Annotated in this window: 37 protein-coding genes and 2 pseudogenes (1 of these 39 only partly in view); 22 read left to right on the top strand and 17 right to left on the bottom strand. The window is 60.8% G+C overall.

Translation table 11 applies throughout. From position 1 onward, the window contains the following. Positions 1-820 precede the first annotated feature (820 nt). Positions 821-1,042, top strand: a complete 222-nt coding sequence (locus FJ936_RS15140) for a DUF768 domain-containing protein (RefSeq protein WP_141906731.1) — start codon at positions 821-823, stop codon at positions 1,040-1,042. A 3-nt stretch (positions 1,043-1,045) separates the two neighbouring features. Here the strand turns inward: FJ936_RS15140 and FJ936_RS15135 are convergent, their stop codons facing one another. After that, positions 1,046-1,804, bottom strand: a complete 759-nt coding sequence (locus FJ936_RS15135; protein ID WP_141906730.1) for a Crp/Fnr family transcriptional regulator — start codon at positions 1,802-1,804, stop codon at positions 1,046-1,048. A 122-nt stretch (positions 1,805-1,926) separates the two neighbouring features. Beyond that, on the bottom strand, positions 1,927-2,340 hold the full coding sequence (locus FJ936_RS30910; RefSeq protein WP_246680475.1) for a hypothetical protein: 414 nt from the start codon (positions 2,338-2,340) through the stop codon (positions 1,927-1,929). A gap of 115 nt (positions 2,341-2,455) precedes the next feature. Between FJ936_RS30910 and FJ936_RS15125 the strand changes: the two genes are divergently transcribed. The 3 genes from FJ936_RS15125 (at position 2,456) to FJ936_RS15115 (ending at position 4,814) form a co-directional block, all read left to right on the top strand. Continuing rightward, a complete protein-coding gene (locus FJ936_RS15125; RefSeq protein WP_141906729.1) occupies positions 2,456-3,316 on the top strand; it encodes an ATP-dependent DNA ligase in 861 nt (286 codons plus the stop codon). A gap of 83 nt (positions 3,317-3,399) precedes the next feature. Further along, positions 3,400-3,645, top strand: a complete 246-nt coding sequence (locus FJ936_RS15120) for a hypothetical protein (protein WP_140793468.1) — start codon at positions 3,400-3,402, stop codon at positions 3,643-3,645. Between the two features lie 941 nt (positions 3,646-4,586). Beyond that, the gene (locus FJ936_RS15115) at positions 4,587-4,814 is read left to right on the top strand and encodes a hypothetical protein (protein ID WP_141906728.1); all 228 of its coding nucleotides are present in this window, start codon (positions 4,587-4,589) and stop codon (positions 4,812-4,814) included. Between the two features lie 314 nt (positions 4,815-5,128). On the opposite strand, the gene FJ936_RS15110 is transcribed toward FJ936_RS15115, so the two are convergent. Further along, a complete protein-coding gene (locus tag FJ936_RS15110; protein WP_141906727.1) occupies positions 5,129-5,635 on the bottom strand; it encodes a hypothetical protein in 507 nt (168 codons plus the stop codon). A 1,362-nt stretch (positions 5,636-6,997) separates the two neighbouring features. Continuing rightward, positions 6,998-7,876: pseudogene (locus FJ936_RS15100) on the bottom strand (molybdopterin cofactor-binding domain-containing protein). Between the two features lie 275 nt (positions 7,877-8,151). Here FJ936_RS15100 and FJ936_RS15090 point away from each other — a divergent pair. Continuing rightward, complete coding sequence (locus tag FJ936_RS15090) at positions 8,152-8,403, top strand: hypothetical protein (RefSeq protein WP_140793474.1); 252 nt, start codon at positions 8,152-8,154, stop codon at positions 8,401-8,403. An 812-nt stretch (positions 8,404-9,215) separates the two neighbouring features. On the opposite strand, the pseudogene FJ936_RS15080 reads toward FJ936_RS15090, so the two are convergent. Continuing rightward, positions 9,216-9,525, bottom strand: a pseudogene (locus FJ936_RS15080) (EAL domain-containing protein); the annotation flags it as partial. 98 nt (positions 9,526-9,623) lie between these two features. Then, positions 9,624-9,800, bottom strand: coding sequence for a hypothetical protein (locus FJ936_RS15075; protein WP_246680473.1), 177 nt, complete (start codon positions 9,798-9,800; stop codon positions 9,624-9,626). A gap of 412 nt (positions 9,801-10,212) precedes the next feature. Here FJ936_RS15075 and FJ936_RS30900 point away from each other — a divergent pair, with 412 nt between their 5' ends. After that, a complete protein-coding gene (locus tag FJ936_RS30900; RefSeq protein ID WP_246680472.1) occupies positions 10,213-10,368 on the top strand; it encodes a hypothetical protein in 156 nt (51 codons plus the stop codon). Between the two features lie 910 nt (positions 10,369-11,278). Here FJ936_RS30900 and FJ936_RS15065 read toward each other — a convergent pair. Both FJ936_RS15065 and FJ936_RS15060 read right to left on the bottom strand, forming a co-directional pair. After that, positions 11,279-12,148 (bottom strand): SDR family oxidoreductase, encoded by an 870-nt coding sequence (locus tag FJ936_RS15065; RefSeq protein ID WP_140717143.1) that lies wholly within the window; start codon positions 12,146-12,148, stop codon positions 11,279-11,281. Between the two features lie 454 nt (positions 12,149-12,602). Next, the gene (locus tag FJ936_RS15060; protein WP_140793480.1) at positions 12,603-13,706 is read right to left on the bottom strand and encodes a mandelate racemase/muconate lactonizing enzyme family protein; all 1,104 of its coding nucleotides are present in this window, start codon (positions 13,704-13,706) and stop codon (positions 12,603-12,605) included. A gap of 125 nt (positions 13,707-13,831) precedes the next feature. On the opposite strand from FJ936_RS15060, the gene FJ936_RS15055 reads away from it, so the two are divergent. From FJ936_RS15055 to FJ936_RS15010, 8 genes are all read left to right on the top strand, one after another. Beyond that, complete coding sequence (locus tag FJ936_RS15055) at positions 13,832-14,644, top strand: FCD domain-containing protein (protein WP_246680471.1); 813 nt, start codon at positions 13,832-13,834, stop codon at positions 14,642-14,644. Further along, positions 14,641-16,260 carry a GMC family oxidoreductase gene (locus FJ936_RS15050; protein ID WP_140793484.1) on the top strand — a complete coding sequence of 540 codons (1,620 nt, stop codon included), beginning with the start codon at positions 14,641-14,643 and terminating at the stop codon, positions 16,258-16,260. Before FJ936_RS15055 ends, FJ936_RS15050 begins: the two co-directional genes overlap by 4 nt. Before the next feature lie 100 nt (positions 16,261-16,360). Further along, positions 16,361-17,341, top strand: coding sequence for an ABC transporter substrate-binding protein (locus FJ936_RS15045; protein WP_140793486.1), 981 nt, complete (start codon positions 16,361-16,363; stop codon positions 17,339-17,341). Between the two features lie 60 nt (positions 17,342-17,401). Next, entirely contained in the window at positions 17,402-18,949 is a 1,548-nt protein-coding gene (locus FJ936_RS15040) for a sugar ABC transporter ATP-binding protein (protein ID WP_141906724.1), read from the top strand. 53 nt (positions 18,950-19,002) lie between these two features. Next, on the top strand, positions 19,003-19,950 hold the full coding sequence (locus tag FJ936_RS15035; protein WP_246680477.1) for an ABC transporter permease: 948 nt from the start codon (positions 19,003-19,005) through the stop codon (positions 19,948-19,950). Positions 19,951-19,953: 3 nt separating this feature from the next. Further along, positions 19,954-20,940, top strand: coding sequence for an ABC transporter permease (locus tag FJ936_RS15030; protein WP_141906723.1), 987 nt, complete (start codon positions 19,954-19,956; stop codon positions 20,938-20,940). Positions 20,941-21,852: 912 nt separating this feature from the next. Further along, positions 21,853-23,325: a protein adenylyltransferase SelO gene (locus FJ936_RS15020; protein WP_141906737.1), complete on the top strand. Its 1,473-nt coding sequence runs from the start codon at positions 21,853-21,855 to the stop codon at positions 23,323-23,325. 702 nt (positions 23,326-24,027) lie between these two features. Beyond that, positions 24,028-24,405, top strand: a complete 378-nt coding sequence (locus FJ936_RS15010; RefSeq protein WP_141906722.1) for a hypothetical protein — start codon at positions 24,028-24,030, stop codon at positions 24,403-24,405. A 356-nt stretch (positions 24,406-24,761) separates the two neighbouring features. On the opposite strand, the gene FJ936_RS30895 is transcribed toward FJ936_RS15010, so the two are convergent. Further along, entirely contained in the window at positions 24,762-25,106 is a 345-nt protein-coding gene (locus tag FJ936_RS30895; protein ID WP_246680470.1) for a hypothetical protein, read from the bottom strand. A gap of 347 nt (positions 25,107-25,453) precedes the next feature. On the opposite strand from FJ936_RS30895, the gene FJ936_RS30890 reads away from it, so the two are divergent. Further along, positions 25,454-25,684: a transcriptional regulator gene (locus tag FJ936_RS30890; RefSeq protein ID WP_246680469.1), complete on the top strand. Its 231-nt coding sequence runs from the start codon at positions 25,454-25,456 to the stop codon at positions 25,682-25,684. Here the strand turns inward: FJ936_RS30890 and FJ936_RS14995 are convergent. Next, on the bottom strand, positions 25,681-25,878 hold the full coding sequence (locus FJ936_RS14995; RefSeq protein ID WP_140794070.1) for an AlpA family phage regulatory protein: 198 nt from the start codon (positions 25,876-25,878) through the stop codon (positions 25,681-25,683). The two genes, FJ936_RS30890 and FJ936_RS14995, sit on opposite strands and share 4 nt — an antisense overlap. Before the next feature lie 127 nt (positions 25,879-26,005). Then, on the bottom strand, positions 26,006-29,059 hold the full coding sequence (gene traA, locus FJ936_RS14990) for a Ti-type conjugative transfer relaxase TraA (RefSeq protein WP_141906721.1): 3,054 nt from the start codon (positions 29,057-29,059) through the stop codon (positions 26,006-26,008). Between the two features lie 172 nt (positions 29,060-29,231). Here traA and FJ936_RS14985 point away from each other — a divergent pair, with 172 nt between their 5' ends. The 3 genes from FJ936_RS14985 (at position 29,232) to FJ936_RS14975 (ending at position 31,299) form a co-directional block, all read left to right on the top strand. Beyond that, positions 29,232-29,558 (top strand): conjugal transfer protein TraD, encoded by a 327-nt coding sequence (locus FJ936_RS14985; protein WP_181763139.1) that lies wholly within the window; start codon positions 29,232-29,234, stop codon positions 29,556-29,558. Position 29,559: 1 nt separating this feature from the next. Then, entirely contained in the window at positions 29,560-29,784 is a 225-nt protein-coding gene (locus tag FJ936_RS14980) for a conjugal transfer protein TraD (protein WP_141906719.1), read from the top strand. A 270-nt stretch (positions 29,785-30,054) separates the two neighbouring features. Continuing rightward, positions 30,055-31,299, top strand: coding sequence for a hypothetical protein (locus FJ936_RS14975; protein ID WP_141906718.1), 1,245 nt, complete (start codon positions 30,055-30,057; stop codon positions 31,297-31,299). Positions 31,300-31,519: 220 nt separating this feature from the next. On the opposite strand, the gene FJ936_RS14970 is transcribed toward FJ936_RS14975, so the two are convergent. Next, positions 31,520-32,101, bottom strand: a complete 582-nt coding sequence (locus FJ936_RS14970; RefSeq protein ID WP_141906717.1) for a hypothetical protein — start codon at positions 32,099-32,101, stop codon at positions 31,520-31,522. On the opposite strand from FJ936_RS14970, the gene FJ936_RS14965 reads away from it, so the two are divergent. The 4 genes from FJ936_RS14965 (at position 32,100) to FJ936_RS14950 (ending at position 41,260) form a co-directional block, all read left to right on the top strand. After that, a protein-coding gene (locus FJ936_RS14965; protein ID WP_181763138.1) for an IS5 family transposase occupies positions 32,100-32,866 on the top strand; the annotation gives its coding sequence in 2 pieces (ribosomal slippage) (positions 32,100-32,412 and positions 32,412-32,866; 768 coding nt in all). The genes FJ936_RS14970 and FJ936_RS14965 overlap by 2 nt on opposite strands. A gap of 1,066 nt (positions 32,867-33,932) precedes the next feature. Continuing rightward, the gene (locus FJ936_RS14960; RefSeq protein WP_141906715.1) at positions 33,933-37,901 is read left to right on the top strand and encodes a DUF5801 repeats-in-toxin domain-containing protein; all 3,969 of its coding nucleotides are present in this window, start codon (positions 33,933-33,935) and stop codon (positions 37,899-37,901) included. A gap of 113 nt (positions 37,902-38,014) precedes the next feature. Next, positions 38,015-39,730, top strand: a complete 1,716-nt coding sequence (locus FJ936_RS14955) for a type I secretion system permease/ATPase (RefSeq protein ID WP_140717975.1) — start codon at positions 38,015-38,017, stop codon at positions 39,728-39,730. A 3-nt stretch (positions 39,731-39,733) separates the two neighbouring features. Further along, a complete protein-coding gene (locus FJ936_RS14950; RefSeq protein WP_140793601.1) occupies positions 39,734-41,260 on the top strand; it encodes an HlyD family type I secretion periplasmic adaptor subunit in 1,527 nt (508 codons plus the stop codon). A 94-nt stretch (positions 41,261-41,354) separates the two neighbouring features. Here FJ936_RS14950 and FJ936_RS14945 read toward each other — a convergent pair whose 3' ends face one another. The 5 genes from FJ936_RS14945 to FJ936_RS14925 form a co-directional block, all read right to left on the bottom strand. Beyond that, a complete protein-coding gene (locus tag FJ936_RS14945; RefSeq protein WP_015317826.1) occupies positions 41,355-41,657 on the bottom strand; it encodes a DUF982 domain-containing protein in 303 nt (100 codons plus the stop codon). Between the two features lie 117 nt (positions 41,658-41,774). Next, positions 41,775-42,758, bottom strand: coding sequence for a dipeptide ABC transporter ATP-binding protein (locus FJ936_RS14940; protein ID WP_140717979.1), 984 nt, complete (start codon positions 42,756-42,758; stop codon positions 41,775-41,777). Positions 42,759-42,766: 8 nt separating this feature from the next. Continuing rightward, positions 42,767-43,717 carry an ABC transporter ATP-binding protein gene (locus FJ936_RS14935; protein ID WP_140793599.1) on the bottom strand — a complete coding sequence of 317 codons (951 nt, stop codon included), beginning with the start codon at positions 43,715-43,717 and terminating at the stop codon, positions 42,767-42,769. Further along, on the bottom strand, positions 43,714-44,685 hold the full coding sequence (locus FJ936_RS14930; RefSeq protein WP_141906714.1) for an ABC transporter permease: 972 nt from the start codon (positions 44,683-44,685) through the stop codon (positions 43,714-43,716). The genes FJ936_RS14935 and FJ936_RS14930 overlap by 4 nt, the downstream gene beginning before the upstream one ends. Further along, positions 44,685-44,809, bottom strand: partial view of an ABC transporter permease gene (locus tag FJ936_RS14925; RefSeq protein WP_174361997.1) — the final stretch only. 871 nt of this gene lie beyond the right edge of the window; the window shows 125 of its 996 coding nt (coding positions 872-996); the start codon falls outside the window, past its right edge; it ends in the stop codon at positions 44,685-44,687. Before FJ936_RS14925 ends, FJ936_RS14930 begins: the two co-directional genes overlap by 1 nt.

The following is a 44,809-nucleotide window of genomic DNA, read 5'->3' as shown; positions in this document are numbered from 1 at the left end:
TTCGCCGTCGTCTTCGGCGAGAGGTTCGTCAGCCAATGACGACAACCGGCCTCACGCACAAGATTCCTGACAGTCCCGCGGGACACAATCCGCCCTTTCACAGCATTTGACCGATATGGCCAAACTCGGAATTGTCAAATCTCGAACCCAAGCCCAACGGCGGTTATATTCCTGCACGTCCGAGCAGGCGAAGACGCTCGTCGGCTTCCTCAGCAACCTAGCCGACAATGACAAACTCCCGGTTGGACAAAGATCGGGAAAGAAGTCTTCTTCCTGGCGCCCCGGGTGATCCCCTCCCGAACCGATCCCGGACAGCATGCTCCTGGCCGCTGCAAAGTTGCAGGCGGTTCTTCGAAAGCAATGCCTCGACGATTGGAGTGAAGTTGGCCGACGCACTGCCTGAGAGCTACCGCGCCGGCCAGGCGACCTGCAGGTCCGCCGGGCGCTAACAGGCCAGAATGATCGTCATCCGTCAATGTGATGGCTCTGCATTCGCTATCTGCCCCCCAATATGGCGTACAGTGTCTCGTCGTCCGTGACATTTACCGGCATCGGACGTTTGGAAGTGACCCTCATGCTTTCGCCCTAACAGGAGCTGAAAGTATGGATACTGTCAAAGGACTACCTCCGCGACATAGTTCGTCACTACGAAAGCGCCTTATCCGTTCAAGTTCGGATTGTGGATCGAGAGCGGGAACAAGGGCGCGCGACTGAGCAAGACGAGCGGCTGCTCGAAAGCTTACTCGAAAATCTCAAAGCCGCGCAGTCCGCGGCTGGAAGGATGAGCGGAACCTAATATGGGCTGGCGCCTTGTGTCGTAGTGAGCACGCGTGGCGTCAACTTCCTTGAACAATGGATCGCGAACAACGTCCCTGGGACCATCAACGCGGACGGCATCTCCGTTGACGAACTCACGCACAAGCTAACCGCTGATGCGAAGGCCATCGGCATCAAGCGGGTGGAGATCGACGAGGAAGTCGACAGCCTCTACCGGACCATCCTTGATGCCGTAGTCCATTTTGATCCCGGTTTGTCAGAGTAGTCGCTAGAGGACCTCCTGCAACGAGCTTCTGAATTTATGAGCCTGTTGATGGAGATACAGCGGATCGAACGCGGCAAAGTTCATAAGAGCCCTAGGGTTCTCCACGGTCACCGTGTGGCCGTTTGTGGTAATGAGCTCTCTGCTCCGTAATCCCCGAAGCGTCCGGTTCATGTGGACCAGCGACATCCCCATCGTGTCGGCAAGTTCCTGCTGGGTTAGCGGCAGGTCGAAGCTATTGCCTCGCGCAAGGCCGACGGCTTCGGTGCGTATCAACATCTCGCAGATCAAATGGCCGACCCGCTGCTGGGCCGGTCGCGAACCCAACGTAACTAGCCATTCGCGCAGTACTGCTTCGTCGACCAGTGTGCCCCACCAAAGCGCTTGGGCCAGCGTCCTGTTTTCAACCATAACATTGCGGATCTTCGCCAGAGGGATCAAGGCGACGTTGCACGCCGATAATGCGCCAATCGAATGATCCATTTCCTCAAGCAAGGCGACATTCACGTCGCAGAGGTCGCCGGGAATCAAATAGGCCATGATGTTCCGGCCGCCTTCCGGTAAAAGCTTGTAACGCCCGGCCCAGCCCTGGACCAGCAGATGAACATAATCGGGCTGGTCTCCTTGCTTGATGATATCGCTGCCCGCAGCGAACTCCACCGACCTGGCAACGCTCTTTGCAAGAAGTTCCTTATCCTGATCCGAAAGTTCCTTGAAATGCTCGAGCTTCCGGATCAGAGCTGTACAGCAGCCGTCGGCGGTCATCGAAACCTCCACTTCGGAAATTGGCAGTTAAGCAGGAGCAACACACGCACGCCAATCACGATCTGTCCGCAGGATGTCTGCGGCTTTCCCGTTCCGGAGGGCCTTTCCGCGGTTTCCGCGTTTCAGGAGTCTTTGACGACTTCAAGCTTCAAGTGCTCGTGGCGCGGCTGCTCGTGCCACATAACCTGGCGCAGGTCGCGCATGTCCACCGGCTGGCCGCAGATCTGGCAGGTGTAGAAGTTGTCTTGCTCGTCGGGAGCAGCGCCTTGGTGGATGTGTCCCAACGTCGGCTGGCCGAGATCGGACAGTTTCATCCATTCTGCGGGGTCTGGACGCCCATCAGGCCCGACGAAACTGTATTCGTAGACGGCGGCATGCTCTTCATCGACCACCCGGAAGCAATGATGCTGTAGCGCCCTAGGTGAGACCCTTTGACCCGCCGTCACCTCGGCGGCCTTCATGGGATCGTTCTCCACGACGATGCCCGATGACACCACCGTGTCACCTTCGATCTCCTCCACCTGATACTTCGTCATCGTCGCCTCGTTTCGGGGGCAACGTGGCGCGCCTAAACTTTGTTGCACCTGCCGTTTGCAGTTTCGGAACAATTTTAGACAAGGCTAATTGAGTTGGGGTTTTGCGAGTGTGTTCATGCGTCTGAAGTTCATTAAGCCAATGGAGCCCGAACTGGTCGACACCCCGCCACAGGGCGCCGAATGGATCCACGAGATCAAGTTCGATGGGTACAGGACCCAGGTCATCAAGGATGACGACGGGGTCCGGTTGATCACCAAGAATGGCTACGACTGGACCGGGCGCTACATCCAACTCGCCGGCGAAGCAGCGGCGATCGAAGCGAAAGACTTCATCATTGACGGCGAGGCTATCACTATCAACGAAGCTGGCCTATCTGACTTCCATGCAATGCAGTCAGCCATCACCAGCCGCAAGCCATCGCGCGACCTCTATCTGGTGGCGTTCGATCTCCTGCACCTCAACGGCCACGATTTGCGCGACCTGCCGGTGGAAGACCGCCGCGACATCCTTCAGGCACTGATCCCGACCGCTGGCCGCATCCACTTCAGCGAAGCAATGCCGGGAACCGGCCATGCCGTCTATCACCTTGTCGACCAAGCCGGCCTGGAGGGCATGGTTTCAAAGCGCAAGGACAGCAAATATCGCAGCGGGCCGACGATGAACTGGCGCAAGATCAAGTGCTATGCCGAAAAGGAAATGGACATCATTGGCGTGCAGCGTCAGGCCGGGAAACCCGCGATGGTGCTCATGGCCGACCAAGGCCGATATGCCGGCGGCGCCTTCGTCACGTTCAAGGCTGACAAACGGCAAGCGCTATGGGACCGCGTGCAGGGGAAAGTCGGCGGACCTGCTCCGAAGGGTCTTAAGAGCGACAAGGCAGAATGGCTAAAGCCAGGTCTGGTCGGCCGAGTTCGATTCCTGAAGGGCGAGGAAAAGCTACGCCATGCCTCGCTGAAGGACTTTCGGGAAAAATAGCGACGATCTTCTTGCAAGCGGACGCTGGCGAGGAATATAATCCTCCTTGTTGCGGCGACCCTTCTACGAAACGGAGATCGCCAATGGCCAGGTCCAGACCGTCCAAACAGCTTTCTCAGGCTGAAATCGAGCGCTTTCTCGTGGCGGCGGAAGCGCTGCACAAAAGCATCGTGAAGCCGTTCATATCGCCACACTGCGAGCATTACCGCGCCACGCGGACCCTGCATGAGGCGCTGTTGAAGTCTGTGCGGGAAGTGACGGGGAAGGAAGTCGAGTTCATCCAGTGGAATACCACCGGGCCGGTGCGGCCGGCGCCTTCAAGCAATTGATGTGGGCGGCCCGGCTGCCGGGGGTGTGCTTAGGCTTGGGGGCCGGCAACCGGGCCATGCCGGTGATCCTCCCGGCAGAAGGGATCATGCGCTAATATTAGCATCAGTGCAAATATGAGCCGATCAACCCGCTCCACCACGCCGCGGGCGGGACGCTGGATCATCACGGGTCCGTGACGTCGATGCCGGCGTCGAAGACAAATGTCGCAACCAAGAAGGCGACGGTTAGAAAAAGCAGCAGCCAAACCGCCACTTTGGCAGACTTTTCCTCAGTGATTGGCCCAGCGCCTCAGAAAAAAACCCGCGCAGCAAGCGAACGTGGCTTGAGCCGTTCTATCGCGTGGCCTCAGTCTCAGACGCCCACAAAGCGAAGGTCACCGAAACGCGTCGCGAGGAACCCGTGCGGAGTTGGCCGAAAAGCGATGTCCAGTGCCCGCCGGCGGCGGCAGGACCACCGCCGACGGCAATCGCTGCGGTCTCCCTACGGATGTAAGGTTCGCCCGCTATTCCGACCTGAACGGCTGCGGCAAAGTCCGGCCGTGTTCGAGAAGTTTCTCAAGCGTTCCGTTTCTTGCCTCCGCTCATACATCAAAATGCCCGGAGAGTGACCGCAGTCTACTTGAGCGCCGCAATTCAGCGCGCGTGTGCGGTCTTCTTGGTATGAACGGGACATCATGGCACGTTGGTCTTCGCTCATCCGGCGGCTTGATGTGTCTTGGGCTCCAAAAGAGAACAAAATCATAGATGATCTTGAGTAGGCCGCAGATGGTCAAAGGCCGTGACTCGTGCGCTCGTGGCCCCGGTCGCTCCGTCGGCATAACGACTGCCCTGACACAGGAAAACGAGGTCGGCACATCCATTTGGGAGAGTGCGCGCGCGTATCAGCACCCGCGCAAACGTTAGTTCGAGGTTCGGCACGATTGGCCGCCAGGATTAGGCAAATGCTCGAAAGAGCATGCGTTAACATCATGGTGTTGGCGAGCCCGGAGCGCTCCGACAGTCGCGCTGTCGACGCCAGTGAGAACGCGGCGAGCAGGCCAGACCAGCAGAAGAAAAATCCCACGCCCGAAAGCGACAACCCGAGTTTGTTGAACAGCCAGAAGCGAAAGCGCCCGCACGGCAGTTCTCCTGCAAATGCGTCGATGCACAAGAAAGCAGCCATTTTGTAGAACGACAGGCGAAGCTGGGTCCGGCCGGCGAGAACGCCGACATGGCGCCGACCCTCGCCCCGAGCGAGTGCGCGGGCAGATCGGGAGATCAGGCCGGTATTGCACAGGTCCGCGCGGCTGCCACTTCTCACTTCTGCATGACAGCGGCGCCAAAAGTAATTTGCGCCTATAGACTTGTCGGCCCTTATCGAGTTGCACGCTCCCGATGGGAAAGCGTGGAGCGAGAGATTCAGCCGAGTGCGATGCTGCGAAGCCACCTCCGCCGCCCGGCCGAGGTCGCTTGATGTATGCTTGCTGCAGGCCGGTTCGTATTCTTATAGCGATTGCAGCCGCGCGACATCCTGAGCTGTTGCAGCCCGCTCGACGATCGTGCGCCCTGCCGCGTCTTTCACTTCGAGACGGCCATTTTCGATCTCTTCCCTGGTGCCATCGGGATGAGTGACTTCAGTCCTGTCATCCGAGACTTCAATCTTGTCACCGGCGGCGTTGACATGCTGCTGCCCATGATCACCCTTTTCGTGACCGCTGTCGTCGTTGCTTGCGCCACCGTCGTGGCCACCGGACCCAGAGCTGTCACCGGAGCCGGGGCTGCCGCCAGACCCTGAGTTGCCGCCGTGGTCGCCAGCGCCGCCAGATCCGGAGTTGCCGCCATGGCCGTCGCCACCTCCGCCGCTGCCGCCCTCGCCGTTGGCATAGGCGGCGGCTGGCCGCAGCTTGCCCGAGCCGACAAAGCTGAGCTGATAGGGCGCGACAACCAGCACAAATGCGGCTGAGGCCCGCAGAGCCAGCGGCGCTATGCGGGTGAAGGTCAATTTCTGCATGATAGATCTCCTCCTCTTGTACAGAGAGGAAACGCGCAGAGGGCGCAGTTATTCCCGCCCGAGCCCTTAAAAGGCGCGTGCCGGACTGTTGCGGCGATATTACCGGCCTGCTGGCTTGCACTTCCCAAGACTTAGGTCGGCAGGAGATTACCGCACGCCATTCCGCTGTCGTGGTTTGCTTGCCGTTCCCAATGCGTCTTCGAAATTTCTCGCCCGCAGTGGCAAACTCGACGTCCCAGGCGAGTTGCCAACGCCCCTCGTCGTGGGGTGCCGTTGAAGTCAGTTCGAAGGAACGGCTGGAATTGGCTCGGCCAGCGCGCGCGTCGATGCGAATTCCGACCTCGGCGCCAGACGACGCTCACGATGATCGCGCGTGACGGCCCGAGCGCAGCCTTTGGTTTGGCCTTCTGCCTCCCTCGTTTCGACAGGAATGCCGTGAGACGCGACGCGTTGAAGTCACTTAGAAAAATCGGGATTGGCCGAGCGAGCGCACCAACTGCCGCAGGCGCTCCGATGAAACCGTTGTGCGCAAACATCCCGCGCGGCTTTTGTCCGACGCCGCAAGAACCGCATGTTCGAGCCGCAAAAATATTGCCGCTGCCTGCGGACGAGTGATCGTTCCGACAAGGCTACGAGCATCACACCTGCCGCCGTGCTGGAGGCGCGAAGGGGGGCATCGCCACGGAAATAATTGGCGATGGCCAAGCGATCCAGGACGAGCGCGAAATAGCGGTGCGGTAGTCCACGGCGTTTGGGGTCGACCCGCTCCGTCAGGGAAATCCGCCCCCAAAACGAGATGTTGCCATGGCCATTGTTCCGGTTCCCGAACCAGCACCCACTCCGGTACCGACAGCTCCGGCCATTCCCACCCCCAAACCCGTGCGCGAGCCGGACCCGGAGAGACTTCCTGATGAGGAGCCTCTCCCCAATCGAGACGAAAACGTCGCACCGCCGAAGCACGCCTTCATCGGCTGCATTTCGGGATTCCGCAGCCAATCGCCGGTTTGAGAGCAAACTCTGTTGGATATGGCCGTTTTCTATCAAACAGCACGCAAACTGCGGCACCCGCTGTTGGCACCAGCCTTGACAGCCGCTAAACCCCAGCACAGCCTTCACGCGTCCGCGCTATAGGGAAGGTCGTGGATGCGTTTTCCCGTTGCGTGCCGGAACGCATTGGCGATCGCGCCGGCCGTCGGCCCCTGCGCGGCTTCCGCCACGCCGAGATAGGGCGAACCCGGATTGTCACGACATGTACCGCGACGCTGTCGGGGACGGCGCTGAAGCGCAGGATCGGATAGGCCGACCAATCGGCGCTGAGGATGCGGGTATCGTTGAAATGGACGGCCTCATAGAGCGTCCAGCTCAGCGATTGCAATATACCGCCTTCGGTCTGGTTGACGATCGAATCCGGCGCCACCGCCTCGCCGCATCGACCGCGCACACCACATGCGAGAGGGTGATGGCGCCCCTGTCGCGGTCGCCATCCGCTTCCAGCGCGAGGACGAGATAGGCGGCGTGGTTCTTGTATTTGGCGAAGGCAAATCCCCTGCCCCGGCCTTCCGGCATCGGGTCGTTGCTCCAGCCGAATTTCTCGGCCGCCACCTTGATCACCTTCTTGGCGCGCGGACCCTTCAGGTGCCGCAGCCGGTATTCGACCCGATCCGCATTGGCCGCCAAGGCCAGCTCGTCCATGAAGCTTTCGATGGAGAAGACATTGCAATAGGCGCCGAGCCCGCGCAGCGCCGAGACGCGCACCGGGATGTCGGCGACGAAATGCCAGTTCACGCGCTGGTTCGGCACATCATAGAGCGGAATGGCGTTGCGGTCGCCATTGCCGAGCGGCGAGATCTGCAGCTTGGCCGGTCGGGCGCAAAATGCTTTGCCATCAGCCGCCCGGCGATAAGCGAGCCGGCCGAACCCGGTCGCGTGCCGTGGTTGTTACTCCCACAGATCATAATGCCAGCTGACGATAGTGCCCTTGTCGTCAAGCGTGGCGCTGGCCCTGGTCAGCATGGCCGGGCCGTAGGGTTCCCACAGATGCTCCTGGTCGCGCATCCACTGCACGCGCACCGGCGTGCCGGGCAGCGCCTGCGCGATCAGCGCGGCATCGGCGGCCGCGTCGTCGGCGCCATTGTGGCCGTAGCAGCCGGAACCCTCGGTGTGGATGCAGCGCACCTTCCCAGGCGGTGCTCCAAGCAGCGCAATTGCCTTGCGGTCGGGATAAACGCCTTTCTGACGCATGAATTTCTCGCGACCATGCTTGGCTCCAGGCGCTCGGGCGTTACCACCGCCCTCCAAATGCTCGATTAACGGGGCTGGTTCATGCCAAGCGCGGCGAGATCACGATGGTCGACCGCACCGGAATGATAAAACTCACGGATGGTGCCTATGGCGAGGAAGAGCAACATCATTTAGGTACCGCCTCCGGCTGACTGTCCGGAATCAGACATAGCCTTGAAGACCGCCGCATGTTGGTCGAAAGTAGTGTTGGGTTTGGGTCCAGAGAGGAACTCTCGATGGCCAACACTTTTCACACGATTACGATTGAAAGGGCGGCTGAGGCCTACGTTCTTTCCAGGGGTAAGGCGCGCTTTCTCTCCATTGCGCAGGCCATCCGCGCCGTCCGAACACTGATGCCAACCTGCAAGGCCACCGACCACGACTTGGAGGAAATACTGGCAGCGGCATGCATCATTCATAATGTGCCCGTCGCTTTTGACGCCGCAACGGCGGACGCGACGGAAGAGCGGCTGCATTTAGAGGCTTAAAAATGCCTGTGCTTGACGTTACGCCTACTGCATCGGTCGCTCGGCAAGCGATCGTCCGCTACCTTATTGATAATGTCGATCATCCGAGCGTTTCCATATCGGATGTCATTTGCGCCGTGAGAGAGGTGCTCCCGCTTTGCCAGTTAACGGATTGGGAACTAGCCAATCACATAACCAGAAGCGCCAGCGACGCAGGATTTATTATTGAATTCGACACGAACTCGCCCTGAGCGTGGATTCGGGCATGTACGACAGGCAATCCTACGCTCTGGAAGAGCACCATCCCTGTTTTGGTCCTAACGGGAAGAAACAATGAGGTTCATCGGCGATCACCATCATCAACTCATTAGACATTATAAAGCTGCCATTTTGATCCAAGATCGGGTGATCGAGCGCACCCGCAGGAGCGGGCTTCCCTTCGAACGAGATGAGGCGTTTTCGAAACGGTTGCATCAAGGACTAGCCGCAGATCAACGCGCGCTTTTGAGCGGTGAGGGCCGCCGTTGAGTCTCACATTGAGACGCGACCGCACTGCAATGGGGATTTCCCGATCAGATTGACCATGGATCAATGCCCCAATGCCCCGCTGGCTATGTCCGTTGAGTATTCGTTAGACCTGCATTCGTGAGCAGCAAACCACCGCAAAGCGCCTCCAGGTAGGCCGTTGAGATAAGCTTCGCCGTTTCCTGTAAGCAGACATGGCCGGCCACCACGCTGAAGGTGTGTTTGCGCCACCAGGACTGACATCCAGCAACCGACCCTGCGCTACTTGCAGCCCCCGAAGACGAACCCACCCCGCACTTACGTCCGGACTACGAGGCTCTTCGCCCTTTTTCGCCTGATATCCAGCCCGCTAGTTGATCGGCAGGCATCGGCCGGGCGAAAGCGAAGCCGTGCAGAATGTCGCAGCCCAATTCTCGCAGAATCCGGGCTTGCTCGACCGTCTCGACGCCCTCGGCGACGACTGTGATCCCATGAACCGTCCTATATCGATGATGGACGCAACCACACGCCGCTGTGTACGATGGGTTCGATGAGCTGACGATCGATCTTGGGGTGACGCGGCTTGAGCTTCAGCAGGCTGACGATGGATGTATGGCCGGTGCCAAAATCGTCTATGTCGGAATATGCGGCGGCTCTGGTGGCGGGCCTCCGGGCCGGGCCCAATCAGGCAATTTCCCCAACGGAAGGGCGTCGGTCACTCTGTCGCAGCGATCCGGTCAGCTCTGATCTCGACTGGGCTGCCCTGTCAGCTTCGCCGCTTCGATGATCCGCAAGGCTTCTTCCGGGGTAATTCCGCACAGGCGAGCATAGTAGGCGGCTTCCGTTTGCACCTCGTCATCCAACGGTAGTGCAATAATCGCCTGCTTTGCTTTGTGCTTCGCCTTCTTGCTCATGTCACGAATGATACCACAAAAGAGATGTGACGTAGCTTGTCCTCATCCTTCAGGAACCGCACGCGGCCGACCAGACCGGGGCCACTTGTCCAAAAAGTTGACGGCCGCGAGTGGTCTCCGCCGCCCTCATCCGACAAACGTAAGCAAAGTTCGCTTTCCACCCCTTGTTTCGGTGACACGCAACTAGTTTTCTTCCTGGTGCCTAAAAATGACCGGCCGGCCGACGTGTGCTTCTGCCGCTTTGAATGGAGCCTGGGCCATGACCACCTGCGAACACACAACAGACCCGCCGGCCATCATCTCAACTCGATACTCAAACATTCACGCCCTCGCGATTGTTACCCAACCGCGATTTAATTAGTTCGATCTAAAATAGTTCCGAGTTGCCAAGACGTGAGTATGAAAACGACATATGGAACACCAGTCACTCCGCCAATCCGGCTTCGTGGTGGACGATCGCATCAAGGACCGCCTCATAGACGCTGCCGGCGCCTTCCTCGATCTCAGTGCTGCTAATTCCGACCTTTTTGGCATAGGCGAAAAGCTTTTGTGTCAGCTCGGCGACTGAGCGCCCGCCACCGAGGGGACGGTGGCGGCCGTTGTTTGAAAGCTGATCAACAACTCTCCGGGCGCCTCGGTCCGGGCGGCGTCGAGGGGCGCCGGGGCGTGAACTTGGGCGATAGGATCGGTTCCCAGCGCACACACAAAAGCCCGCCAGTGTGAGCCAGCGGGCTGAGAACGCTTCAGCAGATATCAGCCGGGCGGTGGCAACGACACACCCGGCCCGGCAGTTACAGACGAAAGTCGCTCGCGCTTGATCAGCGCTGGCTTCTCACATCACACGTTGCTCAGGCCGAATACGGCTGCCTGGGCAGCGATGCTACCCAGGCGTTCGCGCTTCTTCAGTTCCGGCTTTCATATGCCTTCTTCACGGTAACTCTCCCCCGCGTTGTCCCTCAGCGCAAAAAACTGGCTTCGTCGACAAAGCTTGTCAAGCAATGAAACGGCCCGCTGCCACGAGGGGAAAGCAGCGGGCCGGTGCGCCACGGGCGGGGAGCATCAGTATGGCGCCTGCGGCTCGAACTTCGGCTAGTCCAACTTGTTCCCGAAGGATATGGCTCATGGTGCGCAATTGGCCAACCGAGAAAGTGAGCTGATCCGCTCAGCATATTTGTGGCGGAGAGTCCGGCTTTGAATGGCGGCGCCGCTGTCGCCCTTGCGAGACGGAACGCTGCTGACGTTCGAAACGTGAGATCTCTGTGCCTCAGTATGAATACCCGGCAGTTAACATCGGCGGCTGGATGATCATCATCACCGAAAACTTTGGTGACGACATGATGGGTATAATCACATGCTCGTCTTCTTCATATCATCGTCGCCATGGCCGCCACTCAAGCGTGATCGTTCTTTGCCGAGTCCACGCTGGGAGCCGCCCCTGACTCAGCATCTGGTGGCGGGGCTGGCGACAGCTGCACCGACTACATCAGGCGGCCACCGGTGACCGCAATGACAGCCCCGGTGATATAGCTTGCGCCTGCCGTGGCAAGCAGAACGTAGGTGGCCGCCAACTCGGCCGGATGGGCGGGGCGCCCGATGGGCGTGTTGCGACCGAACTCGGCGACCTTTTCCGGTGGCATCGTTGAAGGGATCAGGGGCGTCCAGACGGGACCGGGGGCGACGGCGTTGACACGGACGCCGCGCTTGGCGACCATTTTGGACAGTCCCTTGGTCAGATTCACGATGGCGCCCTTGGTGGCGGCGTAGGCCAGGAGCTGTGGGGACGGATCGGCTGCCTGGATCGACGCGGTGTTGATGATGCTGGCACCATTGCCCATGTGCCGCAATGCTGCTTTTGACAGAAAGAACTGGCTGTAAATGTTCGTCCTGAACGTCTGATCCAGCTCTTCCGCAGAGAGCTCCGCAATATCGTCAAGCGTGGCTTGGTGAGCAGCGTTGTTGACCAGGATGTCGACTTGCCCCAACTGACGCATGGCCGTCTCGACTATGTCTACGCAATGCCTTTCGTCCCCGACGTCGCCGGCAACAAGAACGGCACGCCTGCCCGCTTTCTCCACCCAGTCGGCCGTCTCGCGCGCGTCGTCGTGTTCATTCAGGTAAGACAAGACAATATCGGCACCCTCCCTGGCAAAAGCAATGGCCACTGCGCGACCGATCCCGGAGTCTCCACCCGTGATAATAGCCGTTTTGCCTTCAAGCTTGCCACTCCCCTCGTAACTGTGCTCCCCGTGATCGGGCCGCGGGGACATTGCGTTCGTCTGGCCCGGAGCACGCTGCTGTTGCTTCGGCAGTTTCTCTTGCAGGTCGAGGGTGTCGACATCAGAGATCATATTCATTCGTCTCCTGTTAACCGCTGCGTCCAACCACTCGAAGACGGGGATGTTCCACTGAGCCGTCGCTTAAGGGCTTCAAGCGCAAGCGCCGGCCGCCGCCCTCGCATCCCGTTACCATCTTCACAGAAGGCGGTTGCACGCGCGAGCCTCCGGCAACTTGGGTAACTGGGATGCAGCTCTGTTCAGTGATGAAAGTGGACGCCTGAAAGCCTGACCCGGTCGCAATTCCGATTCCAACCCGCGCAGGATCACTGTCTGGTTCCTCAGAACTGCCCTCATCGTACCCAAAGATAGCTCCCTGCTGCCGACCGAGCTCGTAGTCGTGCGGAGCTGGAGGCTCGCCCAAGGCACTGTGCTCGGCGACGTGTCCGGGCGCAACATATGCACAATGAGAGGCACGAACGGTGCCCAGGCAAACTGACGCCGTCGAAGTCTTGCCGTGTGCCGCGGTTCAGGCGGGCGTATCCGTGAAGGTCGCCAATTTCTGCCAATCGAAGACCACGCCCACGCCAGGCTCGTCGGGTGCTATCGCCAAACCATCCTGAAGTCTAAGCGGCTCAAGTGTGTATTGGTCAATATCGAAGCTATGCGCCTCTACCCAGCCGGCATTTGTCTGACCTGCAACGAGGCTGACGTGAAGTTCCTGCATTCCGTGACTGCAGACCGGAATGCCAGCTTTGCGGGAGAGCGCTGCCACGCGCAGCCAGCCCGTCACTCCGCCGCAGTTGGAGGCGTCAGGTTGGATGTAGCCGAGCTTAGACCAAGCAAAGGCATGCTCGAACTCTTCGATGACATGCAGGTTTTCCCCCATGGCCAGCGGCATACCGGTTGCCTTGGCAATGCTGGCGTAACCTTCATAGTCGTCGGGTATGATGGGCTCCTCGAACCACAGCAGATCGTAGGGCGCGAATGCTCTCGCTGCTTCGATCGCTCGCGGGACATCCAGCGCGTAGTTGGCGTCAACCATAAAGGTGGTCTGGGGCCCGATGCGATCGCGAACCGCCTTCACACGGGCGACATCATCGGCGAGATTATCCTTGCCGACCTTGATTTTTACCGCTGTGAAGCCGGCCTTCAGATAGGAATCGATGCTGGCCAGAAGCTGATCGAGGGTGAAGTTCAGGTCGATGCCGCCCCGATAGGCCTTGGCGGTCTTCCCTGCCCGGCCTGCCATTTGCCACAGCGGCAATCCGCTGCGCCGGCCCTTGATATCCCATAAGGCAATGTCGATCGCTGATATCGCGAAAGAAGCGATGCCGCCGCGCCCGACATAGTGGATGTGCCACAGCATGCCGTCGTAGAGCGTCTCGATTCCGGTCGCGTCGCGTCCCTGCAGGAACGGCGCGAGGTCATGCTCGACCATTGCCTTGATGGCATAGCCGCCCTTGCCGCCGGTGTAGGTGTAGCCCGTGCCCTCGCTTCCATCGGCAAGCCTCAACGTGACGGTCACCAGCTCGAAATGCGTGTGTGCGCCGTGCTTGGCATCGGTCATCACCTCACGCAGCGGGACCCGGAACAGCCGGGTCTCGACCTCCTTGATCTCGGTGCCGTTCATGCTTCTTCCCAATCATCTTTTTCGTCAGACCATAATTGCACCGAGCTTGCCAGCTGGCAACCGTTTCGGCCGCATTCCAGGCAACTATTGAGCATGGCCATCCGTTTGGTCCTACAAGACCATGGATGCGCTTGTGCTTTGGTCCGATTTACCTTTTAATGGCATCACTGTGCTGGGAGGAAGAAAGCTTGCTGGATGCCGGAGACCGTCGTGAGATGCCCGTGGCAATTGCTGCCGCCCGCGCGGCCGACGCGATGGTGGCTGGCATCGAGGCGGAGATCACCTCGGGAAGACTTGGCGACGGCAGCTACCTGCCGGCAGAGCGCGAACTGATGATCGAATATGGCGTGGGCCGGGGCGTTGTGCGTGAGGCGATTGCGCGCCTGGCCAGCCGCGGCCTGGTGGAAGCGCGTCCACGCTTCAGGCCAATTGCACGCAGGCCCGGTCTGGACGCCGCGCTCGGCGCCCTCGAGGGAATTGTCGGCCATGTGCTGAGCGACCAAGCAGGCGTGAAGAACCTCTATGATTTGCGCGTCTTCCTCGAGGGATCTCTAGCTCGCAACGCGGCCATCCATGCTCGCAAGGAAGACATCGCAGCGCTCAGGGCCGCACTGGCGATGAACGAAGCGGCTATTCCAGACTCGCAGCAATTCTACGCAACCGACGTGGCTTTCCATGCCGTGCTTTACGACACTGCCCGTAACCCTGTGCTGCCTGTAGTGCACAAGGCATTCACCGCCTGGCTGTCGCCACAGTGGATGCGCATGCCCCGATCGCCCGAGCGCAACCAAGTGAATTTCCTTAGCCATCGGGAAATCTGCATGGCCATTATCGAGCGCGATCCTGACGGCGCCGAGCGGGCACTGCTCAACCATCTTTCGGCGGCGTGGGAGTATGTCCGCGGTACATTCGAAAGCCGTGAGGCGCCTGAGGCATGACGCAGACCTACGATCATATCGTGGTGGGCGGCGGGGCGGCCGGATGCGTCGCGGCGGCAAGGTTGGTCAAAGCAGGAAGGCGAACCCTGCTGCTGGAGGCCGGCCATTCCCATCATCACCCCCTGCTCGACATGCCGCCCGGCATCTTCAAGATGATCAACGGCTCGAAATTCATGCGCTATCACCGCACTGAGCCGCAAGCCCACCTGGACGGCCGCGTTCATGAAATCTCGCAAGGCAACGTGCTGGGCGGCGGCACCTCGGTCAACGCGCAGGTGTATATGCGAGGCCGCTCGGCCGACTACAATGAGTGGGACGAGATGCTGCGAGGCAACAATGCCGGCGTACGCTGGAATTGGCAGGCGGTGCTTCCGCACTTCACCGGCATGGAAGGAAACAATCGGCTGGGCGGCCAACTGCACGGCAGCGAAGGTCCGCTGCTGGTCTCGGATCCCGGCCACATCGATGATGTTTCGCGTTGGTTCGTCCAGACGGTCCAGGGGCTGGGATTGCCCTACAACCATGATTTCAACGGGCCGTCGCAGCGCGGCGTCGGCTTCTACCAGTTCATGAACCGACGCGGAAAGCGCAGCAGCGCCGCCTACGCTTTCATCGAGCCGCTGACGAATGACCCTAAGCTGACCCTCAAGCTCAACTGCACTGTCAACCGGCTGCTGATCGAGAACGGACGGGCTACCGGCGTCGTCTACTCCGATGCATCGGGCGCCGAGCATACCACCTATGCGGATGCCGACGTAATTGTCTCGTCCGGTGCCCTCATCTCGCCGAAACTGCTCATGCTGTCCGGTATCGGTCCGGCCGACGCGCTTGCCGGGTGTGGCATTGCCTGCGTCGCCGACCTTCCCGGGGTCGGCGAGAATCTGATCGACCATCCCGAGGTCCCGATCATCGCCACGGCAAACGGCCCTTACGGCTATTTCAGGCAAGGCCAAGGCTGGCGGATGATCAGGAACGGCCTGCATTTTAAACTGTTCGGCACCGGCACGATCCTGTCGGCCGGCGTCGAGGCAGGCGCCTTCGTCAATCCGGCCGATCCGGATGGTGAACCGACGATCCAGGCCTTCTGCGTTCCGCACGTCTATCTGGACCGCGATATCCTGACTCTGGTCGAGAACACCTATGGGCTTACCGTCACGACGGTTGTGGTGAAGCCGAAGTCGCGTGGTTTCGTGAGGCTGCGTTCGGCGGACCCCAAGGACATGCCAGTCGTTTCGCCCAATCTGCTCAAACATCCAGACGACATGCGGGACATGATCTCTGGTCAGCGTTATTTCCTGCAGGCTTTCCAGACCAAGCCCCTTGCCGATCGGGTCAAGGCCATCGCCGTGCCGAGTCAGGATGATCTCAGCGATGAGGCGCTGGCAAAACATTGCAAGCGCTTCGTCAAGACCAACTATCATCCGGCCGGTACATGTCGAATGGGCGCCGACAGCGACCGGATGGCGGTACTGGACGCAGCGATGCGCGTGCGCGGGATAGACAATCTGCGGGTTGCCGACATGTCGGCCTGCCCGAACATCAATGCCGGCAACACTGCCGCGCCGGCGATGATGCTGGGCGACCGCTGCGCCGACTTCATCCTGGAGGCGGCATAGAACTGATCCAGGTTGCCGACGGGCACATGCAAAGACCGTCAGGCCGAAATCGTGAGGAAAGTCCACGGTCGCACAAAGCGAAAATCAAGGAGGAAAGAGCATGATCATTACCCGTCGAAAACTACTCGTTGGCTCCGCCGCCGGCGCTGTCGCGCTTACGCTCGGCTCAGGGGCCTTTGCGGCGCTGCCGCCGCTGGCCAAAAAGGACAAGTACAAGGTCGGCTTCGCCCAGACGGAAAGCAACAATCCGTGGCGCCTTGCCGAGACCAAGAGCATGCAGGACGAAGCCGCCAAGCTAGGCCATCAACTGGTTTATACGGATGCCGCAGGGTCGTCGGCCAAGCAGGCATCCGACGTGAACTCGATGATCGCGCAGGGCGTCGACGCCATCTTCCTGCCGCCGCGTGAGGACAAGCCCCTGGTGCCGGTCATCCTGGCGGCGCGCGATGCCGGCATACCGGTGTTCCTGGTCGACCGCGACGTCGACCACACGATGGCAAAACCGGGCGAGGACTACGTCTGCTTCATCGGTTCGGATTTCATCGAGGAAGCGAACCGCGTCGGCGAATGGCTGGTCAAGAACGCCAATGGCAAGTCGAAGATCATCGAGCTGGAAGGCACGACGGGCGCCTCGGCGGCCACCGACCGCAAGAAAGGCTTCGACGACTTTATGGCCAAGCACTCGGAGTTCACCATCCTGGCGTCCCAATCCGGCGACTTCGCACGCGACAAGGGCCGGCAGGTCGCCGAAACGCTGCTTCAGGCGCATCCCGATGCGGATATCATCTACGCGCATAATGACGAGATGGCGCTGGGTGCGATCGCCGCTTTGGAGGCCGCCGGCAAGACCCCCGGGAAGGATGTGCTGATCTTGTCGATCGATGGCGAGAAGGAAGGCGTCCAGGCGATCATCGACGGCAAGATCGGCGCCATCTGCGCCTGCAGCCCGCTGTTCGGGCCCAAGGCTTTCGCCACGATGGCCGACTATGCCGCCGGTAAGAAGATCCCGCCCTTCATCAAGAACGAGGATGCCTTCTTCGACGCGACGAATGCGAAGAAAGACTTCGCTATTGCATTCTGATATCCACTCTCCTGCCATCTTCCCTACCCGCTCCGGCGGGTAGGTTTTCGGAGTTCGCCGATGACCGCTCAGCCGGACCCAGCCGCGCTGCTCCTGGACATGCGTGACATCCAGAAGCGTTTTGCCGGCATCCCTGCCCTCGCAGACGCGTCGCTACAGGTTCGGCCGGGCGAGGTCCACGCCCTCATCGGCCAGAACGGCGCGGGGAAGTCGACGCTTATCAAGGTGCTCACCGGCTATTACCGCCGGGATGCGGGCCAGGTGCTGTTCGAGCAGAAGCCGTTCGAGGTCGGCTCTCCGCATCAGGCGCAGGTCAGCGGCATCAGCACCATCTACCAGGAGATCAATCTCGTCCCGCTTCGCTCGGTGACCGAGAACATCTGCCTCGGACGCGAGAACCGCCGCCGCGGCCTGCTTGACTGGAGGGCGATGCATGCGGAAGCCGAGCGCCTGCTCAGCCGGTTTTCGATCCGCATCGACGTGCGCCACCCACTCAGCGACTTCAACACCGCCACGCAGCAGATGGTAGCGATCGCCCGCGCCATCGGATTTTCCGCCCGCCTCGTGATCATGGATGAGCCGACGTCGTCGCTCGATGAGCGTGAAGTCTCGGTTCTGTTCAGCGTCATCCGGCAGCTCAAGGTCGAGGGCGTTTCGGTTCTATTCGTCAGCCACAAGCTCGACGAGCTCTACGAGGTCTGCGACCGGGTCACGATCATGCGCGATGGCCGCACGGTGCGCAGCGCCGCGATGAGCGACATCGGCAGGCTGGAACTGGTCGCGGCCATGCTCGGCCGCGATGTCGCGGCGGTCGAGGGCCATGCGACCGCATTCGGCGAGCGCGATCGATCCAGGATCGGCGACGTGCTGTTTACCGCGCAAGGGCTGGCGGCTGGCCAGTCGGTTCGTGATGTGACTTTCGACGTGCGCCGAGGCGAGATCGCCGGCTTTGCCGGCTTGCTCGGTGCTGGCCGCACCGAAACAGCCCGGCTTGTCTTCGGCGCCGACCGCCTGAAGGCCGGGGAGATGACGATGGAACGGGCACCCTACCGCCCCGCGCGAGCCGCCGACGCCATCTCGGCCGGATTGGGCTTCTGCACAGAGGACCGCAAGGCCGAGGGCATCGTGCCGGAGATGACGGTGGCGGAGAACATAACGCTGGCACTGCTGCCAAAGATCAGTCGCAACGGCATCCTCAACGAAGCCCGGCAGCGGGAGGTCGTCGAGCATTTCATTCGCGAACTCGGCATCAAATGCTCTGGTCCCAACCAGAAGGTCCGGGAACTCTCCGGCGGCAACCAGCAAAAGGTGCTGCTCGCCCGCTGGCTGGCGATGAACCCGAAGCTGCTCATTCTCGACGAGCCGACACGCGGCATCGATGTCGGAGCGAAGGGCGAGATCCAGCGCCTCATCCGCACACTTGCCGATGACGGGCTCGGCGTGCTGATGATCTCCTCGGAACTTGAGGAAGTGTTGGAAGGGGCCGACCGGATATTCGTCCTGCGCGAGGGGGAGAGCGTGGCCGAACTGGAAGGCCAGGTAACGAACGAGGAGGACGTGCTCGCGGCGATGGCGCATGGGAGTTCGGCGGAGGGGACGGCAGCGTGAGCGATCTGACCAGGCCATCCGCAGCCCACGACGCCGGAACCCGCGGCTTCAGTCTGTTCGGCTTCCTGGCGCGCTACGGCACGGTGATCGCGCTGGTGCTGCTCATCGCCTTCAATCTTGCCTATACGCGCAATTTCGCGACGCTGCAGACGCTCAACGTCAACCTGACCCAGGTCTGCACGATAGTTATCGTCGCGGTCGGGATGACGCTGGTAATCGCCACAGGCGGCATCGACCTTTCGGTTGGGTCGCTGATGGCGATTTCCGGCGCATTGGCACCGATGATCTTCCTGGGGACGATTTTCCCGGTCGGGAACATCTATCTGGCGGTGGCCGTCGCGATGATCACCTCGATCCTCGTTGCCGGCCTGTTCGGACTGTTCAATGGCTGGCTGGTCTCCCGCTTCCGCATCCAGCCTATCGTCGCAACGCTGGTGCTGTTCATCGCCGGGCGCGGGATCGCCCAGGTGATGACAAACGGCAATCTGCAGACCTTCCGCGTGCCGCAATTCCAATGGATCGGGCTTGCCCGTCCGCTCGGCATCCCTGCGCAGGTCATCATAATGGCCGTGCTGGTCGCCGCGGCGGCGTGGGCGCTTGACCGCACGGTGTTTGGACGAAGCATCTTGGCGATCGGCGGCAATGAAAAGGCCTCGGAACTCGCGGGCATCGCGGTATCGAAGATCAAGCTCGCGGTCTATGCGATCAGCGGCCTGTGCGCAGGGCTGGCCGGCCTGGTGGTCATCGCAATCAACTCCTCCAGCGACGCAAATCTGGTCGGGCTCGGCATGGAACTCGACGCCATCGCGGCCGTCGCGGTTGGCGGCACTCTGCTCAGCGGCGGCAAGGCAACGATCATCGGCACGCTGCTCGGCGCGCTGACCATCCAGCTGGTGCGCTACACGCTGCTCGCCAATGGCGTGCCCGACGCCGCTGCACTCGTGGTCAAGGCAGGCATCATCGCGTTCGCCGTCTGGCTGCAGCAGCAACACAGGGTGTAATCCATGAACAGCGCCCGACTGGTCCGCATCATTGGCACCTACGGTGTCGTCATCGCGTTTGCAGCGCTCGTCCTCTTCGGATTCCTGCGCTACGACCGTTTCTTGGGCTTCTTCAATGTGGTGAGCGTGCTGCGCTACAATTCGATGTTCGCGCTCGTCGCGCTCGGCATGTGCTTTGTCATCATGACGGGCGGCATTGACCTGTCCGTGGGTTCGGTTGCTGCGCTGGGCAGCGTCGCTTCGGCCCTGGCTAGCCCGCACGGCATAGCGGCCGGCCTTGCGGCGGGTGTGGGCGCCGGGCTGGCGGCCGGTCTGATTAACGCGCTTTTGGTTACGCGCGGGAACCTGATGCCGTTCATCGCCACGCTTGCCACCATGCTGGCCGCAAGCGGCTCGGCGCTGCTTCTTGCCGGGAACCAGACGGTGTCGGTTTCCTACGATTCTGGTTTCACCGCCATCGGCCAAGGGAATTTCTGGATTTTCCCGGTTCCGGCGATCATCGCCCTGGTCGCGTACGTGCTCGGATCGGTCGTCCTGAACTACACCAGCACGGGACGGACGGTGCTGGCAATCGGCGGCGGCGAAGATGCGTCGCGGCTGATGGGCCTGCGCACAGATCGCGTCAAGTTTCTCGTGTATGTCGCAAGCGGGTGCCTGGCCGGGCTCGCCGGCGTCGTTCTCGCTTCGCAATTCGGGGCCGGCCAGCCGATCGAGGGCGTCGGCTGGGAGTTGTTTGCGATCGCTGCCGTGGTTGTGGGCGGCACGCTGCTTACCGGCGGGTCCGGATCGGTCTTGACCACGCTCGCCGGCGTGCTCCTGCTCGGCATCCTTTTCAACATCCTGAACTTTGAAAACGGGATGGGTTGGATCTCCCTCTCGGCCTACTGGCAGTCCGTCATTCGGGGGCTCTTCCTGCTGGTCGTAGTGCTGCTTCAGGCGCGGCTTACCGGAAGGCGCGGCACGCGGCCCGGAACGAGAAGTGACGTATGAGCGCCGCACGGTCCAATCGCCAATTGCCATTTGTGGCATCTGACCGTTGCCGAAGAAGTCTCGCGGGCGCGAGTCAGCGGCCGCCCGCCCAAAGCCTGTTTTAGAGAGAGCAGACTCCACAACCATCCCATGCTGTCTCGGTGGGGGATTATGGTCTCCGGCGAGCAATCGCGCCAGCCCGGTACCTTGAGGATTGTACCGAAATGAGCTCGTGGTTGTCGGGGCTTGTGCTTTGTCAGGGCTCGCAACCGGGGCGCCCCCTCCGGCTGCCGCGCACACATTGAATCTGGTGGTGGTGCGGCGGTGACCACGTGTGTTTTCACCTACATTCAGCACGCCTGTCGAAGCCCGTTCTCCGGTTGCTCCGCTGCAGTCTTCAGCTTCCGGGGATCGCCGAACATTGGTGCCCCCAGATGTCGGCTCCGACTAACGCTTAGATGTGCACTTAAATGCAGCCTCCGCCATAGCAGGAGCCTCCTGGATGCTTGCCGCGCCTCCGAAATCCGCGTTCTTGGTTCTGCCGGCTCCCGGGCCCGCACCCAGATCAGCGCCTGTGGTCGGATCGGAAGCCGGATCGGAAAGAGTACGGTCGGCCATCTTGGCCACACCTTCATGTCTTTGGCGCCCAGCGGGACGGTTGCCAAGCCGTCCCCGCCGTCGACGGGCATCACCTGTTCGAGATCATCGATCCGATCCCATTCTTCGCCGAATTCCATGGGCCGGTCGTATCGCCCTCACCTTGAGAGGTGTTTATTAAGGGCCGGATCTGATTCCAGGCTCTTATCCGGTGCGAGCCGATGGTTCCGGATGGCATCAGCGACGTTGCGTCCCTATATCAGCGGCGCCCCCTCACTTCAGAGCCAGCTCGTCATGACCTCGCCTGCCACCGCTGAACAATCCCGAGCCATCCAGATGCAGCTTCCCGCCCTGCGCAACAGCTATGCACAATTGCCCGAGCGCTTCTTCGTGCAAACAGGTCCGAAGCCGGTGTCCGAACCTCGGCTGATCCGCTTCAACCGACCCCTCGCCGAGGAACTAGGGCTCGACGCCGACCAGCTCACCAGCCCGGACGGAGTGGAGATGCTTGCGGGCAGCAGATTTCCGGAAGGCCTGCAGCCAGTCGCCTTGGCCTATGCGGGCCACCAGTTCGGAAATTTCGTGCCTCTGCTCGGCGACGGTCGCGCCCTCCTGCTTGGCGAAGTGGTGGACGTCAACGGCATCCGCCGCGACATCCAGCTGAAGGGATCGGGGCCGACGCGGTTCTCGCGCAACGGTGACGGCCGCGCCGCACTGGGTCCTGTCCTACGTGAGTATGTGGTCAGCGAAGCGATGGCGGCGCTGGGCATTCCGACGACGCGAAGCCTGGCGGCGGTGCTCACCGGCGAACCCGTCCATCGCGAGGTCCGGCTGCCCGGCGCCGTGCTGACACGAGTGGCGGCAAGCCATATCCGGATCGGCACCTTCCAATATTTCGCCGCGCGCCACGATACCGAGGGGCTCAAGATCCTCGCCGACTATGCCATTGAGCGGCACTTCCCGCACTTGTTAGGGCAAGCACGGCGGTACCGCGCTTTGCTGGACGCCGTGGTCACAGCACAAGCGGATCTGGTGGCGCGCTGGATGCTGGTCGGCTTCATACACGGCGTCATGAACACCGACAACATGGCGATCTCGGGCGAGACCATCGACTATGGCCCATGCGCCTTCATGGACGCCTATGACCCCGGCTCGGTGTTCAGTTCGATCGACCGCGTCGGCCGCTATGCCTATGCCAACCAGCCTCGCATCGCCACATGGAACCTTGCGCGCCTTGCCGAGACGCTGCTGCCGCTCATGAGCACGGATGAGAATGAAGCCGTCGCAGAAGCCGAAGAGGTGCTGAGGTCGTTCCAGCCTTCCTATGACGCCGTGTTGCAGCGCGGGTTCCGCAGAAAACTCGGATTGCTGACCGAGGCGGAGGCGGACCTGCAGCTCGCGGCTGATTTCCTCGATGTGCTGGCTCGCGGCGAAGCCGACTTCGCCCTCGGCTTTCGACGCCTAGGCGACGATCTCGACGCCTCGGAAGGTCAGGGCACGGCGCGGCAGCTGTTTAGGGATCCAGCCGTATTCGACGCCTGGTCGGTGCGGTGGCGCGAGCGGATCGCCTGTGAAACAGCCGATACAGCCACGCGCCGGGCGACCATGCATGCCGTCAATCCCAAATTCATCCCTCGCAACCATCGCATTGAGGCGATGATACAGGCGGCGCTGGGCGGCGACTTCACACCCTTCGATGAGATTCTGAGGGTCGTGAGCCATCCCTTCGATGAGCAGCCGGAAATGAAAGGCTATGCTGACCCGCCACGCCCGGATGAACGCGTCCTACAGACATTCTGCGGTACGTGAGACATTCATGATGGCCGTCTAACATGTGCAAATGCGCAAGCGCTTTTCGCACGCTATCGTGGTGGCTACTCTCGGAAGGGTGCGATCTATGACAATTATGGAATTAGCATTCGAATCGCTGGCACGGAAGCTTGTCGACCACACCGGAATATCCAACGAAGATGCTCGTGACCTTGTCGCAGCCATGGGCGCTGACTGGTCATCGCTCGTGCGAGCAGCGAGGGTGATGAAAGATTAGGTCTTTCGGTTTTTCGGCGATTAGCCGCTCGATTGGCCCAAATACAGCAACGGAGCCTATGCGCCACAAGAGGCAAAAGCGAAGGCATCAAAGCTCGGATTGTGGGTAGGATCGTTTCAGACACCTTGGGACTGGCGAGCGCAACATAGCGAAAATGCGCAAACGCTATCAGTACCGCTCGTTGCGCTCGGCAATGGCAACGTCGGCTGCAACATCAAGGGCAACATCTCAGCGGAGGGCGAGCGCATTTATCACGTGCCGGGACAGAAATACTACAGCGTCACCATTATCAACCAGACCAAAGGCGAAAGGTGGTTCTGCACGGAAGGGGAAGCCGTTGCGGCTGGCTGGCGTCGGTCGAGGCGGTAAGGGGCCATGGTCACACCTAGTCAGAAGCAGACGCTAAACGGTATCACGACCTAATGGCAGAGGCGAAGGGTAGACTGCTTTGCATCGACATGGTGTTGGACGACAAGACACCCTTGCCTCCATCGGCCGCTGGCGAATTCTGCTACCTTCAATTGCGAATGCTTTGTGAATTGATCGCGTTGAGCAGCCTTCTCGCGCACGGTGACGTACCCGGGGCGCGTTCGAATACACTTCGAGGCGCTTGGACGGCGGACCAAATCATCGCTGCCATGGGCAGACTTCACGCGCATTTCTATCCCCGTCCGTTTACGAAGCGAGAAGAAGGCGGCGAAATCAATTTCGATGAGATGTTAGCGACCGAATATCTGACAAAAGACGAACTTCCTAGGTTGTATGCGCTGTGCGGCAACATCCTGCATCGGGGCAGCTTGGGTTCACTTTTCCGGGAAAGCCGCAAAACCAAATCGATCTGAAGTAGGCATGTGGCGGTTCAAAATTGGAAACTTGCTGTCAGTCCACCTTATTGAACTCTTTGACATGCACACTCAATACCTATGCGATATCAACGATTATGGACGTGGTGGGCGTATCGAAATGGCTGTCATGAATCTGAACCGGCCTCTTCGAACTCCCTCTTAGGTCAAAGGCCCAAATTTACCCTGGTGACGACCCCTGCCACGAACAGTGGTGATCTTTGAATTCATTGCGATTTGGCCGGGCCGGCGTCTGTTCGGGTATTTGCTGCTCGTTCACGTCGTATTTGCCCGGCTCCGCCGTGACTCACGTTCCATCAAGCTGGCGTTCGTTCTTACTGACCTTGTCATCCTTATCAACCGTTACGCAGGTTAGCGCCCTGGAGGTCGCAGACTGACTTGGCGCCCATCGCTTGATAGCGCCTACAGTCCTCGTGAACGGCGGATCTCTGAAGCCGTTCTAACGGCAGGCTCCCGGCTATTTCCTTGAGGTCATCAAGGACAGAAGCAATATGCGGCCACGGAAAGTCTGTTGGGTCGTTAATGTCGCGATCTGCGCCAGCGATGATTTCGAGCTTAGCGACAACGCCAAGAAGCGACCGCGCCTGTGTGTGGGGAAGTTTGTCCTGAAACGTCAAAGCCGCGGTTGTTGCCTCGACCTCCGCTTGGCAGGCGATCGAATAGCCGACCTTGATATCCATCGCTCCGACGCCGCAGCGTCGAGAACGCGCCTCTCTAGACGCTGTTGAAGTCGGCAGAGGACCTGCGAGACATGCTGTGCTCGCGACCAGCCTTGGAGGAGTCCAAGAGCCGGGTCCACATCATCGACACGATCTACTCCGCTTGCCGTTTGCTGTTGCCCTCGCCCGTGCGTGACGGAAGGCAAAGCCGTGCTATTGTCGGAATCAGCCATGATCCGAGCTCCTCAACAGCTTTGGCGTGGCCAGGCCGGATTGGTGTTGCATCACCCATCCGGCCGCCAAGTGAAACCGAGACTACACACAGTGCATTATCTAAGCAACCAGAATCACCATGAAATGGTGATTTTATGAATCCGGTGCAGTGCCGTATGGCTCGGGCTGCATTAGGATGGGGTGTTTTAGACCTCTCGCAACAAGCCAAAATATCAACCCAGACCATTGTTCGCTTCGAAAGAGGCGAGGCGTTGAAGCAAACGACAGTGGACCTGATAAGAAGCACGTTCGAAAGCGCAGGCATTGAATTTATTCCAGAGAATGGCGGCGGCCCTGGAGTTCGTCTGTCTCGCAATCAGAACTAACGCACTTCGCGCCACGCAACAGGATCGGCGATCCATCGATTGACATCCGATTCTCGCCAGCCCGCCCCGTTGATGCTTATCTTGATCTGAGACGGGAACGTGCCTTCGGCAATCTTACGATAGATGGTCGAGCGGGACAGGCCGGTCCGGGCAAGGACGGTTTTGAGGCGTATGATACGATCTGGCTCGGACATAGCGCGCCCGCACCTCGCTGGTTGTTGCTGATATCCGCGGGAACAGACAGGACCAACCCATGCTGGAGGCAATGAGAATTGTCGTCTCACCTGCCAGCGGCGTGGAAACGGCGGCTATTCGGACGAATCAGAATCCTATGCCTCGGCCCCGTCCGAGCTCAATGCCGTGATTGAAGGCGAGTTCCGCACCAAGGCGGCGGCCAGATTCGACCGGGATGCCAAGCGCCTTCTTATGATTGGCAAGGAGGGATTCAAGCTGCGGATCACGTTCGAGGCTCTTGGCCATGTCGGACATGGCCGAGCGCGTTGACTTGTAGCCGGACATGTCGCCAGCCTGGTATCGCTCCTGGCTCGTCTGGGCGAGCTTCTGCCAGCGTTCCACGAAACGGTCTGCCCGACGGCCCGGATCGATGTCCAGTCCCGTGCGGATTTCCGTTTCAAGCTGAAGAGCAATAACGATGCGATTGACCCGGCCTGCGCCCGCCTCTCGGACGAGCTCGGGATTTTTGACATAGGCCGCTTCGGCATCGCGCCAACCGTGCGGCCGAACTTTCTCGAAAGCGCTGCGGGCTTCCCTCAGTTCGCGCATCTGCTCGGGACTACCCTGCCCGTCCGCATTTGCGTTGTGCGACATCGCATCGATCGCACGCGCGTGACGCACAAGCGCTTTCGTGCGAGCCCTGCGCAACGCCGCTTCCGAGTCCACCGGCGCATCGGTGTCGTGCTGCGCTCCCCTCCTGGAAGTGCCTCTTTCAGGCGCGGGGCCAGCCTCCAAGGTTTTCGCACCAACATCTTCCCTTCCCGGCCTATGCCCAGGTTCCCGGCCGGGCTCTGCGTCCGCGGGCGAGCGCAACCCGTCGAGCAGGCCTTCGATCCTGTCGCGCAGCTTTTCCGGAACGATCCGGCGTACGATCTCGACCACGCGCGCGCGGAAGGTGATGCTGCGCCGCTCGGCATAGGACTGCGCAGGATCGATCTGTTCATAGTCGGATGCCATGTCCTTGGCGCGGTCGCGTGACAGCGTACGGACCAGCCGCTCGCGGGTCGCGAAGTCATCGCCGCCGTAGTGCAGGTCCATCCCGTGTCGATGCCGGGAGAGGGCTACGTAGCTACCGTGCGCATCCATGCCCGGCGTTGCCAGCACATGGGTGCGGTCAACAGTCATGCCCTGCGCCTTGTGGATGGTCGCGGCATAGCCGTGGTCGATGTGGGCATAGTCTTTCAGGTCGAAGCGCACCGACCTGCCGTCGTCGATGCGCACAGTCATGCTCTGCGTGTTGACCTCACCGACCACACCAAGCGTGCCGTTCTTGACGCCAAGCCCGCGCTCGTTACGCAGGAACATGACGCGGTCCCCGCTGGCGAAGGTTCTTGCACCGCGTTCCACATCCACGCGAACCTCGTCGCCGAGATCTCCGGCAGCGCGCATACGCTTGCGGGCTGCATTGTTGAGCGCACGCACCTCGTCGTTTGTGTGGGTGAGGATGATCCGGCTCGCCTCGGGCTCTACGTGCCTGTCGCGATCCCAGCGATCGACAAGATCGCTGCGCGCTACATCGCGCGACGCAGCCTGGTGCACCATGCCTTGTGCGTCATAGGCCCCGATCGCAGCGCCGATCCTGCCAGTTGCCAGATCGCGCGTGGCCTTTCGCTGCCACTCTTCGCGCTGCCGGCGCACCTGGCCGATTTCGACGCCGCCGTGACGCTCATGAAGGGACCGGAATGCAGCGCCCGCTTCGATCGCCTGCAACTGTTGGGGATCACCAACCAGCACGACCTTTGCGCCAACGTCCGCCGCATGGGAGAGCACGCGCTCCAACTGGCGCGTGCCGACCATGCCGGCCTCGTCGATCACCAGGACATCACGCGCGGTGAGCAGATCGCGGCCCTGTCCCCAGCCATGTTCCATGCTGGCGATGGTGTGCGACGGGATGCCTGATCCGCCTTCGAGATTCTCGGCCGCAATGCCGGAGAGTGCCACGCCTCGAACCTCATAGCCCGCTGCTGCCCATGCCTGGCGCGCAACGCCCAGCATGGCGCTCTTGCCGGTTCCGGCAAAGCCGACGACGACACCAAGACCGCGGCCATCCGTGATGTGCTCCAGCGCATCGACCTGCTCACCTGACAAGATAAGGCCGCGTTGCGCTGCGCGCGCCAGAGCTGCCTCGCGCTGTCCGTCACTCACCGCATGACGCTCCTCCCCAGCCATGCGTTCTGCCGCGCGATGCAGGCTCTGTTCCGTCTCGATCATCTGCCGCGTGGTGAAGCGATTGTCTCCACGTCCGTCCTTGCCGAGTTCGACCAGATCGGGCGCGTTGCTGATGACTGCCGTCACCGCGTTGAACTGCTCCATGCTGTCGCTGTGACGATGCGCAAACTTGGCAATGTCCTTTCGGGTAAAGGTCGATTGCTGATGCGTGATGGCGTCCAGCGCCACGGATGGATCCACAATAATCCGCGCGCCATTGTTGCGCGCGATCTCGCGATGCAGCTCGGCGCGATCTGCTTCAATGTCGGCACCGTCAAGGTCACCGCCCTCGATGCGTTGCGCCGGTGCACCAATCTGGGTTTGCGGCTCCAGGACAATGCCCTGCGCTTCCAGACTGCGATGATCGATGCGGGCGTCGATATCGAGTTCGGCAAGCCGCTCGTTGGCAAGCTCCGCCCATCGCTCGCGCCAGCGCTCGACCAAGTCGGTCTGATTCCAGTCTCGAACCTTTGGGCCAAAGCCGTTCTCGTCCACGGACCGCATGGTGAGCATGACATGGGCATGCGGCTTTGGACTGCCATCCTCTGCCCTGTCCCAATGCACATTGAGATCGGCGACCATGCCTCGGCTGACAAACTCGGCCTGCACGAAGTCGCGCGCCAGTTCGATGCCTTGCGCCTGGCTGAGTTCACGCGGAAGGGCAAACTCCACCTCGCGGGCAAGCTGGGCATCCTTGCGCACCTCGAACGCCTCGACATCGTTCCACAGCCGTTCGCGGTCGCTCCAGGCTCCTGGCGCGTTCTCCGGCAGCAGAACCTCGGAATGGACCACACCGCGCTTGGCCGAGAAGTCATGGCTGCGCTCGATCCGCTCGTCACGCAGCCGCGAGGCCGAGCGGTAGGCGGCCGACGCCACGGCGCTGCTCCCTGCCTTGCGGCCAATGACCTTGACGTGAAGATGATAGATCGCCATCGCGACCAGATCATTTGCACGGCAAAGCGCACGTCGGCACGACGTATAAGCGCGCCCTCCCTCGAAAAATTCTCGGGATGGACCAGCCTGTCCCGGGCTGTCTCGGCAACCCTGAAGCCTTCCGGCAGGCGCTCAACTATCATCGCTGCATCGACAATTCATGGAGACAATCATGCGCAAGCCACGGGACTTCGACGCGGAACTGAAGGCGCTTGAAGACAAAGCCAAGGAACTGAAAACGCGGAAGGTGCAGCAGCTTGGCGACCTCGTGATCGCCACTGGCGCCGATCAACTCAGCAACGACGAACTGGCCGGCGCGCTGGTGGCAATCGGAGAAACGAAAGACACCGCAAAGCGTGAGGCATGGGCCAAGCGTGGGGTGATATTTTTCGAAAGCCGGTCACGGCGAACTGCTCCAGCAGCTGGACGCAACCAACGCAGCGCTCCACCGCAACCGGGCAGCTCACGATCGTCGGCAAGCGGCTCGGGCTCGCAATGACATGCGCACGTGGCAGGTCGAGCGCCGCAAGCGCACCCGACATCTGATCGAACTCGGCGGTCTCGTCGTCAAGGCAGGCATCGTTGAGCTGACCAACGACGATCGCGCTGTCATCTACGGCGCGTTGTTATGGATCGTCGCCAAGCTGCAGAGCGATGAAGGCGAGCATGCGGGAGACCTATGGGCCGCGAAGGGTAGGCAGGCGTTCGATGCGGAAAAGGCGTGAAGACCAAAGGCGCCATCGAACATAGCGGCGTTTCGCGAGCGGCGGGCGCTCATTAACCGTCCAGTTGGTCACATCAAGAAGATACTGCAGGCGTGAAATGGGTACACTGCGACAGCTGGGCGGGCTTGCGTGAACTTGAGAAGGCTTGAGGTCGGTGCTGTCCGGTGTCATTTCAAAGATCGGTCCGAATCCAGCGCGCATCTAGCGGGAACTATTTTCTAACTTATGGATCGATACTCTCAAAACATCCGAGGAAAATCCTGGGCGGCAATGCAGTTGGAAAAGTTTGTTTTTGGCTTTCTAAAAAGCCTTCTCATTTCCGGAGGCGTCCTTTTATTTCTATGGGTGCTGGTTGGCAGTCTGATGTCTAGCACTGCATTCATGATCCTTGGTCCCTTTATCATGGGCCCGATGATGATTGGATTCTGGCTGATCATCGTGCCGATAACCTTATTCCTGACATTTGCCACCACCGACCGCTCGGGCACAGAGATACTAGGCGCCTTGGCCGTGTATCCCGTGCTGGTTGCGGTCTTCTTTGGCGTTCGCGCCATGGAAGAGAAACGTGTACAGAACGATATCGAAATCGCCCGCGCCGCTCTCGATCCGAAATATCTCCAGCGCAAGATCGATAATCCCATCGGCAACATCAAAACTCTGGCACTCTTCGGCAACGACATCTGTTCGGAAGATATTTGCGCGATCGCACTTGCTGACGGCTTGGCCGAGCGCGTTGCGATCCTTGGTCGACCGCCGAAAACAGCTGACAATCACAATGATGACGGCCCGCTTAAAAGCGAGACGTTGTGGGCCGTAAGATCGTATCGCATTGCGCAAGGCGAGCCTTGTCTTTCGCTCGACAGCAGACACCAAGTTTATCGGCTGCAGCGCGTCGGCTTGTTCGGCATCTGCATTGAACAAAGCAATCAGCAGTTCGCCTTGGAAGATGCCATCCTTATTCTGGATGACGACACCGGCTATGTGAACCGCCCGAACGGTCTCAAAGGTGGCGATGTCAGCGCCGCCTACGAAATCAAAGGAAGGGTCACACGTGAGATCGCCCGCTGGGAAGCGGGTGCGCTGAACTGGCACGGCCCAAGGGAGGGTGCGCGGTTCAAAACCATCGACTTCCTGCGTGCGCTGACTAGCTCAAGCCCTGACAGCGTTCAGGAAGCAGCCACGTTGACACTGCCGCAACGTATCGACGCAGCATATGCTGGAATTGGCAAAACTCGTATCGACCTAGGCGCCGTCGTGGAATATTTGCGCAGCGCACCCGAACAAAATCATCGCCAGGCCGAACTCGATGACAAAAGAGTGGGCCGTCTGCGAGACCTTGCGGAAAAAGGCTGCCCAATAAAGTCGAACAAAGTGGCGCCACTCTCCGCTGTGCCACCCCCGACGATCACCACTCGCGAGGCATCGAAGAATTCTGACTACGTGGAAGAATGCCTGAGATCCTATAAAAGGTTTGTCGATTGGTACTTCGACGCGGCAACGGCACTTAAATTCTAGCTCGATTTTCAACGTTGGCCTTCTTCAGCCGGATGCCGAGGCGTGAAGGCTACACCATCAGACTCTGCTCAATGGTATCGGCAGCACTGGCAAGAGTTCGATCCCAAGGTCGCCGCAGGCGACAGCGACCGAGCCGTTCCTAGGCCGTATACCCATAAGCAATCGACGTCTGAGAATGGTAAGATGCGTCCGTCCAACGGGGCCTCACCACAGGAGGTCGTCAAAACGCTTTGCCGCTGCCGCTGCGATGCGATGTGGTGCCATCGATCAAGCATGAGAAGTCCGGCTGTAACTCAACCATAATGTTGGATACGGCAGGGGCGGCGCTGCTGGGTTCCTTCTCCGCATAGGTGGCCATAATATAGACGCCGCGAGGATGCTCAGCGTTTAGCCTTGCAGTGAGATGCCAGTGTGGCCTGAGCGCGTAAAGTTTCCTGAGCAACGAAAGGAGCATGGCATCAGAGTAGGAGCCGGCCAGGATTTCGGTGGCCATCAATCTCAATTCTCCCGGATTGTCGTTCTCTTCCTCGATGACCCAACCTCGTCCACCGTGGGGCTGGCCAATGATCGCTTCGAGTGCAGGGATGTGAACACGGCGCAGCTTCTGCCTGTTGTTGCAGCGTATGTAGATGCTCCACAAGATCTCGTAGTCACCTGTCCAAGGCTCCGTGCGCTCCGGCATGCCTGGGTAGAACAACTGGGGCATATCTTCGCTCATCATCGACCTTTCATGTCCGCCTTCCACGGTGCGGTCAAGCCTGCGGCTTTCATGTTGCGACAGTTTGTGATTCAGACTGCCCATGAACCAATACGACCTAACCGACTTCGAATGGAGCGCGATCCAGCCGCATCTGCCCAACAAGCCGCGAGGCGTGCCGCGCGTGGATGATCGGCGGGTTCTCAATGGCATCTTCTGGGTATTGCGCTCCGGTGCGCGCTGGGCCGACCTGCCGGCACGCTATGGACCGCCCACCACGATCTACAATCGCTTCAACCGCTGGCGCAAAGCCGGGGTCTGGGACCGCCTGATGGATGCGGCCTCCAAAGCCCACGACGGCAAGGTGCAGATGATCGATACCTCTATTGTTCGCGTCCACCAACAGGGTGCGACGGCAAAAAGGGGGATCGCAATCATTGTCTCGGTCGATCCCGAGGCGGGCTGACAACCAAAATCCATGCTCTTGTCGATGCCAAAGGCAGGCCGATCAAGCTGATGCTCACGGCAGGTCAGATGAGTGACATCGCATCCGCAGCGGACTTGATAACGGAATTGCCGGAAGGGGCTATGCTGCTTGCCGACAAGGGCTATGACGCCAACGCCTTGCGCAATGCCGTCACCGAGCGAAGGGCTTGGGCCAACATCCCTCCCAAGGCCAACCGCAAGGACCCGATCTGCTTCAGCGCCTTCCTCTACAAGGCACGCAACCTCGTCGAGCGCTTCTTCAACAAGGCCAAGCAGTTCCGCCGGATCGCAACCCGATACGACAAACTGGCGGAAAACTACCTCGCTGCCCTCAAGCTCGTCTCAGTCCGCATCTGGCTACGCGATAATGAGTCTACGTCCTAGACGTCTTCACGGACATGTTGCGCCCGAACTTATCACCATTCGCGCTGCGCCTACATCGCGGCGCACGCGTTGCGTATCCAGGCAGACAGCCAGCAGCCCGAGGCTCTTGGACGGGACGGCCAGTTTAGGGGAAGTGTAGCGCTCTACCGACCCGCACCCTCCGGATGCTTGAACCAATGTTATCGAGTCTCCCCTACCTCCTTCAGACGAGTGCGCATCTCGAGGGGAACCGACAAACAGAAAGTTCGAAAAGCTTCCAAGAACCCCAGGCAGACTGGACGCAGCAGCGGACAATGAGGTTCACGGATATCCTGGCGAACATCCGGATCTAGGCGGTCAATGTCGTCGGCAAAAGAGTGTTCGAAAAGGGCAGTCGACGGCTGCGTCGTGGGAACGAAAAAAGAAGAGAAGCAGAACTTTCGTGTGCGATTTTTGCACACAGATGCTCGCAACTGGCTGATTTTATTTATCTATGCGCCCCATCCATCATAGGTGCAGTTAGCGAATTTTGCTTCCAGCATGTTTGATTTTAGTTGCTCTCTGCCGAGGCTGGTCAGTGTTGATCACCGAATAGCGTGCAAAGCCTGTAATCTACTGCATTCTCTTTGCATTTCAAACACTTGGCAGGCGAGAATTGCCGCGATTTCACGGCTGTTCGATGCTGTTTGAATCGGTTTAGATTCATATTAATTTCAAAATGCAATAGGCATATTGAATTATCCACAAATTGGAGTAGCTTTTTAGCTATTGCTAATAAAAGGAGGACGGCATGCACATCCGTGCGTGCCAAGGGAGGGGGGTCATCATCATGGCCTATTTATTGCCTGATAGCATCCGCCGGCTGCGGATGATCCACGCGCGCAGGACACGTCCGCGCGGGAACGCCTGACCGGGGCAGAGCGAAGGGCTTGGACGCCCTCGACGCCCTACCCCGATCCATTCCACCACTCCAGTTTCTTTAACGAGGACGCGTAGCGCCGGCCGTACCGGCGGATGCGCGCCCATGCGGCCGGTTACCGGCGTTGGGGCCGATTTGCGCCTGCCGCAATAACCAGGGAGAATTCCGATGGCACTCGACATCCTCGCCCAAGACATCATCATCGACGAAACGACCGGCCTCCAAGACAATGATATCAACCCGGCCGTTGCGCCGTACAGCACCAACACGACGCTGCAATATCTCGAGACTCTCGGTTCTCCGCTCGAAACCGCATTCCAGGCTAACTTCGTGCGGGCCACGGCGAGCGCCGGAGAAACCATCAACTCGATCGTTCTTACGCAAAACGCTTCCGGCACGCCGTTCTCCACCACGGTTGGCGTGAACAGCAACCTTCAGACTGACGACGGAAAATATATATGGCTGTTCCAGGACGCAACGCATGCGAACGTCGTGATCGGTGTCATCGGCACCTCTGATCCGTCTGCCGCGCCCGTTGCGAATGGCCCCCTCGCCTTCTCGTTTGGTCTGGACTCCACGAGCGCCACAAACGCGGACCTTTACTTAGTCGAGTATGTGCCGTTGCACCATCCGGACGCGACCAACCCGGACGACCGCATCGATCTAACCGATAAGGTGTTCGCATCGGTCGCCGGAACCTCGGTGGTTAATTTCTCGGGCCAGAACGCGGCTCCCGGCAATCATGATTTCTATGTGATCGATTCGGGAAGCGACGCTACGAAGCAGATTTTGGTGACAGGTTTCCTCGGGGCGGCCAATGCCACCGCCAACGTCAGTACACAAGGCTTCGGCGTCAATAACCAGAGCATCAATCCGGCTGAGGCGTTGCAGGTCGATTTCGTGACTGGCGGCACCTTGGCCGCGGGTACCGCTTCGCAGATACAGTACGGCGGCCACCTCGAGAACATTACGCAGGCCGGGTTTACGATCAACCAGATCACGCCTTCCAATCCGAGTTTGCGGGTGGACATCAAAATCAGCACCGTCAATGTCACGGGCAACGAGCAAGGCTTGAACTTTTATGACGGCAGCCCCACCACCCCCGCGCCCATCGCCAGCCTTACGCTGACCGGCACATCCGGGTTTGCGTCGCCGATCACCGCTAATGGCACCTATGCCACGGGAAGCGGCAACGTCACCGTCAGCGGCATGGGCACAGGCACCGTAACCATCACCGGCCTCGACAACGTCACCACCGTCAACATCACCACGAGCAATCCCATGGATCGGCTGACGGTTACGGGGGTCGATGCAAACGAAGGCTGTGACATCACCGAGTTCCATTTCACGGCGCAAAACACCAATGGCCATACCGAGGAGGTCGGCTCTTTCATCAACTTTGACGATGACGGGCCGAGCATATCGACGACCGGCACCGAGCCGACGCTAACCGTCGACGAGACGGTTCTTGGGACCGACGACACCAAGAGCTTTGCCGCCAACTTCAGCCCGGTCTACGGCGCCGACGGCGCCGGAGCGGTCACCTATGCGCTCGCCGTCACGGCCGGTTCGACCGGGTTGATCGACACTGCGACCAACCAGGAGGTCGTGCTGTCGGTCACTGCCGGCGGCGTCGTCGAGGGCCGCACCTCCGGCACCAGCGACCTCGTCTTCACGGTATCCGTCGATGCCAGCGGCAACGTCACCCTCGACCAGATACGTGCCTTGGTCCACTCGGACTCCAACGACCCCAATGACAATGCCACGCTTTCCGCCGACAACCTGGTCAAGCTCACCGCAACCGTTACCGACAAGGACGGCGACCACCAGTCGGCAACGCTCAACATCGGCCAGAACCTCAACTTCCACGATGACGGGCCGAGCATATCGACGACCGGCACCGAGCCGACGCTAACCGTCGACGAGACGGTTCTTGGGACCGACGACACCAAGAGCTTTGCCGCCAACTTCAGCCCGGTCTACGGCGCCGACGGCGCCGGAGCGGTCACCTATGCGCTCGCCGTCACGGCCGGCTCGACCGGGTTGATCGACACTGCGACCAACCAGGAGGTCGTGCTGTCGGTCACTGCCGGCGGCGTCGTCGAGGGCCGCACCTCCGGCACCAGCGACCTCGTCTTCACGGTATCCGTCGACGCCAGCGGCAACGTCACCCTCGACCAGATACGTGCCTTGGTCCACTCGAACCCCAACGACCCCAATGACAATGCCACGCTTTCCGCCGACAACCTGGTCAAGCTCACCGCAACCGTTACCGACAAGGACGGTGACCACCAGTCGGCAACGCTCAACATCGGCCAGAACCTCAACTTCCACGATGACGGGCCGAGCATATCGACGACCGGCACCGAGCCGACGCTAACCGTCGACGAGTCGAGCCTCGGCAGCAACGCCGCCGATTTCGCGGCTGTCTTTACCCCGCATGCCGGTGCGGATGGCGGTGCCATGAGCTACACGCTCGACATCAATCAGGTCACCAACGTCAGCGGCCTGACAGACACCTTGAGCGGCCTGTCGATTCTGCTCTTCGTCGAAAGCGGCGAGGTGGTTGGCCGGGCCGGATCGGCCGCGGGCGCCGTGGTATTCACGGTGAGCGTGGCCGCCGACGGCAACGTGACCCTCGACCAGGAACGTGCGGTCATGCATTCGCCCGACTCCGGACCGGACCAGGCAACAACTTTGGCGGCTGATAATCTTGTCACTTTGACCGCCACCATCACCGATGGTGACGGCGATCAGGCCTCGGACCATGTCAATATCGGCACCAGCCTCATCTTCAAGGACGACGCGCCAACGATCACCGTGCCGTTCGACGGCGACCCGGGTACCGCGGGTATCCAGAACGAAAACCTGGCCAACACGCTGAATGCATCCGCCTCCGGAGCCTTCGGCTACGACATCGGCGCCGATGCGCACCCGGCTGCGTTCTACACCGGCGGCGGTTCCGACTTTGTCGATCAGAACGGCGCGCTTGCCGGCGTCCAGATCGGGCTGAGCGGCACGATCGTCGGCGGTGGCGGCGGCAATGTCCTCACCCCGGATGTGACGCTCGCATCGGAGACCGACACCAACGCAACATTCAACTTCAACTTCACCTACGACAAGGATTCGGCTGCCGGGCTCCAGACCGGCACGGCGGGCGGCACCCTCGTCTTCGACAAGGTCAACGACACTTACGCTATCACCCTGACCGACCCACTCGAAGGCTTCACTTTCGACGTGATTCACACCAGCCAACTCCTGTCCAAGGAGCCCTTGAGCAATGCAGGCCACCCTCCGATCGTGGTGGAGAAGTTGCAGGCGGATGACCCGGGCACGGCGGCCGACGAAGACTTTTACGTGCAGTTCACCGGCAACCTGATCGACAGAAGCCATCCGTTCAGCCTGACGAATAATGGAGAGGGGTCTTCCGGCGACTCCACGTTCAACTCGCTGCCGACGGCCGGTACCCACGATATGGTCAGCAACAGCAATGAAACCTGGGTTTCTGCCACCCAGAGCACTAACGGTGTCGCCGGCGACACGATCCAGAAAGGCGAACTGCTGACCCTGCGGTTCTTCGACAGCAGTGTCGGCATCCAGACCGAGGCTACCGATCCGACCGCGACGGCCGGCGCGATGGCCATCAAGTTCGACGGCATCGGCAACAGCGAAGACCTGATGCTAATCCTCGACCTGACCGACGGCACAAACGAGATCACACGGGCCGTGTATGTCTCGAACTCCGACATCTTCAAGAAGGGTCAGGTGCCGGCCCCTTACAATGGCGAGTTCACACTCGACAACAATGACGGCCTCGTGATCATCGAGCAGAACGACTACAACGCGGCCGGCGAACATTACTCGCTGCAAGGCGTTCAGATCATGCAGTCCGGCAACGGCATCACCGGCCAGGCAATCGACTTGAACGGAGCGACCGGCGCTAGCGGTGGGAGCAACACGACCGCCAGTCTGGTCAACTTCGACCCCGTCGACAACGACGTGCTGAAGATCACGGATATCGGCTTCACCTCGACCGTGACGCAGACGCCGGACGCTCACCTCGACTTCGCTTTCCAGGTGGCGGACGCGGACGCCGATCACACAGCGATGCAGCACATCCTTGTCGACATCGCCTGACACCAGACCCGACGGGGGCGGCATCAGCTGTCCCCGTTTCACACCGGCCGGGTGCCGGCAAGCATCGAAGTGGGGTATCCGTGATGCAGCCAAGACCGCAATTCCAGGAGGTAATGCATCTGGCACGCCACCAGGTCCCCGCCCTCCTCCTCTTCAGCCTGGTCTCCAATCTTCTCCTGCTCGCCAGCACCGTTTACATGCTGCAAATCTACGACCGGGTACTGTCGAGCGGTTCCATCGACACATTGTTCTGGCTCACATTGGCCGTTGTCGGCGCCATCGCCGTCTACGGCATGCTGGAACACGCCCGCCGTATGATGCTGGGGCATATCAGCCAATGGCTGGACGACCAGCTCAGCGTTCCGGTGATCGAACGCGCCATGGACGCGCGGCTCGCCGGCAGCAGCCTCGAAGCCGGCCTGAAGGACGTAGCGGACCTGCGCAGTTTCATCGCCGGCGACGGCATCCTGACCTTTCTCGACGCCCCATGGACACCGGTCTTCCTGGCGTTCATGTGGTTGCTGCATCCCGCGCTGGGCGTGGTCGGTCTTGCCGGCGCCGTGCTTTTGTTCTGTGCAGCGCTCGCCAATGATTTCCTCACCCGCCGCAAGAGCCAGGAGGCCGCGGCCGGACTGCGCCGCAGCCAGACCGCCGTAGGGCAGTTTATCGACGGCGCCGAGACATTGCGCTCGCTCGGCATGTCCGAGCCGGCGCTGCGGCGCTGGGAGGAAAACCAGCAGTCGCTGATGGATATCCAGACCCGGCTCCTGCGGCGCACCACCGTCATCGGCAGCTTGTCGCGTTCGCTTCGCCTAGCGCTCCAAGTGGCGGTGCTCGGGCTCGGCGCCTATCTCGTCCTGCGTCGCGAGCTGACGCCAGGCTCGATGATTGCGGCCTCGATCCTGCTCAGCCGCGCGTTGGCGCCGATCGAGCGCTCTATCGGCGCCTGGCGCGGCCTGGTCAGCGCGCGAACCGCGCGCCGCAATCTCACGAAGCTTTTCGCCGACACCAGATCGATGCAAACGGTTGGCGTCACATTGCCCCGCCCACAAGGCAGGCTGAAGCTCGAGAACCTGCATTACTGCGCGCCGGGAACGTCCCAGGCGCTTGTCAATGCCATAAGCTTCGGCGTTGAGCCGGGCCAGACCTGCGGTGTGATCGGCCAGTCCGGTTCCGGCAAGACCACGCTCTGTCGTCTTATCGTCGGCGCGCTGCGGCCTTCGCTCGGCCATGTCAGGCTGGATGGCGCGGAGGTGTGCAACTGGCCTTCGGACGAACTTGGCATGCATCTCGGCTATCTGCCGCAGCAGGTCGAGCTGTTCCCCGGAACGATCGGCGAGAACATCGCGCGCCTGCGTGACGTCGACAGCGACGCGGTCATCGCCGCGGCGCAGCTTGCCGGCATCCATGATATGATCCTGCGGCTGCCGAACGGCTACCGGACCGAAGTGGGACCGCATGGCGCTCGCATTTCGCGCGGCCAGCGCCAGCGTATCGCGCTGGCCCGGGCACTGTTCGGCGATCCGCAGCTGATCGTTCTCGACGAACCGAACACCGGCCTGGACGGTGAAGGCGAAGTGGCGCTGTTCAACGTGCTCCAGCAACTGAAGGAGCGGGGCCGCACCGTCATTCTCGTCAGCCACCAGACCAATCTCCTGCGCACCGCCGATCATGTCGTCTTCCTCCATGACGGATCGGTTTCGATGTTCGGCACGCGCGACGAGGTGCTCGGCGCGCTCGGCGGACCGCCCAGGCGCATTCCGGTTCCGGCGGCCTTGCGGGAAAAGCTTGTTGCCAACGCGGCAACGAAACTGAACGCAGCGGAGTGAGCCATGAGCGATCGATTTGGCGACTTCTCGACGACGCTGAACCGGCTGACGGACAGCTTGCACGAACTCACCGACAGGCTGACCGCCTCCGCCAACGACCTCAGCACAGCGGTATCGGTTTGGTTGGATGGGACCGACACGCCGTCTCGCATAATGTTGCTGGCGGTGGCTGGCGCGCTCTTCCTGCTCTTGATTGCGGGATTGCTCCGGCGACGCTCGCGCGCCTACCGTGCCAGCAGGCGCAATCTGAAGCTGCGGACGCGGCCGGCGCGAATGCTGGGCTACGCTTCGGCCATCCTTTTCGTAGGCGGCACCGCTGCTTGGTCAAGCGTCGCCCTGCTGGCGAGCGCTGTCGTTGCCAACGGCGTCGTCAGCCCCGAAGGTTATCGTAAGACCATCCAGCATCTGGAGGGCGGCATCATCGGCGCGATCCACGTTAAGGAGGGCGATAAAGTCAGCGTCGGCCAAGTGCTTATCAGCCTGAAGACGACCGATGCGCAAGGGCGATATGACGAGCTGGAGGGGCGCTATGTTCGCCTGTTGGCGACCGAGGCGCGACTTGTTTCGGAACTTGCCGGTCAGGACCGGATAACCTTCCCCAAGGAGCTGACCTCGATCGACAGCGAGAGCGCGCGAAAGGTGGTCGCCGAAGAACAGGCGCTGCTCGACAGCCGCCTCGCAACCCGCGAAGGCCGCACACAGATCCTCAACAAGCGCATCGCGCAGATCGAAGAGCAAAGCACGGGAGCGAGGGATGTCATGGCGGCCGAGGCCGAGCAACTCGGCCTGATCGACCAGGAGATCGCCTCCGCGCAGGAGATGTACAGGAAGGGCCTCGAACGCCTGCCGCGGATATTGGCGCTTCAGCGCTCCCAGGCCGACATTCGAGCCAACCAGGCATCGAACCGGGCGCAGATAGCGAAGAACGATCAGCAGATCGGCGAGACCCAGTTCCAACTCCTCAACCTGCGTCAGCAGGATAGCGAGAGCGCCAACGAGGATCTTGCCAAAGCGCGCACGGATCTCGCCGAATTGCGCAGCCAATTGCCTTCGCGCCAGGACGTGCTGGCGAGGACGGACATCGTCGCGCCAATCGCCGGAACGGTGATGAACCTGCGCGTAACAACGGAATCGGGCGTGATCTCCAGCGGTCAGGCGCTTCTCGACATCGTCCCGAACGAGGCCAATCTGATCATCGATTCCCGCATCAAGCCCACGGATATCGACGTGGTGCATCCGGACATGCCGGCCCGTGTGGTGCTGTCGGCCTATCCAACCAGACACCTGCCGCAAATCCATGGCCTGCTGACCTCGATTTCGGCTGACCGGCTGACGGACGAGAGAACCGGAGAGCCTTATTTCCTTGCCAAGGTCAAGATCGACGCGGCCGATCTCAGGGATCTGCATGACATCCATCTATCGCCCGGCATGCCGGCGGAAGTCATGATCCTGACCGGCGAGCACACGCTGCTGGACTATATGTTGGCGCCGGTTCGCGATTCGCTCAATCGTGGGTTCAGGGAGAATTGAGAAGCGATACCCACCGACCTGCCCCGAGGGTCAAGCATAACCTCCATCGCGCCCGTAAGGGGCGCGATCCACCAAAGGCAGAGGGGCGTGGCGGCTATCGCCGCAGCGCGTGTATGCTCGCCATGCTGTCGCTGCCCATCGGCAGTGCCATGTCATCGTCGAGAAGCCGCGTGATCCGGGCAAATCCGGTGAACGCCTTTCTGGCTTCCTCCGCCGACATCTGTCCCGACAGGGCAGCCGAGCAGCAATTCAGCGCGCACTGATACACTGGCCCACGTCGTCCCGTCGGCCATTTACGCAAGAAAACCATCGCCTCGGCGACACTATCCACTTCTTCTACAGGATGCCCCTGCCCGCGCGATATCCGCACGGGCGCAAAGAAATGCAGGTAGTCCATTGTTTCCTCCCGGTCGATCAAGATGCGCTCGATCGAACCTTATGAAACGCCCCGCCTGGCGATTTGTTCCATATGGAAACAGAATTTTTAAAAAATTCTGGATCGGAATGAGGTCGGTTATACCGTCGGGAAGTGGCAAGCCGCTTTGCGGCCGGATTGGTGCTCTCTCAGCTCCGGCCGTTCCGAACGGCAGCGCTCAACCGCGATTGGGCATCGGGGGTGGAAACGGCAGCCGGAGGGCGGGTTGAGCGGGCTCGGTACGTCGCCTGTAAGGATAATACGCTTACGCGTCCCACTGGTCGTCTGCACGACGGGAACGGCCGAGATCAAGGCTTGGCTGTAAGGGTGGGCCGGGGCTGAAAACACCTCTTCCGCCGGTCCTTCCTCGACGATCGAGCCGAGATACATGACCGCGATGCGGGTCGAGACCTGACGCACCACGGACAGATCGTGGGCGATGAAGACATAGGTGAGGTCCAACTTTTCCTGGAGATCGGCAAGCAGGTTGACGATCTGCGCCTGTACGGACACGTCGAGCGCGGAGACAGGTTCGTCGAGAACGACGAGATCGGGATTGAGGGCGATGGCGCGCGCAATGCCGACACGCTGGCGCTGCCCGCCCGAGAATTCATGGGGAAAGCGCATGACATGGTCCGGCAACAGTCCGACGAGGTCGAAGAGTTCCGCGACGCGGCTGGCGATCTCGCGCGATGAAAGCCTGCCATGGATGCGCAGCGGTTCGGCCACCAGGTCGCCGACGCGCCGGCGCGGATTGAGCGAGGCCGACGGGTCCTGGAAGACCATTTGCAGGCGCCGCCGCAGCGGCCTCAGTTCAGACAGTGACTTCGAGGTGATGTCGTCGCCTTCGAACAGGAGCTTGCCGTCCGAAATGTCGTAGAGCCTGACCAGGCATCGCGCCAGCGTGGACTTGCCGCACCCGGACTCGCCGACCAATCCAACGGTTTCGCCGCGCCGCACTGTCAGGGAGACATTGTCGACCGCGTGGACGGTTCGCCTGCCCTCCGCGGAAAAACGGCTGCCGATCGAGAAGCGTTTGCCGAGCCCGCGCGTTTCGAGGATTGGACGGTCTTTGTCGATCATCGGTCCGCTCATGTCCGGAAACAGGCCGCCGCGTGCGTGGCGGCGCCAAGCTCGGGCTTGCCGGTTAGGCAGGGCTCGTACCCGACGGGGCAACGCGGACCGAAGGCGCAGCCTTGCGGCAATCGCAGCAGCGATGGCGGAGACCCGGGAATGGCCGGCAGGCGGCGGGGTTTGGCACCGGTCAGCGGCGGGATCGAACCAAGCAATGCACGCGTATAGGGGTGTCGCGGGTCGGAAAACAGCTCCGTGCGGCTGCCGCGTTCCACGATGCGGCCCGCATACATCACCATGACCCGGTCGGCGAGTTCGGAGACCACGCCCATGTCATGGGTGATGAAGACCACCGCCGATTTGTGCGTGGCGCGCAGCTTGCGCACGAGATCGAGAATGCCTGCCTGCACCGTGACGTCGAGCGCCGTGGTCGGCTCATCCGCCACCAGCAGCGCCGGGTTGCAGGACAGCGCCATCGCGATCACCGCCCGTTGGCGCATGCCGCCGGAGAGCTGGTGCGGATAGCGCGACATTGCTTCGTGCGGATTGGGGAAATTCACCTCCGCCAGCAGTTCCTCCACGCGCTCCATGGCTTTGGTTTTGCTGACGTTGCGATGCGCGCGGATCTGTTCGGCGATCTGCCAGCCGATGGTGTAGACCGGCGTCAGCGCCGTCATCGGATCCTGGAAGATCATTGCGATCTCGTTGCCCCGCAGGTGCCTCAGTTCGCGCGGCGGCAGTCCGACCAACTCGCGACCCTTGTAGCGGATCGAGCCTTCGATGATGGCGTTGGGATCGGTGATAAGCCCCATCACCGCAAGCAGCGACACGGTCTTGCCGGAGCCGGACTCGCCGACGACACCGAGAATTTCGCTTTCCGCGAGGTCGAAGGAAACACCATCGATGGCCCTCACCAGGCCATCATCGGTCCGGAAGGATACACGGAGATCACGCACCGACAATATCATGATGTCCTCAGGCGCGGATCGAGAAGGATGTAGACGAAATCGACGACCGCGTTGGCGACCACCACGAACATGGAAGCGTACATCACCGTCGCCATGATCATTGGCAGATCGAGGTTCTGCAGCGCGTCATAGGTGAGCTTGCCGATGCCGTGCAGCCCGAACACCACTTCGGTCAGGAGGGCCGAGCCGCCCACCAGTGCGCCGAAGTCGAGACCGAACAAGGTGACGAAGGAGATGAGCGACGTGCGCAAGGCATGGCGCAGCAGGATGCGGGTCTCCGACAAGCCCTTGGCGCGGGCCGTGCGGATATAGTCTTCCTGCAGGGATTCGATGATCGCCGCGCGCAAGACCCGCCCGTAAATGCCGATGTAGAGGATGGCGAGCGTGATCCAAGGTATGACCAGCGTCAGGAACCAGCCTTTCGGGTCGTCGGAAAAATTCTTGTAGCCAAGCGGCGGCACCCAGGAAAATGCCCAGCTGTCGTGATAGCGGCTCTGGGTGATCAGGTTCATCACCTCGCCCAGCCAGTAGACCGGCATGGAAATGCCGAGCAAGCCCAACGCCATCAGCAGCCTGTCCAGCCAACTGTCGCGTGTGGCGGCGGCGATGATGCCGATGATGATGGACACCACCACCCACAGGATCGCCGCGCCGAATACCAGCGAAAGCGTGACCGGGATCGAATCCAGCACCGCCGGCACCACCTTCCAGCCGCGATTGACGAAAGAAGTCAGATCGCCCGTGACGAAGATCTTCTCCATCATCGTCACGTACTGCACGTAGAGCGGCCGGTCGAAGCCGAAGCTGTGGCGTACCGCCTCGAGCACTTCGGGCGATGCATTGCGGCCGGCGATGCGGGCCGCGGGGTCGGCGCCGGGCGTGGCGAAGAAAATCAGGAAGACGATGACCGAGATGCCGAACATCACGAACAGCATCTGACCGAAACGGCGCAGGATGGCGTAGATCATCAGTCGCGTCCCAGCCGAACCTTCGAGCGCGGGTCGAGCGCGTCGCGCAGGCCGTCGCCGAAGACATTGAGGGTCATGACCGAAATCGCGATCGCCAGGCCTGGCACCAGCGCCACGAGTGGCC

Origin of the sequence: Mesorhizobium sp. B2-4-13 (assembly GCF_006658535.1) — a bacterium.
Lineage (GTDB): Bacteria > Pseudomonadota > Alphaproteobacteria > Rhizobiales > Rhizobiaceae > Mesorhizobium > Mesorhizobium australicum.
This window is presented reverse-complemented; position numbering and strand designations above follow the sequence as displayed.

Bases quoted from the DNA above. Each gene is read 5' to 3' on its own strand.
- FJ936_RS15135 (WP_141906730.1), bottom strand. From the start codon at position 1,804: ATGACCGCCGACGGCTGCTGTACAGCTCTGATCCGGAAGCTCGAGCAT.
- FJ936_RS30910 (WP_246680475.1), bottom strand. From the start codon at position 2,340: ATGACGAAGTATCAGGTGGAGGAGATCGAAGGTGACACGGTGGTGTCA.
- FJ936_RS15125 (WP_141906729.1), top strand. From the start codon at position 2,456: ATGCGTCTGAAGTTCATTAAGCCAATGGAGCCCGAACTGGTCGACACC.
- FJ936_RS15120 (WP_140793468.1), top strand. From the start codon at position 3,400: ATGGCCAGGTCCAGACCGTCCAAACAGCTTTCTCAGGCTGAAATCGAG.
- FJ936_RS15115 (WP_141906728.1), top strand. From the start codon at position 4,587: ATGCTCGAAAGAGCATGCGTTAACATCATGGTGTTGGCGAGCCCGGAG.
- FJ936_RS15110 (WP_141906727.1), bottom strand. From the start codon at position 5,635: ATGCAGAAATTGACCTTCACCCGCATAGCGCCGCTGGCTCTGCGGGCC.
- FJ936_RS15090 (WP_140793474.1), top strand. From the start codon at position 8,152: ATGGCCAACACTTTTCACACGATTACGATTGAAAGGGCGGCTGAGGCC.
- FJ936_RS15075 (WP_246680473.1), bottom strand. From the start codon at position 9,800: ATGAGCAAGAAGGCGAAGCACAAAGCAAAGCAGGCGATTATTGCACTA.
- FJ936_RS30900 (WP_246680472.1), top strand. From the start codon at position 10,213: ATGGAACACCAGTCACTCCGCCAATCCGGCTTCGTGGTGGACGATCGC.
- FJ936_RS15065 (WP_140717143.1), bottom strand. From the start codon at position 12,148: ATGATCTCTGATGTCGACACCCTCGACCTGCAAGAGAAACTGCCGAAG.
- FJ936_RS15060 (WP_140793480.1), bottom strand. From the start codon at position 13,706: ATGAACGGCACCGAGATCAAGGAGGTCGAGACCCGGCTGTTCCGGGTC.
- FJ936_RS15055 (WP_246680471.1), top strand. From the start codon at position 13,832: ATGCGCTTGTGCTTTGGTCCGATTTACCTTTTAATGGCATCACTGTGC.
- FJ936_RS15050 (WP_140793484.1), top strand. From the start codon at position 14,641: ATGACGCAGACCTACGATCATATCGTGGTGGGCGGCGGGGCGGCCGGA.
- FJ936_RS15045 (WP_140793486.1), top strand. From the start codon at position 16,361: ATGATCATTACCCGTCGAAAACTACTCGTTGGCTCCGCCGCCGGCGCT.
- FJ936_RS15040 (WP_141906724.1), top strand. From the start codon at position 17,402: ATGACCGCTCAGCCGGACCCAGCCGCGCTGCTCCTGGACATGCGTGAC.
- FJ936_RS15030 (WP_141906723.1), top strand. From the start codon at position 19,954: ATGAACAGCGCCCGACTGGTCCGCATCATTGGCACCTACGGTGTCGTC.
- FJ936_RS15020 (WP_141906737.1), top strand. From the start codon at position 21,853: ATGCAGCTTCCCGCCCTGCGCAACAGCTATGCACAATTGCCCGAGCGC.
- FJ936_RS30895 (WP_246680470.1), bottom strand. From the start codon at position 25,106: ATGGATATCAAGGTCGGCTATTCGATCGCCTGCCAAGCGGAGGTCGAG.
- FJ936_RS30890 (WP_246680469.1), top strand. From the start codon at position 25,454: ATGAATCCGGTGCAGTGCCGTATGGCTCGGGCTGCATTAGGATGGGGT.
- FJ936_RS14995 (WP_140794070.1), bottom strand. From the start codon at position 25,878: ATGTCCGAGCCAGATCGTATCATACGCCTCAAAACCGTCCTTGCCCGG.
- traA (WP_141906721.1), bottom strand. From the start codon at position 29,059: ATGGCGATCTATCATCTTCACGTCAAGGTCATTGGCCGCAAGGCAGGG.
- FJ936_RS14985 (WP_181763139.1), top strand. From the start codon at position 29,232: ATGCGCAAGCCACGGGACTTCGACGCGGAACTGAAGGCGCTTGAAGAC.
- FJ936_RS14980 (WP_141906719.1), top strand. From the start codon at position 29,560: ATGCGCACGTGGCAGGTCGAGCGCCGCAAGCGCACCCGACATCTGATC.
- FJ936_RS14975 (WP_141906718.1), top strand. From the start codon at position 30,055: ATGCAGTTGGAAAAGTTTGTTTTTGGCTTTCTAAAAAGCCTTCTCATT.
- FJ936_RS14970 (WP_141906717.1), bottom strand. From the start codon at position 32,101: ATGGGCAGTCTGAATCACAAACTGTCGCAACATGAAAGCCGCAGGCTT.
- FJ936_RS14960 (WP_141906715.1), top strand. From the start codon at position 33,933: ATGGCACTCGACATCCTCGCCCAAGACATCATCATCGACGAAACGACC.
- FJ936_RS14955 (WP_140717975.1), top strand. From the start codon at position 38,015: ATGCATCTGGCACGCCACCAGGTCCCCGCCCTCCTCCTCTTCAGCCTG.
- FJ936_RS14950 (WP_140793601.1), top strand. From the start codon at position 39,734: ATGAGCGATCGATTTGGCGACTTCTCGACGACGCTGAACCGGCTGACG.
- FJ936_RS14945 (WP_015317826.1), bottom strand. From the start codon at position 41,657: ATGGACTACCTGCATTTCTTTGCGCCCGTGCGGATATCGCGCGGGCAG.
- FJ936_RS14940 (WP_140717979.1), bottom strand. From the start codon at position 42,758: ATGATCGACAAAGACCGTCCAATCCTCGAAACGCGCGGGCTCGGCAAA.
- FJ936_RS14935 (WP_140793599.1), bottom strand. From the start codon at position 43,717: ATGATATTGTCGGTGCGTGATCTCCGTGTATCCTTCCGGACCGATGAT.
- FJ936_RS14930 (WP_141906714.1), bottom strand. From the start codon at position 44,685: ATGATCTACGCCATCCTGCGCCGTTTCGGTCAGATGCTGTTCGTGATG.